The organism is Herbidospora sp. RD11066, assembly GCF_054661255.1.
Genome location: NZ_BAAGDO010000007.1, coordinates 338,258 through 394,914 on the forward strand (window position 1 = coordinate 338,258; position 56,657 = coordinate 394,914).

At 70.1% G+C, this 56,657-nt stretch carries 50 protein-coding genes; 28 read left to right on the forward strand and 22 right to left on the reverse strand.

Annotated elements, in window-relative coordinates:
• The first annotated feature begins 93 nt into the window (after positions 1-93).
• Together ACYQ78_RS26785 and ACYQ78_RS26790 are read left to right on the forward strand one after the other, a co-directional pair.
• Positions 94-339 (forward strand): BON domain-containing protein, encoded by a 246-nt coding sequence (locus ACYQ78_RS26785; protein WP_459803674.1) that lies wholly within the window; start codon positions 94-96, stop codon positions 337-339.
• Positions 336-1,055 (forward strand): metallophosphoesterase family protein, encoded by a 720-nt coding sequence (locus ACYQ78_RS26790; protein WP_459803675.1) that lies wholly within the window; start codon positions 336-338, stop codon positions 1,053-1,055. Before ACYQ78_RS26785 ends, ACYQ78_RS26790 begins: the two co-directional genes overlap by 4 nt.
• A gap of 55 nt (positions 1,056-1,110) precedes the next feature.
• Here ACYQ78_RS26790 and ACYQ78_RS26795 read toward each other — a convergent pair whose 3' ends face one another.
• Complete coding sequence (locus ACYQ78_RS26795) at positions 1,111-1,260, reverse strand: GPGG-motif small membrane protein (RefSeq protein ID WP_169807523.1); 150 nt, start codon at positions 1,258-1,260, stop codon at positions 1,111-1,113.
• Positions 1,261-1,322: 62 nt separating this feature from the next.
• On the opposite strand from ACYQ78_RS26795, the gene ACYQ78_RS26800 reads away from it, so the two are divergent.
• The gene (locus ACYQ78_RS26800; protein ID WP_459803676.1) at positions 1,323-2,270 is read left to right on the forward strand and encodes a TIGR03557 family F420-dependent LLM class oxidoreductase; all 948 of its coding nucleotides are present in this window, start codon (positions 1,323-1,325) and stop codon (positions 2,268-2,270) included.
• On the opposite strand, the gene ACYQ78_RS26805 is transcribed toward ACYQ78_RS26800, so the two are convergent.
• Both ACYQ78_RS26805 and ACYQ78_RS26810 read right to left on the reverse strand, forming a co-directional pair.
• Complete coding sequence (locus ACYQ78_RS26805; RefSeq protein WP_459803677.1) at positions 2,237-2,740, reverse strand: DUF6328 family protein; 504 nt, start codon at positions 2,738-2,740, stop codon at positions 2,237-2,239. The genes ACYQ78_RS26800 and ACYQ78_RS26805 overlap by 34 nt on opposite strands.
• A complete protein-coding gene (locus tag ACYQ78_RS26810) occupies positions 2,740-3,234 on the reverse strand; it encodes a DUF1360 domain-containing protein (protein ID WP_459803678.1) in 495 nt (164 codons plus the stop codon). Before ACYQ78_RS26810 ends, ACYQ78_RS26805 begins: the two co-directional genes overlap by 1 nt.
• Positions 3,235-3,292: 58 nt before the next feature.
• Here ACYQ78_RS26810 and ACYQ78_RS26815 point away from each other — a divergent pair, with 58 nt between their 5' ends.
• Positions 3,293-3,889: a nucleotidyltransferase gene (locus ACYQ78_RS26815; protein ID WP_459803679.1), complete on the forward strand. Its 597-nt coding sequence runs from the start codon at positions 3,293-3,295 to the stop codon at positions 3,887-3,889.
• Between the two features lie 49 nt (positions 3,890-3,938).
• On the opposite strand, the gene ACYQ78_RS26820 is transcribed toward ACYQ78_RS26815, so the two are convergent.
• Both ACYQ78_RS26820 and ACYQ78_RS26825 read right to left on the reverse strand, forming a co-directional pair.
• On the reverse strand, positions 3,939-4,241 hold the full coding sequence (locus ACYQ78_RS26820) for a PRC-barrel domain containing protein (RefSeq protein WP_459803680.1): 303 nt from the start codon (positions 4,239-4,241) through the stop codon (positions 3,939-3,941).
• Positions 4,242-4,250: 9 nt separating this feature from the next.
• A complete protein-coding gene (locus ACYQ78_RS26825; RefSeq protein ID WP_459803681.1) occupies positions 4,251-5,141 on the reverse strand; it encodes an NADP-dependent oxidoreductase in 891 nt (296 codons plus the stop codon).
• A gap of 46 nt (positions 5,142-5,187) precedes the next feature.
• Here ACYQ78_RS26825 and soxR point away from each other — a divergent pair, with 46 nt between their 5' ends.
• Both soxR and ACYQ78_RS26835 read left to right on the forward strand, forming a co-directional pair.
• On the forward strand, positions 5,188-5,631 hold the full coding sequence (soxR, locus tag ACYQ78_RS26830) for a redox-sensitive transcriptional activator SoxR (RefSeq protein WP_459803682.1): 444 nt from the start codon (positions 5,188-5,190) through the stop codon (positions 5,629-5,631).
• 88 nt (positions 5,632-5,719) lie between these two features.
• On the forward strand, positions 5,720-6,943 hold the full coding sequence (locus ACYQ78_RS26835; RefSeq protein WP_459803683.1) for a cytochrome P450 family protein: 1,224 nt from the start codon (positions 5,720-5,722) through the stop codon (positions 6,941-6,943).
• On the opposite strand, the gene ACYQ78_RS26840 is transcribed toward ACYQ78_RS26835, so the two are convergent.
• Together ACYQ78_RS26840 and ACYQ78_RS26845 are read right to left on the reverse strand one after the other, a co-directional pair.
• Positions 6,911-7,375, reverse strand: coding sequence for a hypothetical protein (locus ACYQ78_RS26840; protein ID WP_459803684.1), 465 nt, complete (start codon positions 7,373-7,375; stop codon positions 6,911-6,913). The two genes, ACYQ78_RS26835 and ACYQ78_RS26840, sit on opposite strands and share 33 nt — an antisense overlap.
• Positions 7,372-8,796, reverse strand: a complete 1,425-nt coding sequence (locus ACYQ78_RS26845) for an alpha/beta hydrolase (RefSeq protein ID WP_459803685.1) — start codon at positions 8,794-8,796, stop codon at positions 7,372-7,374. Before ACYQ78_RS26845 ends, ACYQ78_RS26840 begins: the two co-directional genes overlap by 4 nt.
• 119 nt (positions 8,797-8,915) lie before the next feature.
• Here ACYQ78_RS26845 and ACYQ78_RS26850 point away from each other — a divergent pair, with 119 nt between their 5' ends.
• Entirely contained in the window at positions 8,916-9,677 is a 762-nt protein-coding gene (locus ACYQ78_RS26850) for a hypothetical protein (protein WP_459803686.1), read from the forward strand.
• Here ACYQ78_RS26850 and ACYQ78_RS26855 read toward each other — a convergent pair.
• Genes ACYQ78_RS26855 through ACYQ78_RS26865 form a run of 3 tightly spaced genes read right to left on the reverse strand, consistent with a single transcriptional unit; the run spans position 9,574 to position 11,350 of the window.
• Positions 9,574-10,158, reverse strand: coding sequence for a hypothetical protein (locus tag ACYQ78_RS26855; RefSeq protein WP_459803687.1), 585 nt, complete (start codon positions 10,156-10,158; stop codon positions 9,574-9,576). The two genes, ACYQ78_RS26850 and ACYQ78_RS26855, sit on opposite strands and share 104 nt — an antisense overlap.
• A complete protein-coding gene (locus ACYQ78_RS26860) occupies positions 10,155-10,856 on the reverse strand; it encodes a MerR family transcriptional regulator (protein WP_459803688.1) in 702 nt (233 codons plus the stop codon). Before ACYQ78_RS26860 ends, ACYQ78_RS26855 begins: the two co-directional genes overlap by 4 nt.
• A 23-nt stretch (positions 10,857-10,879) precedes the next feature.
• Positions 10,880-11,350, reverse strand: coding sequence for an Lrp/AsnC family transcriptional regulator (locus tag ACYQ78_RS26865; protein ID WP_459803689.1), 471 nt, complete (start codon positions 11,348-11,350; stop codon positions 10,880-10,882).
• A 101-nt stretch (positions 11,351-11,451) separates the two neighbouring features.
• On the opposite strand from ACYQ78_RS26865, the gene ACYQ78_RS26870 reads away from it, so the two are divergent.
• Positions 11,452-11,853 (forward strand): DUF2000 domain-containing protein, encoded by a 402-nt coding sequence (locus ACYQ78_RS26870; protein WP_459803690.1) that lies wholly within the window; start codon positions 11,452-11,454, stop codon positions 11,851-11,853.
• Here the strand turns inward: ACYQ78_RS26870 and ACYQ78_RS26875 are convergent.
• The 5 genes from ACYQ78_RS26875 to ACYQ78_RS26895 form a co-directional block, all read right to left on the reverse strand.
• A complete protein-coding gene (locus ACYQ78_RS26875) occupies positions 11,850-13,007 on the reverse strand; it encodes an alginate lyase family protein (RefSeq protein WP_459803691.1) in 1,158 nt (385 codons plus the stop codon). The two genes, ACYQ78_RS26870 and ACYQ78_RS26875, sit on opposite strands and share 4 nt — an antisense overlap.
• Positions 13,008-13,190: 183 nt before the next feature.
• Positions 13,191-13,685, reverse strand: a complete 495-nt coding sequence (locus tag ACYQ78_RS26880) for an FBP domain-containing protein (RefSeq protein ID WP_459803692.1) — start codon at positions 13,683-13,685, stop codon at positions 13,191-13,193.
• 42 nt (positions 13,686-13,727) lie between these two features.
• Positions 13,728-14,135 (reverse strand): hypothetical protein, encoded by a 408-nt coding sequence (locus tag ACYQ78_RS26885; RefSeq protein ID WP_459803693.1) that lies wholly within the window; start codon positions 14,133-14,135, stop codon positions 13,728-13,730.
• Positions 14,132-14,773, reverse strand: a complete 642-nt coding sequence (locus ACYQ78_RS26890) for a response regulator (RefSeq protein ID WP_459803694.1) — start codon at positions 14,771-14,773, stop codon at positions 14,132-14,134. Before ACYQ78_RS26890 ends, ACYQ78_RS26885 begins: the two co-directional genes overlap by 4 nt.
• On the reverse strand, positions 14,764-16,008 hold the full coding sequence (locus ACYQ78_RS26895; RefSeq protein WP_459803695.1) for a sensor histidine kinase: 1,245 nt from the start codon (positions 16,006-16,008) through the stop codon (positions 14,764-14,766). Before ACYQ78_RS26895 ends, ACYQ78_RS26890 begins: the two co-directional genes overlap by 10 nt.
• A gap of 107 nt (positions 16,009-16,115) precedes the next feature.
• On the opposite strand from ACYQ78_RS26895, the gene ACYQ78_RS26900 reads away from it, so the two are divergent.
• Positions 16,116-16,646 carry an STAS domain-containing protein gene (locus ACYQ78_RS26900; RefSeq protein ID WP_459803696.1) on the forward strand — a complete coding sequence of 177 codons (531 nt, stop codon included), beginning with the start codon at positions 16,116-16,118 and terminating at the stop codon, positions 16,644-16,646.
• 45 nt (positions 16,647-16,691) lie between these two features.
• Here the strand turns inward: ACYQ78_RS26900 and ACYQ78_RS26905 are convergent, their stop codons facing one another.
• Positions 16,692-17,570 carry an alpha/beta hydrolase family protein gene (locus ACYQ78_RS26905; protein ID WP_459803697.1) on the reverse strand — a complete coding sequence of 293 codons (879 nt, stop codon included), beginning with the start codon at positions 17,568-17,570 and terminating at the stop codon, positions 16,692-16,694.
• Positions 17,571-17,807: 237 nt separating this feature from the next.
• Between ACYQ78_RS26905 and ACYQ78_RS26910 the strand changes: the two genes are divergently transcribed.
• On the forward strand, positions 17,808-19,916 hold the full coding sequence (locus ACYQ78_RS26910; RefSeq protein WP_459803698.1) for a HelD family protein: 2,109 nt from the start codon (positions 17,808-17,810) through the stop codon (positions 19,914-19,916).
• A 35-nt stretch (positions 19,917-19,951) separates the two neighbouring features.
• Entirely contained in the window at positions 19,952-21,259 is a 1,308-nt protein-coding gene (locus ACYQ78_RS26915; RefSeq protein WP_459803699.1) for a lanthionine synthetase LanC family protein, read from the forward strand.
• Here ACYQ78_RS26915 and ACYQ78_RS26920 read toward each other — a convergent pair.
• From ACYQ78_RS26920 to ACYQ78_RS26930, 3 genes are read right to left on the reverse strand one after another with little or no spacing between them, the layout of a single operon-like run.
• Complete coding sequence (locus ACYQ78_RS26920) at positions 21,256-22,512, reverse strand: glycoside hydrolase family 16 protein (protein WP_459803700.1); 1,257 nt, start codon at positions 22,510-22,512, stop codon at positions 21,256-21,258. The two genes, ACYQ78_RS26915 and ACYQ78_RS26920, sit on opposite strands and share 4 nt — an antisense overlap.
• Positions 22,513-22,564: 52 nt before the next feature.
• Positions 22,565-24,034 carry a protein kinase domain-containing protein gene (locus ACYQ78_RS26925; RefSeq protein ID WP_459803701.1) on the reverse strand — a complete coding sequence of 490 codons (1,470 nt, stop codon included), beginning with the start codon at positions 24,032-24,034 and terminating at the stop codon, positions 22,565-22,567.
• Positions 24,031-24,759 carry a hypothetical protein gene (locus tag ACYQ78_RS26930; protein WP_459803702.1) on the reverse strand — a complete coding sequence of 243 codons (729 nt, stop codon included), beginning with the start codon at positions 24,757-24,759 and terminating at the stop codon, positions 24,031-24,033. Before ACYQ78_RS26930 ends, ACYQ78_RS26925 begins: the two co-directional genes overlap by 4 nt.
• Positions 24,760-24,920: 161 nt before the next feature.
• Here ACYQ78_RS26930 and ACYQ78_RS26935 point away from each other — a divergent pair, with 161 nt between their 5' ends.
• On the forward strand, positions 24,921-25,682 hold the full coding sequence (locus ACYQ78_RS26935) for an NlpC/P60 family protein (RefSeq protein WP_459803703.1): 762 nt from the start codon (positions 24,921-24,923) through the stop codon (positions 25,680-25,682).
• Between the two features lie 64 nt (positions 25,683-25,746).
• Here ACYQ78_RS26935 and ACYQ78_RS26940 read toward each other — a convergent pair whose 3' ends face one another.
• On the reverse strand, positions 25,747-28,656 hold the full coding sequence (locus ACYQ78_RS26940) for a discoidin domain-containing protein (RefSeq protein WP_459803704.1): 2,910 nt from the start codon (positions 28,654-28,656) through the stop codon (positions 25,747-25,749).
• A 565-nt stretch (positions 28,657-29,221) separates the two neighbouring features.
• On the opposite strand from ACYQ78_RS26940, the gene ACYQ78_RS26945 reads away from it, so the two are divergent.
• The 8 genes from ACYQ78_RS26945 to ACYQ78_RS26980 all read left to right on the forward strand — a co-directional run bounded on the left by ACYQ78_RS26945 (position 29,222) and on the right by ACYQ78_RS26980 (position 38,330).
• Positions 29,222-30,214: a LacI family DNA-binding transcriptional regulator gene (locus ACYQ78_RS26945; protein WP_459803705.1), complete on the forward strand. Its 993-nt coding sequence runs from the start codon at positions 29,222-29,224 to the stop codon at positions 30,212-30,214.
• Between the two features lie 568 nt (positions 30,215-30,782).
• On the forward strand, positions 30,783-32,168 hold the full coding sequence (locus ACYQ78_RS26950) for an ABC transporter substrate-binding protein (protein ID WP_459803706.1): 1,386 nt from the start codon (positions 30,783-30,785) through the stop codon (positions 32,166-32,168).
• 70 nt (positions 32,169-32,238) lie between these two features.
• The gene (locus ACYQ78_RS26955) at positions 32,239-33,153 is read left to right on the forward strand and encodes a carbohydrate ABC transporter permease (RefSeq protein ID WP_459803707.1); all 915 of its coding nucleotides are present in this window, start codon (positions 32,239-32,241) and stop codon (positions 33,151-33,153) included.
• Positions 33,154-33,279: 126 nt separating this feature from the next.
• A complete protein-coding gene (locus ACYQ78_RS26960; protein ID WP_459803708.1) occupies positions 33,280-34,137 on the forward strand; it encodes a carbohydrate ABC transporter permease in 858 nt (285 codons plus the stop codon).
• Positions 34,138-34,190: 53 nt separating this feature from the next.
• On the forward strand, positions 34,191-35,726 hold the full coding sequence (locus tag ACYQ78_RS26965; protein WP_459803709.1) for a glycoside hydrolase family 13 protein: 1,536 nt from the start codon (positions 34,191-34,193) through the stop codon (positions 35,724-35,726).
• Positions 35,727-35,802: 76 nt separating this feature from the next.
• Positions 35,803-36,720 (forward strand): ABC transporter ATP-binding protein, encoded by a 918-nt coding sequence (locus ACYQ78_RS26970; RefSeq protein WP_459803710.1) that lies wholly within the window; start codon positions 35,803-35,805, stop codon positions 36,718-36,720.
• A 52-nt stretch (positions 36,721-36,772) separates the two neighbouring features.
• Entirely contained in the window at positions 36,773-37,561 is a 789-nt protein-coding gene (locus ACYQ78_RS26975; RefSeq protein ID WP_459803711.1) for an ABC transporter permease, read from the forward strand.
• Positions 37,554-38,330 carry an ABC transporter permease gene (locus ACYQ78_RS26980; protein WP_459803712.1) on the forward strand — a complete coding sequence of 259 codons (777 nt, stop codon included), beginning with the start codon at positions 37,554-37,556 and terminating at the stop codon, positions 38,328-38,330. Before ACYQ78_RS26975 ends, ACYQ78_RS26980 begins: the two co-directional genes overlap by 8 nt.
• On the opposite strand, the gene ACYQ78_RS26985 is transcribed toward ACYQ78_RS26980, so the two are convergent.
• On the reverse strand, positions 38,323-41,283 hold the full coding sequence (locus ACYQ78_RS26985; RefSeq protein ID WP_459803713.1) for a class I adenylate-forming enzyme family protein: 2,961 nt from the start codon (positions 41,281-41,283) through the stop codon (positions 38,323-38,325). The two genes, ACYQ78_RS26980 and ACYQ78_RS26985, sit on opposite strands and share 8 nt — an antisense overlap.
• Positions 41,284-41,417: 134 nt before the next feature.
• Between ACYQ78_RS26985 and ACYQ78_RS26990 the strand changes: the two genes are divergently transcribed.
• The 8 genes from ACYQ78_RS26990 to ACYQ78_RS27025 are packed head-to-tail and all read left to right on the forward strand — an operon-like array spanning position 41,418 to position 55,611.
• Entirely contained in the window at positions 41,418-44,342 is a 2,925-nt protein-coding gene (locus tag ACYQ78_RS26990) for a non-ribosomal peptide synthetase (protein WP_459803714.1), read from the forward strand.
• Entirely contained in the window at positions 44,339-47,296 is a 2,958-nt protein-coding gene (locus tag ACYQ78_RS26995; protein WP_459803715.1) for an amino acid adenylation domain-containing protein, read from the forward strand. Before ACYQ78_RS26990 ends, ACYQ78_RS26995 begins: the two co-directional genes overlap by 4 nt.
• On the forward strand, positions 47,281-48,567 hold the full coding sequence (locus ACYQ78_RS27000) for an FAD-dependent oxidoreductase (protein WP_459803716.1): 1,287 nt from the start codon (positions 47,281-47,283) through the stop codon (positions 48,565-48,567). The genes ACYQ78_RS26995 and ACYQ78_RS27000 overlap by 16 nt, the downstream gene beginning before the upstream one ends.
• Positions 48,564-49,211 carry a DUF6875 domain-containing protein gene (locus tag ACYQ78_RS27005; RefSeq protein WP_459803717.1) on the forward strand — a complete coding sequence of 216 codons (648 nt, stop codon included), beginning with the start codon at positions 48,564-48,566 and terminating at the stop codon, positions 49,209-49,211. Before ACYQ78_RS27000 ends, ACYQ78_RS27005 begins: the two co-directional genes overlap by 4 nt.
• Positions 49,208-53,254, forward strand: coding sequence for a non-ribosomal peptide synthetase (locus ACYQ78_RS27010; RefSeq protein WP_459803718.1), 4,047 nt, complete (start codon positions 49,208-49,210; stop codon positions 53,252-53,254). The genes ACYQ78_RS27005 and ACYQ78_RS27010 overlap by 4 nt, the downstream gene beginning before the upstream one ends.
• Positions 53,239-54,537 carry an MFS transporter gene (locus ACYQ78_RS27015; protein ID WP_459803719.1) on the forward strand — a complete coding sequence of 433 codons (1,299 nt, stop codon included), beginning with the start codon at positions 53,239-53,241 and terminating at the stop codon, positions 54,535-54,537. The genes ACYQ78_RS27010 and ACYQ78_RS27015 overlap by 16 nt, the downstream gene beginning before the upstream one ends.
• Positions 54,518-55,441, forward strand: coding sequence for a methyltransferase family protein (locus ACYQ78_RS27020; RefSeq protein WP_459803720.1), 924 nt, complete (start codon positions 54,518-54,520; stop codon positions 55,439-55,441). The genes ACYQ78_RS27015 and ACYQ78_RS27020 overlap by 20 nt, the downstream gene beginning before the upstream one ends.
• Entirely contained in the window at positions 55,438-55,611 is a 174-nt protein-coding gene (locus tag ACYQ78_RS27025; RefSeq protein ID WP_066363211.1) for an MbtH family protein, read from the forward strand. Before ACYQ78_RS27020 ends, ACYQ78_RS27025 begins: the two co-directional genes overlap by 4 nt.
• Positions 55,612-55,821: 210 nt before the next feature.
• On the opposite strand, the gene ACYQ78_RS27030 is transcribed toward ACYQ78_RS27025, so the two are convergent.
• Positions 55,822-56,565, reverse strand: a complete 744-nt coding sequence (locus ACYQ78_RS27030) for an endonuclease/exonuclease/phosphatase family protein (protein ID WP_459803721.1) — start codon at positions 56,563-56,565, stop codon at positions 55,822-55,824.
• Positions 56,566-56,657 lie beyond the last annotated feature (92 nt).

The window sequence follows — 56,657 nt, forward strand, 5'->3', positions numbered from 1 at the left end:
TTCCTAGGCACAGATTTGCTTCCACTTTAACCTATAAAGCTCTTCAGAAAACATCCTGTTTCGCCGGAAAAGGCGCGGGCAGGCGTTTTCTCTATGGACACACCTCACTATGTGGCCGCCCGCGTGCAGCAAGCCATCGCGGAGGACGGCCGCACCAACGAGCTCGGCATCCGGGTCGACGTGCGGGGGGACCAGCTCTTCCTGCGCGGCCAGGTGACCGGCGAGGAGCAGCGCGACCTGCTGACCGACGTGGCGCGCGAGGCCGCCCCGGGGCTCACCGTCCACAACGAGGTGACCTGTGTGGAGGTCCGTGCCCCCGGCGAGGAGGAGCAGCTGTGAGCATCCGTGTCGCGGCCGTCGCCGACATCCATCTGGACCCCGCCCAGCGCGGCTCCTACCGGGAGCGGCTCGACGGCATCGAGGAACGCGCCGACATCCTGCTCGTCGGCGGGGACCTGACCCGCCACGGCACCCTCGAAGAGGGCAAGATCGTCGCGGACGAGTTCCGCGACCTGCCGGTGCCCGTCGTGTTCGTGCTGGGCAACCACGACTACCACTCCGACGCCGACCAGGAGATCATCTCCGTCCTGCGGGAGTCGGGCGCGATCGTGCTCGACGACAGCGCCGAGACGCTCTTCGACGGACGGCTCGGCCTCGCCGGCGGCAAGGGCTTCGGCGGCGGGTTCGCCGGCAAGTCGGCCAGCGAGTTCGGCGAGCCGGAGACCAAGGCGTTCGTCCGGCACACCCGGGAGATCGCCGACCGGTGGCGGATCGCGCTGAAGAGCCTCGACACCGAATACCGGGTCGTGCTCAGCCACTATTCGCCGGTCAAGGAGACCCTGGCCGGGGAGCCGCCGGAGATCTACCCGTTCCTCGGCAGCTACCTGCTCGCCGAGGCGGTCGACGCCGAGGGCGCCGACCTCATCGTCCACGGCCATGCCCACGCGGGCACCGAGAAGGGCATGACCCCGGGCGGGATCCGGGTCAGGAACGTGGCGCTCCCGGTGCTGCGCCGGGCCTACGCCACCTACTGCCTGGGTTCCGAAGAGTGCTGAAACACGTTAACGGCGGCCGGGCTTTCCGGCCGCCGTTGTCGTGTTCTCATGGTCGCTACACGTTGAAGATACTGACGCCGCCGGGTCCGACGAGGAACCCGAGGACGATGAGGACGATCCCCCAGAGGATGTCCCTGCGCGCGAGGATGACGTAGATCCCGGCGATGACGAGTACAACTGCGATGATCCAGAGCAAAGTAGCCATGAAGCCCGACTGCCCTGTCGAAGGGGTCATTAACGTCATGGAACGTGGGCAAGTGGATTGCCATGACACGTTTTGGTTACATGCTGAGCTCCGAAGAGCACGGCCCGAAAGAGCTGGTCAGGCAGGCCGTCCTCGCCGAGCACGCCGGTTTCGAGGGTCTGTGGGTCACCGACCACTTCCATCCCTGGATCGACGAACAGGGCGAGAGCTCCTTCGTCTGGACGGTGCTCGGCGCGCTCTCGCAAGTGGTCTCGCTCCCGGTGACGACGGCGGTGACCTGTCCGCTGGTGCGGATCCACCCGGCGATCGTGGCGCAGGCGGCGGCCACCGCACAGGTCATGTTCGACGGCCGGTTCCGCCTCGGGGTCGGCACGGGCGAGGCCCTCAACGAGCACATCTTCGGTGACCCGTGGCCCCCGGCCTGCGACCGGCAGCGGATGCTGGAGGAGGCCGTGGGGATCATCCGTGAGCTGTGGGAGGGCGGCGTGGTGACCCACCACGGTGAGTTCTACGACGTGGAGAACGCGCGGCTCTACACGTTGCCCGACGAACCTCCGCCCATCCTCGTGAGCGGTTTCGGCCCGGCGTCGGCCGAGCTGGCCGGACGCATCGGCGACGGCTACGTCAATGTCGCGCCGGATGCCGACCTGCTGGAGGCGTACAGAAAAGCGGGCGGGGCCGGGAAGACGGCGCAGGGCGGCCTGAAGGTCTGCTGGGGCACCGACGAGGACGACTCCCGCCGCCTGGCCCACCGCCTGTGGCCGATCGAGGCGATCACGGGCGAGGCCCATCAGCTGCTGCCGATGCCCCGGCACTTCGAACAGCTCGCCACCCTGGTCAGGCCCGACGACCTGACCCTCCCGGCGGGCCCCGACCCCGAGGTGCACATCGCCGCGATCCAGCAGTATGTGGACGCCGGCTTCGACGAGATCTACATCGCGCAGATCGGGCCCGACCAGGAGGGCTTCTTCGAGTTCTACGAGTCGGCGGTCCTGCCCCGGTTCCGCTGAAGGGTCACCAGCGGCTGTACGAACCACAGCCACGTGCTGAGTAACACCACCGCGGCGGCGATCAGCACCGCGGGCCAGGTGCCCAGGTAGACCTCGACGACCAGCCCGGTCGAGCACGTCATCGAGATCGCCAGGGCGATCCCCCCGACCACGGCCAGATCGTTGGCCCGATGCAGCATCAGCTCCTTGAGCCCCGACCGGAACATGATCCGGTTCTGGATCGCCGGGGCCATCAGGCAGATCGACGCGATCGCCGCCGACACGAGGGCGGCGTAGAACAGCCACCTGCCGAACACGTCGACCCGCCCGAACCCGGCCGAGAACGGCAGCGTCAGCAGGAACGCGAACAGCACCTGCACCCCGGTCGACTGCACCCGGAGCCCTTGCAGGAGTTCACCGAGCTCTCGGTCGACCCGTTCCTTCGGGTTCTCCTCGGGGTTGGTCAGCAGGACCCTGTGCTGCTCTTCCATCATTTCGCTTCCTTGATCATCCGGGCGTACGCCAGCTGTAACCAGTCGGACACCGCCACCGCCGTCATCGTGGCGCCCACCAGCCGGGTCAGCCGGGGCGCGAAGACCATCCCGGCCGCATAGCCCGTCGCGATCCACTGCGCCAGGCAGAACGGGCAGCTCAGCAGCTCGCCCATCGCGTGACGGTGGCCCTCGCCCCGGACCTCCTCCTTCAGCTCCGACGGGCCCGAGACCCCGACATAGCGGGTGAAGGGCGCCCGGAGAGGGCTGGTGACGGTGTCCTTGGCGATCGTGCGGGACAGGCGGTGGGTGGCCACGGACATCAGCGCGAGGTCCATGACGGCCACCCGGTCGGGGGCGTCGCGGCCGGTCAGCTTCCCTGCGGCCAGGAGGGCGGCGACGGCGGTGCCGTACACGCCGAGAACCCTGGCGTAGGAGGCCAAGGGACGCTCCTCGGAGTACGCGTCGTTGATTTCCCTGAGGGTCTCGGTCATGGCGCGCCGTAGTACCCGAGATTGTTTGGGTCGAACGTTCCGGGGCAAACGGTGCGGCGTGGGTAGTCACAGTCACGAGGTAACCGACGCCATCCTGGACACGCTCAAGCGGGCGGGGTCCGGCCTCAAAGAGGTGGGCGTCCGCTTCGCCCTGGCCGGCGGGTGCGCCGGATACGCCAGGGGAGCGGCCCCCTCTCTGCACGACGTCGACTTCGCGCTGGTCGAAGAGGACGTCCCGCTCGCCCTGAAGACGCTGGAGAACATGGGCTTCCGCACCGAACGCCCCCCGGAGGACTGGCTGGTCAAGGCCTTCGACGAAGAGGGCGTGCTGGTCGACCTCATCTTCCAGCTCGCCGACCGGCCCGTCACCCCCGAGATGATCAACCGGGCCACGATGATCAACACTGCCGCGCTGAGCCTGCCGGTGCTGGAGGCGACCGACCTGGTGATCTCCTGGATACTGCCGCTGTCGGAGCACAGCTGCGACTATTCGGGCCTGCTGCCGACCGTCCGCGCGATGCGCGAGCAGGTCGACTGGGACCGGGTGGCGGGCGTGGCCGAGTCGTCGCCGTACGCCTCGACGTTCCTGGTCCTGCTGGAGCGGCTCGACGTGATCGCGAAACCGACCCCCGTACCGGTCGAACGCTGGCCGTGACCTTGTGCGGAAAGCCCCGCCCCCTCGATGGGGACGGGGCTTTCGCGCTTTACGGGATGCCGTAGGGGAAGCGGTCGGGGTCGGGTCTCGGAGGCGGGTCGTCGGTCATGATGAAGTCGGGGGCGTCGTTGATCTCGTCCCGGGTGCGGTCGACGAAGATCTTGCGGTGGGTGGCGTCGACCTGAGTGATCACGCTCGCGGGGAGCATGACCCGGTGCCCGAAGATCCACGGCCCGGTGTCGACGACGAGGTAGCCCTCGCCGATCTCGTCACTGACCGCGTCGACCGTCCCGATCGCGCCGTCGACGGCCTCGACGTGGTAGCCGATGAGGTTCACCGTGTTCTCGTCCATCGGCTCCCCCTACCCGACAATCAGCACGACCTTCCCCCGTCCGTGCCCCGTTTCGATGTCGGCGTGGGCTCTCGATGCCTCCTCCAGCGGGTACGTCGCCCTGACGGTCACCGCCAGCTCGCCCGACGCGACCAGGTCGAGCAGCTCGGTGAGCCTGGCCTGGCTGCGGTCGCTCCCGATCCACAGGCAGCCGAGCTCGCGGGCCAGTTCCCAGTCGGCGATCGTGCCGATCCTGCTCCTGTCGGAGACGAGCTCGACGGAGGTGCGCAGGTTGCCGTGCCCGGCGGCGTCGAGCACCGCGTCGAACGGGCCGAGCCGTCGGAGCCGTTCGAGCTCCCCGTCGCCGTATTCGACCGGGGTCGCCCCGAGGCTTTCCAGATACTCCTGGTTGGCGGCGGACCCCGTACCGACGACCCTGATCCCTCTGAGCACCGCGAGCTGGGTGATCATGGTCCCCACGCCCCCGGCCGCGCCGTGCACCAGCAGGGTCTCGCCCTTCCGCAGCCCGAGGCGCTCCAGGGCGGTGTGCGCCGTCTGCCCCGACGCCGACAGCGCCCCCGCCTGAGCCCAGTCAACCCCTTCTGGTTTCGGTACGACCTGCGTCTCCGGCACCGCCACGAACTCCGCGTAGCACCGCATCGTCCGGAACCCCACCACCTCCTGCCCGGTCCCCTCGACGACCCCCGCGAACTCGTTCCCCGGCACCACGGGGAACTCCGCCGGCGGCGCCCCCGGCGGCAGCCACCCCGACCGCACCGCCGCGTCGGCCGGCTGCACCCCGGCGGCCCGCACCCGGACCAGCACCTCACCCGGCCCCGGAACCGGCCGGGGCACCTCCACGATCCGCAGCCGGTCGGCCGCCCCGAACTCGGCCACTCCGGCCGCCCGCATCAGTCCCATGGATAGAGTCCACTTCATCAAGCGCACTTGACGTCAAGGGGGGACGGTGCTCGATCCCGACGCGGTCTGGCTCAAGCCGGGCCAGGTCGCCGAACGCGCCGGAGTGGCCGTCTCGGCCCTCCACTACTACGAGAGCCTCGGCCTCATCCACAGCCGCCGCACGGCCGGCAACCGCCGCGAATACCGCCGCGACGTGCTGAGAGTGATCGCCTTCATCCGCGTGGCCCAGCGGGTCGGCGTCTCCCTCGACAAGATCAAGGAAGCCCTCGACCGCCTCCCGGCCGAGTCGGTGCCGGGCAAACGCGACTGGGCCAGGATCTCCCGCGAATGGCACGACGACCTGACCCGGCGCATCGAGGAACTCACCGCCCTGCGCGACGACTTCTCCAACTGCATCGGCTGCGGCTGCCTCTCCCTGATCTCCTGCCCCTACTCGAACCCGCGCGACGTCCTCGGCCGGAAGGGCCCGGGACCGCACCGTTTCCCCTGAACGTCAAGAACGTCCCTTATCTGGACGGAAACCGCGTCACGGGCGGGCCGACGGGCGATGACCAGAGGTGGAGCGAAAGGAGCCTCGCGTGTCGCATGGTCTGCCGGAGCTGGGTGACGACTATCTGCGGGATCCCCACGGCGCCTATCGGGCGCTCCGGGTCGAAGGGCCGGTCGTCCAGGTCGTGATGCCCAACGGGATCCGCATGTGGCTGATCACCCGTTACGACGACGCCCGCGAGGCCCTCACCGATCCCCGCCTGCGCAAGGACGCCACGCTGATCCGCGAGGCGGTGCAGCGGGCCGCCACCTCGCCCGACGCGCGGGTCCAGCCCGCCGAGCTCGCCTCCCACATGCTCAACTCCGACCCGCCCGACCACACGCGGCTGCGCCGGCTGGTCAGCAAGGCGTTCACGCCCAGGGCGATCGAGCGGCTGCGGCCCCGGGTCGAGGAGATCACCGCCGGGCTGCTCGACCGGATGGACGGCGACGTCGACCTCATCGACGCCTTCGCCTTCCCGCTGCCGATGACCGTGATCTGCGAGCTCCTCGGGGTGCCCGAACAGGATCGGGACGAACTGCGGGCGCTCATGCGCGAGATCCTGGCGCGCCCATTTCGTACCGGAGACGACCCCGAAGAACGAGACCGCCGCATCGCGCGCGTGGTCGAGCGGTTCGTGGCGCTCATCGAGCAGAAGCGGGCGAATCCGGCCGACGACATCCTCACCGGCCTGGTGCAGGCCCGGGACGAAGGGGACAAGCTCGACGACGTCGAGCTCATCTCGACCTGCTTCCTGCTGTTCCTCGCCGGGCACGAGACCACGGTCAACCTGATCGGCAACGCCACCCTCGCCCTGCTGACCCACCCCGACCAGCGCATCGAGCTGCTGAAGAACCCCGACGTGATCGACAGCGCCGTCGAGGAGTTCCTCCGCTACGACGGGCCGCTCAACTTCGCGCCCCAGCGCGTGACCGGCGAGGACGTCACGATCGCGGGGGTGACCATCCCGAAGGGCGAACTGGTCGCCGTCGCCCTCTCGTCGGCCGACCGGGACCCCGGGGTGTTCCGGGAGCCCGACCGGCTCGACCTCGACCGCGACGAGGCGCCGCATCTGGCGTTCGGGCACGGGATCCACTACTGCCTCGGGGCGCCGCTGGCCCGGCTGGAGGCGCGGATCGCGCTCGCCCGGCTGTTCGAGCGGTTCCCCGAGATGAGCCTGGGCGCCCGGCCCGACGAGCTCGAATGGCGGCCATTGCCGCTGCTGCACGCCCTCGAACGGCTACCGGTGCGCCTCCGGCCAGACGCAGGGTGAGGTCGCGGCCAGATAGATGTGGTCGCCGGAGGCCCAGGTCAGGGCGACGATGAACTTGTCGGGCTCGGTGACGCCGCTCAGGTCGGGGTTGTCGGGCTCGGCGCTCTTGGCGATGACCTGGTAGCCCAGGTCCTTCCAGTAGTCGGCGACCTGGCGGGAGACCACCATGTGCTGGGCCTTCCCGACGCCGCGCAGCCAGTAGGCCCGGCTGACCACGATCTTCTGCAGCGACTCGCTCTTGTCGAGGCAGGCCGTCGGGGTCACCGACACCGGGATGAGTTCGAGCTGGGGCTGCGGCGTCAGCGCGGCGGCGGTGTCGCGGACCAGCTTCTCCACCCGGTCGGTCGCGCGGTTCTGGGTGAGCTCTTCGTCGGCGGACATGCCACATCCCGTCAGCGTGAGGAGGTACACCAGCACGAGCACGATCTTCACCGCGGCCCCGATCCGTTGACGATGGTGGCCACGTCGCGAAGGGCGGCGGACTCCGGCCGCCAGTCACCGTCGCCGTGGTCGATGATGATCACGTCGTCGGCCAGCCCGGCCCCGCCCGCCAGCGCGCGGTGCACGGTCAGCGCGCCGTCGCCGTGGCCGATCAGCACGCTCCGCGCGGTCCTGGACGGAATGTGCGCGGCCCGCAGCCCCAGGCAGAACGCGGTCAGCGCCTGCCCGCCCAGGTGGGTGCGGTCGGGGGAGAAGGCGCCGAAGTCGACCAGCGGGGCGTCGTAGCCGTCCCAGGTGACGCAGGCGACGGGGGTGCCGCCCATGGTCGAGGCCTGCCGCCACAGCAGCTGCGCCCGGGTGATGCTGGTCATGGCGTCGGCCAGCCCCGAGTTCAGGCCGTGGACGAAGATCACCGTGGTCTGCGCGGTGTCCGGGTCGCCCCACGAGACCGTCAGGCGCCCCTGGCCGGTGACGTCGAAGCCGAGCAGCATCGGATCGGGGTAGCCGGGCACCGGCGTCATCGCCGACTTGATCTGCTCCAGCCGTTTGAGCTGGACGTTCACCCGATCCCAGCTCCGGGGCAGGTCGCGGTCGGACTGCCACATCACCGAGGCGCCGAGCCGGTGCAGGTCGTGGGTCAGCAGCCCCTGCTCGACCCGGAGGAACTCCCGGTTGGCCGAGTTGCGGACCACCCCGGGAAGGCCGTGCAGACCGCCGAAGCCGGGCAGGCCCAGCGACATCATGCGGGTCTTGGGGGGCTGCATCGTCCACCACGAGTTCACCCGCGCCCCGAGACCGGGGTCGGCGCAGCGGTGCTGGACGCCCAGCAGGGTGTCGACGGCCGCCGGGTCACCGGCCGAGACGCGGTCGAGCAGGCGCCCCGACCCGGCGGTGTCGCCGGCGAAGTCGCCGAACATCCAGTAGGCGGCCAGCGAGGCCGGGACGATCTTGCCCGGCGGCAGCTGGAGGAGCCGTTCACGGAGGACCGCGGCCCGTTCACCGGACCAGAACGCGATGTCGGCGATCACCCGCGCCGCGCGGTCGGGTTTTCCCGCCCTCGTGAACTCGTCTTGGAGGAATCCGGCTATTTCCTCCAGATTCCGTGCGGCGGCGCACAATTCTCCGGCGAGGGTGGGCAGCACATCCCGGGAGAAACCCGCGAATGTGCCATTCGGCCGGGGGAGTAAGGGAATGGGGGCGGCGAGTTCGGTCGTACCGGAGAAAAGGGATATCGATTCGGCGAGGGCCATGCGCAGAGCCGCGCGTTGCGTGGTGAGCAGTTCGGCGAACGCCGAGGTGCCACCGCCGGTCCAGGCGATGGCATGCACCAGGCGCGTCGCCTGATCGAGCGCGGTGTGGTGCTCGACGGCGATGGCGGTGACCCGTTCGAGGGAGGCAGTCTGGTCCACCATGACCGAGACAGGATCGCAGTCCGCTTTGCTCCTGGTCAGGCGCTTGCCGCTTCACCCACATTCATCCGAATAATCCGCGCTAAGATCGTCTCTTTGCGACCTGAAAAAGGATGAATGGCATGTCAAAGCCGTTAGTTGCGGCAATTGTCGGCATTTACAGTGCACTGCTGGCCTATCTCGCGCTGGCCGGCGAGACCCGCGCCCTGCACAGCCTCGTGACGCTCAACGGCTGGTGGGACCGGGACGCGGGAGGGTGGGCGCTGGTCCCCGGTCTGCTGGCGATCGGGGCGTTGCAGGCGTGGATGATCTGGGCGCTGCTGCGGATGCCGCCGCTGACCGTGCACCGGGGGCTCCGGCAGGCGCTCATCGCGCTCGCGCTGACCTATACGGTGCTGTTCCCGCTGCTCCCCGAGCTGCTGCTCCTGCTGCTGGGCCTCTTCCTGATCATGACCGTCGTGATCTTCCTGCCGGCGGTGTTCGCCGACTGGCCCCTGAACGTGCGGAACACGCTGGTAGCGCTCGGCCTGGCCGGTGTCCTGCTGTCCCCGCCCCTGGGGATGGTCGTGGTCGTCTGGTGGGGCGCGGTGCTGCTGCTCCAGTTCCTCGACGGGCGGTGGAGCACTCCGACGCTGGTGGCCGGGCTGCTCGCCATGGGGACCACCCTGCTGGGGCTGATCGTCCCGGTGCCGCCGTGGTTCCTCGCCGACGGCCCCCACTGGGCGACCTACGAAGTACTCCTCGACGCCACGGCCGTGACCGACGCGCTCTGGCTGGTGCTCACCGCGCGGGAGCTGACGACGCTCTCGCCATGGGAACCGGTGGTGACTCCGCATAGAAGTCGATCACTCGAACCTCGGCCCGCCGCCCGAGCGGCCGCGTGATCGTGATCGGCTCGCGCAGGGTGACGCGGGTGTTGGTCTGCGACCCGACCGGCACGACGAGCCGGTCGCCGTCGACCTTCAGCGAACTCTCGAAGGTGGTGACCCGGCGGGTGCCCTCGATCAGCCCGGCGGGCACCCGCACGTCGAGGTAGTGGCCGAGCCGGACGCGGAGCTCGGTGTCGGTCACCACATGGGGCCTGACCACGCCCGACGCGATCATGCCCGCCACCGTGACCGACCCGTAGACGCCCAGCGCCAGCAGCGGCAGCCGTACCGCCTCGGGCACGCCGAGCCCCCGGAGCAGCAGCTCCACCCCGGCCGTCTCGACGACCTGGATCACCAGGAAGACGGTGAGCAGCATGTTCTGGGCCTTCGCGTACGGCACCGCGACACCCCCGGCCGGCACGTCGGGCCGCCTCAGCAGCCACCGGCCGACCGACACGAGCCCGTCGACCTCGAACCGCAACAGCCGCACGATCATCGGTTCCGCTCCTTCGCCATCGCCATGACCTGGTGGAAGACCGCCGCCTGGGCGGGGGAGACCTCCACACCGAGCTCACCCAGCCAGCGGTCACCGGCCTCCTCGCCGAGCCCGCCGAGCATGGACGCGGGCATGACGCGCAGGAGGTCGGCGGCCAGCGCGGCCACCCGGGGATCATCGGGTGCCGCGTCGTGGAGGGCGTCGAGCCGGACGTAGAGGCCGGCCGCGCCCTCGACCATGGGGGCGAGCTCGGCCAGCACCTCGGGCGGGAGCAGCGACATCATCTCCCGGTCGAACTTCGCGAAGCCCTCGCCGGGCAGGGCGCGCAGCACCTCGGCCATCTCCGGAGAGACCACCGCGTCGGCGCTCAGATCGCCCTCGGTCGCCAGCAACCGGGACAACCGCGCTCGTTTCGCCGCCAGGGCCTGCTGCTCGCGGGCCAGGTCGGCGTCGAGTTCGAGCAGGACCTCGCGCAGCTCACGGCCCTCGTCGTCGGCCAGGACGTCGCGGATCTCGTCGAGCGAGAGGCCGAGCTCGGCGAGCCGGCGGATGCGGGCCAGCACGACGGCGTCGCGCAGCCGGTAGTCGCGGTAGCCGTTGGCCCGCCTGGTGGGTTCGGCCAGCAGGCCCACGTGGTGGTAGTGCCGGATGGCCCGGGTGGAGACCCCGGCGATCTCGGCGAGTTCCCCGATCCGCATGCCCTTGATTAGAAACGTTGCCGCTACGTCATGGTCAACAGGGGCGTGATGGCGGTCGTCGCGGAGTGCTGGAAGACGACCAGGGTGCGGAAGCTCACCACCTCCTTGCGCTTGGCCAGGTGGTCGATGAGGAAGGCGTGCAGGTGCTCGTTGTCCTGGACGGCCACCCTGATCAGGAAGTCGTCGCCGCCCGCCACGACCAGGACCTCCAGCACCTCGGGGCGCGACCGGGCCCAGTCGTGGAAGCTGTCGATGACGGTCCGGCTCGACGGCCTGACCTGCGCCGCCACGATCGCCTGGACACCGCGGCCGATCTTCGACAGGTCGAGCCGGGCGTGGTAGCCGGTGATGACGCCGCGTTCGTGCAGCCCCCGGACCCGCTCCAGGCAGGTCGAGGCGGCGATGCCGACTCTGCGGGCGAGCTCCCGGTTCGACTGCCGTGCGTCGAGCTGCAATTGGGCGATGATCGCCGAATCTATGTCGTCCAGATCCATGAATTCGAGCCTATCGCCGATCAAACGTTCGGCCAGAGGGGTTCGGTGGCCAGCATTTGCCTAGGGTCGTGCTCGGGAACCACTCGATTGGACGGAATCCGATGCAGACCAAACTCGTCATGGTGCTCCGCGACGACCTGCCCCCCGGCCTGGCCGTGAACGCCGCCGCCGTGCTGGCCCTCAGCCTCGGCGACGCGCTGAACGGCTGGCTCGGCCCCGAGGGGAAGGACGCCGACGGTAACCTCCACCCCGGCCTCAACACCCATCCCGTACCGGTGCTCACCGCCACCGCCGAGGGCCTGCGGGAGCTGCACGACGCGGCGCCCGAGGAGGTCACGGTGGTCGGCTTCAACGAGGTCGCCCGCCGGGCCCGCGAATACGGCGAGTATCTGCGGACCCTGGCGGAGACCCCGGCCGCCGAGATCGACTACGTCGGCATGGTCGTGTTCGGCCCGAAGGCGCAGGTCACCAAGCTGACCAAGAGCCTGGCCCTGATGCGCTAGTTCGGGTTCTTGGCGTGGGTGAGGGTCTCCCAGGCGACGAACAGGTAGTTCGTGCCGGCCGGACGCTGGCGCTCGGTCAGCGTCTGGGTGTTGGTCATCCCGATGCCCATGCGGGTGTTCAGCGCGTTGAAGCCGACCTCGGTGATCGGGCCGAGCCCCAGGTGCAGTGAGCCGCCGCAGAGCCAGGAGGGCACGGCGGTGCCGAGCTGATATTTGGCGTGGAAGCCGAGGGCGTGCCGGAGCCGGTCGGCGAGTTCGGGGTAGAGGTCCTGGCCCTGGATGCGGCTGGTCTCGGCCACGTGGGAGATGGCGCTGATGCCGTAGCCGGTGTGGGTGAAGTCGCGGCAGGTCTCCTGGGCGAGACCGTCGACGAACGTGGTCTCGCCGTGCCAGAAGGAGACCAGCTCGCTGTAGGTGTCGACGCTGCCCACCGGCGGATATTTGGGCTGGGGGCCGTCGGCGGTGACGTACAGGAAGGCGGCGGCGCGGGCCTTGAAGCGGGTGACGGCGCGGTCGTAGACGGCCTTGTCCTCCAGGAAGACGGCGATGCCGATGGCCGCCTCCATCATCGACAGCTCCCAGTTGCCGTTGCTGGACGACCCGTTGACCACCTCGGGCAGGTAGACGCTGCGGAGCATGGTGGCGAACCGCTGCATGTTCGGCCACCCGCCCGTGTACGTGTACCTGATGATCTCCGCGGCCCGCGGCCACGTGGAGGCGGCCCAGGCCGACTGGAGCGGGGCGTTGCTGTTGGTGTGGTCGCGCAGCACGGCCGACCAGGCGTCCATGATCGAGATGGCCTTGGTCGCGTAGCGCGCGTCACCCGTGATGTACCAGCGCAGCGCCAGCGTGTACGCGGCCAGCGCGTCCTGCCGCTCGTCGGTGCACCCGATGTTCGGGTTGGAGTAGGACCCGCACTCGACCACCGCGCGCGGCGTGGGGTTACGGGTCAGCGAGGCGAACGGCGAGGCCGCCATCTGGTCGAACGCGGCCTTCCACGGCTGCGCGTTCGCCGCGACCCGGCCTTTGACGAAGTCGAGCTGGGCCCGGCTGACCATGACACCCGGATGGGCGAAGACGGCCGGCGCGGCCTGGGCGGGCAGGGCGACGAGGGTGGACAGGAGCACCACGAGTGTGGCTAACAAGCGGGCCATCGGCTGACTCCGGACAGGGGGGAACGGTTTGAGCGCCCATGAAACAGGCCCCTGACATGCCGAGTCAATATCGTTAGGAAACTTTCCTAAGAAATAGCAGGTACGAGAAGGCCCCGGGAGGCTCTTGCCTGCCGGGGCCGTGGTTGGAAGCGGGGCGTCCGTCTGGTCATCGCGACCTCCTTCCTAGGCGAGCACCTTCGCGACGAAGTCCTCCAGGTTGAGGGTCAGCCTGGTGACCTTGTCCTCCACCGAGAGGGTCTCGGAGCCGGACAGCCGGTCGGTCGCCTTCAGGCCCCGCACATAGAGCGAGCAGGCCAGGTCGGAGCACAGGTAGGCGCCGACCGTGTTGCCCTGCCGTCCGGCCGCGCCGACGCGGGGCGCCACGAAGAGCGCCACGCCGGTGCCGCCGTGCGAGGTCACGCAGACCGAGCAGACGGTCGTCTTGACGACGCTGCGCTTCACGCCCTGCGGGAAGCGCATGACGATGCCCGTCAGGCTTCCGTCGTGCTCGGCGACCAGGTAGCCCCGCTCGGGGGACTGCGGGTCGCGCCAGCCGAGGAAGTCGAGCGCCTCCCAGTTGGTCTCACGCAGGTCGCGCGGAAGGTTCAGGCGAGTCGCCTCGCCCTTGGAACAGTTCACGAACGAGGAGCGGATCTCTCGTTCTACCAGCGGAATCACCCGGAGACGGTAGCCGACCCCCGCGAGTGGATTCACCTGGTTTTACCGTTTGACGACCTCGATGCCCTCCGGAACGGTGATCGTGTAGCGGGACACGCAGCCCATGCAGGGGGGCGCGTCGATGATCAGGGTCCGGCCGTCCCACGATTCGTATCGGCTGGGCCGCTCGAAGCCCCAGGAGACCTCCCGCTCGATCACCAGCCGGCCGGTCTCGCCCTGCTCGACCTCGACCGACGACCCCATGCCGCTGTGGTTGACGACGGTCAGCACCGGCTCGGTGAAGGCGTATTCGTGGCGGGCCGTCTCGGTCGACCGGGTGGCGAGCAGCTCGACCGGGGCGCCCGGTTCGTCGAGGACGGCCGTGGCGAAGCCCGCCGCGGCCAGGGAGAGAAACCCCGCGGTGAGCAGACCACCCGCGATGCGCCAGCGCAGGCGCGACTCCCTCTTCACGAGACCCTCAGGAAGCGCAGCACGGCCAGCACCCGGCGGTGGTCCTTGTCGTCGCCGGTCAGGTCGAGCTTGGCGAAGATGTTGTTGATGTGCTTGCCCACGGCGCTCTCCGAGACCGTCAGGGCCTCGGCGATGCCGGTGTTGGAGCGGCCCTCGGCGATCAAGGCCAGCACCTCCTTCTCTCGTCGGGTCAGGCGGTCGAGCGGGTCGCTGTGGCGGACCAGGAGCTGGGCGACGACCTCGGGGTCGAGGGCGGTGCCGCCCTGGGCCACCCGGCGCAGCGCGTCGAGGAACTCGGGGACGTCGGCGACCCGGTCTTTCAGCAGGTAGCCGACCCCGCTGGTGGTGGTGGAGAGCAGAGTGGCGGCGTAGCGCTCCTCGACATACTGCGAGAGCACCACGATCGACATGCCGGGCCACTGCCGCCGCAGCACCAAGGCGGCGCGCAGGCCCTCGTCGGTGTGGGAGGGCGGCATGCGCACGTCGGTCACGACCAGGTCGGGCCGGTGTTCGTCGGCGGCGCGCAGCAGCCCCTCGGCGTCTTCGACGGCGGCCACGACCTCCATGCCGGCCGACCGGAGCACCCAGACCAGGCCCTCGCGGAGCAGCACGGAGTCTTCGGCCAGCACTACCCGCACGGCAGATCGGCCCTGATCGTCGTCGGGCCGCCCTCGGGGCTGAGGATCGTCAGCGTGCCGTCGACCGAGCCGGTGCGCTGGATCAGCCCGCGCAGGCCGGTGCCCTCGGCGGGGTCGGCGCCGCCCGCGCCGTCGTCGAGCACCTCGACGACCAGCCGGTCTCCGGTGCGGCGCACCGTGACGAACGCCTCGTGGGCCTCGGCGTGCTTGGCGACGTTGGTAAGCGCCTCGGACACCACGAAGAACGCCACCGCCTCGATCGTCGGCGACGGCCGCCTCCCGACGTCGACCGTGAGCCGGACCGGCACCGGCGACCGCGCCGCGACCCCGGACAGCGCGGCGTCGAGGCCCTGTTCGTCGAGGACCGCCGGGTGGAGCCCGCGCACCAGATCGCGCAGCTCCTTCAGCGCCAGCTTCGCCTCGTCGTGGGCCTGCGCGATCACCTGGGCGGCCGGTTCCGGCAGGTCGGTGAGGGTGGTGCGGGCCATGCCGAGGTTCATCGCCAGCCAGACCAGGCGGCGCTGGGCGCCGTCGTGCAGGTCGCGCTCCATGCGGCGGCGCTCGGCGTCGGCGGCGTCGATCACGTCGGCCCGGCTCTCGCGCAGGCTCTCGACCCTCTCTTCCAGGACGTCGCGGGCGCTCGGCCCCAGCAGCGACACGGCGGCCATCTCGTCGACCGAGGAGATCAGCCGCGCCGCCCACGGGCCGGCCACCGCGAGCGCCGCCGCCAGCAGCGCCCACAGGGTGCCCTCGACGTCGAAGTCGTCGCGTGACCAGTAGGCCACCGCCAGCACGACCGACGCCAGCATGCCCGACCAGGCCACCATCACGGCGAACAGCCCGATCCCGGTGATCACCGGGGCGAGCAGGTGGTAGGCCAGCTGCCGCCAGGTGCGGGGGTCGCGAATCTCGGCGTACAGGAACTTGAAGGGGTTGCGGGAGCCGTGGCCACGGCGGACCGCGGGGATCTCGACGGACAGGAACGCCGCGAAGCGCCCCCGCTGCAGCCCGCTCAGCCGGGGGAGCAGCCAGAACAGCAGAGACAGCGCGGCGAACGGCACCACGATCGTCCAGATGAAGACGATCGACACGGCGGCCAGGGCGCCGATCACGGTCAGCGCCAGCAGCGCGATGGGCACCCCGGTCACCACATGGGCGGTGCGCAGCCAGGTCGGGGCGGCCCAGTGGGATCGCATGCGGTCCCACGGAGTGAGCGTCTGGGTGATGAGGGCCATGGGACCACCGTAGAGACCGCGGGGCGGGGGCCACCATCCACGAGGTACCCGCGAAAAAGGTGGTGCTGGCACCACCCTTGTGGCGGGCACCGGTGATGAGTGAAAGAGTGGTGATTGTGGAGGATCATCGTCGTGCCGCCGAGCGCGTACGCCAGGACCAGCGGCAGCGTGCCGCTCACCCGGCCGAACGCCGCTACTCCGGCGCCTACCACCTCGCCCATCTGGCGGAGTGGCACGGCGGGGCCGACCTCCGCGAGGCCGCCCGGGCCGTTCTGGAGAGAGAGCGCGAATTGACGGCGGAAGACGACGGCGAGCCCGGTCTGGCGGGCCGCACCTTCCAGGTCACCGCCCACCGGCGCGGTGCCGACGTGATCATCGTGGTCGACGGCGAGATCGACGCCCTGGCCGAGCCGGGCTTCCGCGACTACGTCCGGGAGCGTTCCGGCGGACGGGTGGTCTTCGACCTGTCCGGGCTGACCTTCATCGACAGCGCCGGGATCCAGGTCCTCATCGACGCCCACCGCCGCGGCCCGGCCGCCTACTGCGGGCTCACCCCCCGGGTGGCGCGCCTGTTCGACCTCCTGGGCTTGAGAAGCCGCATGAGCGTCTACGCGACGGTCGACGAGGCGTTCGCCTGACGAAACCCCGTGACCGGCGGGTCACGGGGTTTCATCACGTGGGGGCTACACGGGGCAGGTGCTGCGGTACTCGTCGATCGCCGAGCCGCTCGGGCCGGGGCAGATGAACTGCGAGTAGCGGGTGTCCTCGTCGACGAAGCGCTTCAGCCAGGCCACCATCTGCTTGGCCAGCGGGGTGTTGACGCTCTGCGGGAAGAAGTGGCTGGCGTTGTTCAGCTCCAGGTACGCCTTCTCCGTCTGACTGATGCTGTTGTAGAACGGGCTGGCGTGCGAGCTCGCCGGGGCGACGCTGTCGCTCTCACCGGCCACGATGAGGGTGGGGACCCGGACGGTGTTCCAGGTCTTGTCGGTGTTCCACGGCGCCATCGGCACGGCGGCCTTCAGCGACGGACGGTCCTCGGCGGCGTGGAGGGAGCCACCGCCGCCCATCGAGTGGCCGGCGACCGCGAGGCGGTTGCGGTCGATGCGGCTGCGTACCGTGGTCGAGCTGCTGTTGACCAGGTAGTCGAGCGCGGCCAGGAGCTGGGAGCCGCGGCTGGAGGGCTGGTCGAGGGTCGAGTTGGTCTCGATGCCGATGACGACGAAGCCGTGCGAGGCCAGGCGCGGGCCTAACCATTCGAGGCTCGACCAGCGGGCGGTGTAGCCGGGGGAGATGGCGATGGCGCCGAAGGTGCCCTGGCTGGTGTCGGTCGGGTAGTAGATGGTGCCGCCGCCGAAGCCGGAGACGAGCGACGAGACGCTGGCCGTGGCGACGGAGAACGGGCCGCGCGAGGCCTCCAGGATCGCGTTGGTGGGCGCCGGGCCGCGTTCGAACCCGGCGGCCTGCGCGGAGGGGGAGAGGGTGACAGCGGTCCCGGTCGCCAGGGTGAACGCGAGGGCGGCGGTGGCGAGGCGGGACAGACGGGACGAGAAGTGGGGTCGCAAGGGGTCTCCCGGTTTCGGAGAGAGCCGCTGTGTTGCGGGCGCGTTACCGGCTCCGCACGACGGCCCAATCGGAATTGCTGACTGCGTCATCGTCGGGATCGACCCAGGGGTGGCGCATCGGCGAAATCACCGGTCCGGCGACGCCGGATGCGCGCAAAGAAAAAGGAGCTATCCTGGTGAGTCGCAGCCCTCGCGCTGCAAAAATCACATAGCTCCGTTGGAGAGGATAGCACTCGCGTGGCCAATCGTCAAGTGCTCGAATTGGAGCAGAGCCGGATCACCCAGCTCTACGAACGGCTCGACAGCGTCCGGCGGCGTACGGCCGAGGCGCTGAAGGCCGAATACGCGAAGGGCGTCTCCGGCGGCACCCACCAGGCCCGCGTCGAGCGTGAGGTGTCGGCCAAGGAGCACGCCCGGCGGCTGGCCCAGCTCAACGGGGTCGAGCGCGGCCTGTGCTTCGGCCGCATCGACGACGTGCTGGAGGAGACCCTCTACATCGGCCGCGTCGGGCTGCGCAACGACGACCACGAGACGATCCTGGTCGACTGGCGCGCCCCCGCCGCCCGGCCCTTCTACGCCGCCACCCCCAGCTATCCCGGCACGCTGGTCCGCCGCCGGCACCTGCGGACCCGGGGCCGTACCGTGGTCGGCGTCGACGACGAGGTGTTCGACCTCGACCGCGAGAACGTCGACGGCGGCTTCGTCGGCGAGGCCGCCCTCCTGGCCGCCCTCGGCCGCAAGCGCACCGGCCGCATGGGCGACGTCGTGGCAACCATCCAGACCGAACAGGACCGGGTGATCCGCTCGGGCCTGCACGGCACCCTCGTCGTCCAGGGCGGCCCCGGCACCGGCAAGACCGTCGCGGCCCTGCACCGCGCCGCCTATCTCCTGTACGCCTACCGCGAGACCCTGGAGCGCCGGGGCGTGCTCGTGGTCGGCCCCAACACCACCTTCCTGCGCTACATCAGCCAGGTGCTCCCCTCTCTGGGCGAGACCGACGTGGTGCTCGCGGGCGTCGGCGACCTGTTCCCCGGGGTGCGCGCCACGGTCGACGACGAGCCGTTCGAGGCCGTCATCAAGGGCGACCTCGGCATGGTCCTCGCCGTCGCCAACGCGGTGGCCGACCGGCAGCGGGTGCCCGAGGGCGACCTGGAGATCCACGTCGACGGCATGGACCTCGCGGTGCCGCACCACCTGTGCGTCGCGGCCCGCGACCGGGCCAGGAGGTCGGGCCGCCCCCACAACGTGGCCCGCAAGCTGATGGTGCTCGACCTGCTGCGCGCCCTCGCCATCGACGAGACGGCCAAGCTCGACCGGCCGGTGGACGACGACGAGCTGGCGTACATCAGGAAGGTCCTCTGGCACGAACCCCCGGTCAGGGCCGCGATCGACGCCCTGTGGCCGGTCGTCACCCCGCAGGAGCTCGTGCGGGACCTGCTCGGCAAGGAGCCCGGCGACCCCTGGACGACCGGCGACGTGCCGCTGCTCGACGAGGCCGCGGAACTGCTCGGCGAGGAACCTCGGCCTGAAGCCAAGAAGGACGAGAGCGCCGAGCTGTTCGCCCGGGAGGTGCTCACCGTGACGGGCGTCGAGGAGGTCGAGGCGGCGCTGCTGGCCGACCTGAACGCCACCCCCGGCGAGGAGGTCACCACCGCCCAGCGCGCCGAGCGCGACCGCAAGTGGATCTACGGCCACGTGATCGTCGACGAGGCCCAGGAGCTGTCCGCGATGGCCTGGCGCATGATCATGCGCCGCATCCCCACCCGCTCGATGACGATCGTCGGCGACATCGGCCAGACCGGCTCCCCGGCGGGCGCGACGAGCTGGGCCGAGATGCTCGACCAGTACGTCACCTGGCGCGAGGAACGCCTGACCGTCAACTACCGCACCCCCAGGGACGTCATGGACGCCGCCGCCGAGGTCCTCAAGGAGTTCGCCCCCGATCAGGAACCCCCGATTTCGGTACGTCCCGCGGAAGAGCCGCCCCGAGTGGTCCCCATCGCCCAGACCGGGCTGAACGACGTGCTCAGGGCGGAGATCGACGCCGCCACGCGGGATCTCCTCGTCGACGGCGAGGGGAGATTGGCGATCATCACATCGGGTGAACGGTATGCGGAAGTCGCGTCCTTGGTCCCGGAAGCCGTTACGCTCGATCCGCTGGACTCGCCGGTGGCGCTGATGACCGTGACGACCTCAAAAGGGCTCGAATTCGACGGCGTCATCGTGCTGTGGCCCGAAGAACTGGCAGGCCGCGACCTCTATGTGGCGATGACCCGGGCGACCCGCCGCCTGGTGCTGATCCACGAGCAGGAGCTGCCGCCCGCGCTCGCCGGGCTCACGAAATAAGACTACTATCCTTGTAGGAAATACCGGGAGGCGACATGGGGCGGACGGAAGCCGACACGCCGGTCACCGCGGCGATCCACGCCGCCCGGTGGATCCGCGAAGCCGCCGTCGACGACGACCTCGGCCACCACTGGCGCGCCAACCCCGACCCCGGCGGCCGCTCGGCCAACGCCGGCCACTCCGCCACGCTCTACTCGGGCGCGGCGGGGATCGTCCTGTTCCACCTGGAACTGGCCGCCGCGACCGGCGACCAGACCTACCTCGACGAGGCCGTCGCCGGAGCCGACCACCTGGTCACCATGTCCGGCTCGATCAACGACCCGACCTTCTACCACGGCCTGATGGGCCTGGTCTTCGCCCTGACCGAGTCCTACTGGGCCACCGGCGACGCCACCCACCAGGTCGCGGCGGAGCGCATCGCCGAACGCGTCCTCGCGGCCCGCCGCCCGTCGAGAGACGGCACCACCTGGACCGGCGACGTCTCCCAGCGCGGCGACGGAGGCATCGCCCTCGGCCTCCTCCACATCGCCGGCATGCTCGGCCGCGACGACTTCGAGAAGGCGGCCATCACCACGGGTCGCCATATCGCCGGCCAGGTCGTCCCCGGCCACCAGTTCGGCGGCGAGACGAGCGACCTCCCCGTCGACGCGGTGACTCCAGGCTTCCTTTCCGGTACGGCCGGATCGGGCTTCCTCATGGCCCGCCTCTACGGCGTGACGGGCGACGGGATGTTCCTGGCGGCGGCCCGCCGGGCGGCCGACTTCGTCCGGATGGTCAGCTCGGTGAGCGACAAGTGCGCGCTGGTGCCGCACCACGTTCCGCACGCCCGCGCCCTCAACTACCTGGGGTTCTGCTCCGGCTCCGCCGGGGTGGCCCGCCTGTTCCACGAGCTCTACCGGGTGACCGGGGACCCCGGTGACCTCGACTGGGTGGAGCGGCTGGCACGCGGGATCATCAACAGCGGGGTGCCGGAACGGCGCAGCGAGGGCTACTGGAACGTGGCATGCCAGTGCTGCGGGGCCGCCGGGCTGGTCGAGTTCTTCGTCGGGCTGTGGGCTGCCACCGGGACGCGGGAATACCTCGACGTCGCGGGGGAGCTGGGCGACGACCTGATCGAGCGGGCGACGCGGGACGACGGGCGCGGGATGCGCTGGTACCAGGCGTACCGGCGGCTGCGGCCTCACGAGATCACCGCCGACACCGGCTACATGGTCGGCGCGGCGGGGGTCGGCGCGGCACTGCTGCACCTGGCGGCGGCGCGTGAAGGAAGGGACGCCCGGAGGGTGATCCTCCTGCCGGACAATCCCTTCCCCGCGATCCCGGTCCCGGCCGACTCGCTCTAGCGATACTGCGTGTACGCGTTGGGGTACATGCGGATCCAGTCGACGTCCTGACGGGCCGGACGCATCAGCGTTCCGGTCGCCGGGAACATGTCCATCTGGGCGCCGCCGTTCGACGAGCTGAAGTAGTCGATCGAGGCGTTGACGGCGCAGACCAGGTTGCCGTCGACGTACCACTTCACCGAGGTGGGCTGCCAGTCGATCGCGTAGTTGTGGAACTGGCTGGAGTCCACGGTGAACGAGCAGGGCGTCTGGCCGCCGTTGTGGTGCACGAACAGGTGGACGCTCGGCGCCGCCACGTCGCGTTCGGCGAAGTCGATCTCCGCGTTGACCCAGTCGGGGTCGTTCTCGGGCCACATCAGCGGCACCACGTGGTAGGCCCGCCCGCCGTTGCCGGTCAGCGGGACGGCCCGTTCACGGACCTCGACCCGGCCGTATTTGAACGCCCGCATCCGGCTGTAGAGGCCGCCGGTCTTACCGTCGGCGGTGCCGGTGACCGACAGGTAGCCGCCGCTCTGCGTGGTCTGCGAGGCGCAGCGCTGCCCGTTGCCGTTGTAGCCGGGCGAACACCCGGTCGTCTGGCCTGGACCGGCGCCGAACAGGCCCCACTTGGTGAGGTCGACGGATGATCCGTTGTACTCGTCCGACTGGCCCGCGACGGGGGTGCCCCAGCCGTGGCGGACGGCCGCCTGGTCGCTGGGCGGCGCCGCGGCGAGCTGGTAGTCGCACTTGGTGGCCTTGAAATTGGTGCCGGTCGCCGAGCCGAAGTTCCCCAGTTGCAGCACGTGCGCCGAGGTCGCTCCGGCCGGGACGGTGAAGGTCGCCGACACCGGCGTCCAGGTGCCGCCGTTGGCGGTGGAGGCGGGCAGCGTGGTGAGCGGCCCGTGCTGTTCGCTGAGGTACTGGCCGCCGGAGGAGTACCACTCGACGATGATCTTGGCGGTGCCCGAACCGAACACCACCCGGTCGTGGGCGGAGAAGGTCCAGGTCTGCCCGGCGGTCACCGCCACCTGCGGCATGTAGAACTCGCGGCCTCCGGTGTCGAAGGCCCAGTTCACCCCGGCGAGGTCGCCGACGGGGTCGCGGGTGACCCAGCCGCCGTCGAGGGAACCCCAGCCGTTGAGGTTCGAGGCCAGGACCGGGTTGGCGCACGCATTGGCGGCGGCCGCGGGTGGTGCGACCGCGACGAGGGACGTGAGGGCGACCAGGGCGCCGCCGACGGCGGCCGCCCACTGGCGGAAACGGGTGGATTTCATGCCCGCATTGAATGGTCGGGCCATGAGCGGTGACAGTGCGGGGGTGCACTGGTCACGGGCCCGGACCTTTGCAGTCGTTCACCACGGTGCCGGAGATGCGGTGGACCCGCACGCTGGCCAGCACCACGCCGGAATTCACCAGCGGTTCGCTGTTCGCGGTGGCCGATTCGCGGTCACGCCGGGCGTCCTCCAGTTTCACCGCCATCAGGTCGACCCGGTAATTCTGTCCGATTCCATCGCGGACGCCGCCGAAATACTGTGCCCCTTTCCACTGGGAAAGAGTGGTGGGTTTGGTCCAGTTGAAGACGACCTGCACATATCTGTTCGGGTCGCCGTTGTCGAGATTCTTCATCGCCAGGATCAACGTGGTATCGGGCGGAAGCGTCGCGGTTCCGGAGAAATAGGCGCACATCTTCACGTCGGCGCCGTCGGCGGGGGTGGTGATGGTGCCGGTCGCCCGCGGGGCGTTCCCGGTCGGCGGTGGCGGTGGCGTCTCGTCGGTCTGGCTGGCGTACAAAACCGACAGGAGGACGCCGGTGGTGACGGCGACCAGTGCGGGCCGCGCCAGCCGCCGGGCGGGGCGCGGCGGGGGAGTGGTCAGTTCTCCCGCCCAGGCCCGCAGGTCCACCGGACGCCGGGCGGGGTCGGCGTCCAGAGCCGTCATCAGGTGTGAGGTCAGCCGGACGGGGTCGGGGGCGCCCGCCTCCTCGGCCACGGCGTGGAGTTCCCCGGCGATGCGCTCGGCGTCGGGCGGCGGGTCCTGCCCGGTGAGGCAGAAGAACGCGAGGGCGCCCAGCGAGTAGACGTCGGCCGACGCGGAACGCGGCAGGTGCGGCGCGGCCAGTACCTCGGGCGAGGTGTAGGCGGGGGTGTGCCGTCCCAGGTCGTCGTATCCGTCGTCGATCAGGCGCAGCGTGCTCACGTCGATCAGCACCAGCCCGCGCTCGGCGTGCACGACGCAGTTGGCCGGTTTCACGTCCCGGTGCAGGCTCGGGTTGCCGCCCGACCGGGTCGTCGAGGCGAGGCTGGCGAGGGCCTCGGCCGCCTGGGCCACGTATCCCAGGCGTTCCTGGAGCGTTCCAGGGGTGGCGCGAACCCCGCTGAGCAGGGCGTGTAGCGTCGGGCCCTCGACCCACTCCATCACCAGGTAGACGACGGTCTCGGCGTCCGGGTGACGGTCGCCGGGCAGGTGCGGCGGGGCGCCGGGGAAGATCTCGTCGAGCCGGACGACGTGCTCCAGATCCAGGTGGCGCAGGAGCACCGCCTGGTCGTGCCAGCGCCGCCGGTCGCGCTCCGACGGCCAGCCCGGCCCGGCGCCGCGGGGCGGATGGAGCATCTTGACGGCCAGCGGCAGCGGGGAGGCGAGTTCGCCCCGGTAGCGCGCCTTCCAGGTGATCCCCTCGCCGCCGTGCAGGCCGTGGCCGAGGAGTTCGTATCGGTCGGGGTCGTCGGGCGGACCCGCGAACAGGCCGTTCGCCGGGAGGTCGGGGCCGCCCCGGGTGGTCGGCTCGCTGTCGCTCATCGGTCTCCTCTCTGGAAGGGCAGATCTTCGAGGTCGGTGGACGTGATCGTCCCGGTGCGCACCGCCCACCGGGCCAGGGCCCACCGGAAGTCGTCGTGGGCGGCGGCGTCCTCGTCGTCGGCGACCAGGCCGGGGACGCCGTGGCCGGTGAGGCTCTCGCGCAGCGACTTCAGCACGTTGCGCACGTATCTGGGCTGCCGGTCCAGCCGGGCGCCGATCTGCGCGTACGTCGCGGGTACGGCGCCGGGCCCGGCCCGCACCAGCAGCGGAGCGCACAGCGCGGCCAGCATGAGGCGCTGCACCCGGGTCAGCGCGAGCGGCGGCGTGACGGTCCGGGGCGAGGCGGTCGGCGGCTCGTCGGCGGTCCCGGCCGGGTGTGGCGTCACCGCGCGGGCGTCGACGTGCACCGTCACCGCCGCCCCGGCCGTCCCGGCGAAGACGACGGAGAAGATCGGGAACGGCAGGGACGCCGTGGCCGCCCCCGGTTCGACGATCCGGTCCTCCCCGGCCGGTGGCCGCACGACGAGCGGTTTGCGCCGCGATTCATTGCGAATCAGCACGCAGTCGTCGAGGACGAGAAGGGAACCCGCCCGGCGCGACAGATGTTCGTCGTCGGGAAAACGCACATCGCATTGGTGACTGCGGCCCAGCGTCAGCACCTGACCGAGAGAGATCCGCCATTGCCCGCCCATGAACGCCACGAGAACCGCAGCTCCACCGGTCATATCCCGCGCCCGCCATATCGGTTTTTCCCGGACCCAAGATATTGGCGGGCCCTGCCGATCGGAGCGCATTCCACAAAAGAGGGTGCAGGGCTGCACTGTCCGACCTGTCCGGCGAAACCTTTCACTTCTCCCAGGACTCGCCCAGATCAGGAGGAAACACAGTGCACATCAACGTACGCCGCTTATTGGCCGCGATCGGATTCGCCTTCATGCTCGTGACGCTCGTCGTCTCGCCCGCCCGCGCGGGAGCGGGCGGCGACACGCTGTGGGGCTCGTCGAACGAGACCCTCCACGGCGCCCAGAACCAGTCGATCTTCTCCCCGGGCCGCACCTACGAGGCGCGGATGCAGAGCGACGGCAACTTCGTCGTGTACGGCCCCTCGGGCCCCATCTGGTCGACCAACACCCGGGGCACCAACGCCCGCCTGGTCATGCAGTCGGACGGGAACCTCGTCATCTACGCCGACTCCGGCGTGATCTTCTCCACCAACACCGGCGGCCGGGGCGGCACCCGGCTCGTCATGCAGACCGACGGCAACCTCGTCATGTACGGCGGCGGCCCGATCTGGGCCTCCAAGGACGCCGGTGAGCGCGCCATCCAGTGGTTCTACAACAACCTCGGCCGCACCGACCGGGAGGGCCAGTGCGAGAAGGCGGTCGAGGAGTCGTTCGGCTACGTCAACCCCCACTACAACCGGGCCATCGACAACTGGAACGCCCGGTCGCAGCAGCGGCCGTACACGCAGGCGCCGCGCGGCACGCTGGTCTTCTACGACACTCGTACCGCCACCAATTCGGCCGCGCACGTGGCGGTGAGCCTGGGCAACGGCCAGGTGGCCTCCACCAGCGCGGGCGGGCGGATCGGGATCGTGCACATCTCCTACTTCCAGAACCCGCTGGGCTGGGCCCGCGCGCCCTGGTAGACACGTTGACGCCCGGGGGGAGGGGCGTCCTCCCTCCTCCCGGGCGCCGGTCACGTGGTCCGGGTTACGAGGCGTACACCTCGAACTCGGAGATCTGCGCGGCCGGCCAGCCGGTGTTCCCGGTGACGTTCAGGCGCAGGTAGCGCTGGCTGCTCGCGGTGAACGTGATGGTCACCGTGTTGCCGCTCGCGGGGTTGAAGACCCGCCCGGCGGAGGCCGAGAGCGTGTTCCACGTCGAGTTGTTGGTCGAGCCGAGGACCGACAGGGTCTGGGTGCGCGTTGCCCACGCCGCCGCCGGGGGCAGCTTCAGGACGACGCGGCCGACCGTGCGGTTCTGGCCCAGGTCGACGGTGATCGTCTGGGGGAAGGCGTTGTTGGTGCTCTCCCAGTAGGTGTTGGCGTTGCCGTCGACCGCGTTGCCGGGGCCGTAGTTCTGGGCGACGCCGCTGGCGGTGGCGGGCTGCCCTTGCGCCAGGTTCCCCACCGGCTGTGGGGAGGGCGACGGCGAAGGTGACGGTGAGGGCGAAGGTGAGGGGGACGGCGACGGCGAGGGGGAGGCCCCCGGGGTGCCGTACACCTCGACCGAGGAGAGTTGCGCGGCCGGCCAGCCGGTGTTGCCCGTCACGACCACTCGCACGTAGCGGACCGTCGCCGGGGTGGTGTTGATGGACACCGTGTTCCCGGTCGCCGGGTTGAACGTGCGGCCCGCGCTCGCCGACAGCGTCGTCCACGTCGAGTTGTTGGTGGAACCCTCGATGGCGATCGTCTGCGTGCGGGTGTTCCAGGCCGACGGGGGCGGCAGCTTCAGGTCCACGCGCTGGACGTTCACCGGCGCGCAGAGGTCGACCGTCAGCGACTGCGGGAAGGCGTTGTTGGCGCTCTCCCAGTAGGTGTCGGCGTTGCCGTCGACCGCGTTCTGCGGCACGAACGACATGTTCGTGCTGGTCGCCGTGACCGCCTTGGTCCGCGCCAGGTCACCGGTGCCGGGGTTGCAGGCTGGCGGGCTCGGCGACGGAGACGGGCTCGTGGGCGGCGACGGGGAGGGCGAAGGCGAGGTCGGCGGGGACGGGGAGGGCGAGGGGTTGCCGCCGCCACCGCCCGGATAGATGTAGTTCGGGTTCGGCCAGGTGCCCGTGCAGGTCGTGCTGCTCGGGGACCAGCCGGTGTTGCCGCCCAGGTCCGTCATGACGAACCCGCCGCCCACGCAGTTGTGGATCGCGGTCCCGGCGCCGATGTAGCTCGCTCGGACGTTCTCGAACGTCATCCGCCCGCCGGACTGGGCCTGGATCATGTAGGTGCCCGTACCGGCGATGTTGACGTTCTTGAAGTTGACCGTCTGGGTGGTGCCCTCGATGAGGTGGATGGCGGCGTACGAGCTGTCGATGATGTCGGTGTCGGTCACGTTGATCGTGGCGTTGACGCCCTCGTTGAGGCCGGAGAACCAGATCGCGCCGACGCCGAAGCGCCAGTTGTAGTCGTTGTTGCCGGTCCGGATCAGGGTGTTCCTGGCGACCGTGTGGACGCCCGCGACCGCCGTGCCCTGGCCGGAGTTGACGCCCGGATAGCGGTTGGCGATGTGGATGCCGCCGCCGTTCGACAGGGTGTCGGTGACCACGTTGTCGGTGATCTTGATGTCCCGGCCGCCGTACGTGACGATGTTGTTCGCCAGGATCGGCGCGATCACCGTGTTGAACGTGAACGAGTTGTTGACGTTCGCGATCCGGTCGGGCCACATGGCCAGGCCGTCGTCGCCGGTGTTGCGGACGAAGGTGTTGGTCACCGTCGAGTTCGTCACGCCGGTGTGGAAGTTCACGCCGTCGGCGATCTGGTCGATGATCCGGCTGTTGCGGATGACGAAGTTGTTCATGGGGCCGTCCATCCAGGCCCCGACCTTGGTGTTCTCCATCCAGACGTTGTCGATGACCGAGTCGGTCATCGCGCCGCCGAAGGCGTTCACCTGGTCGTTGTCCTCGCGCTCGCGGATGTCGCCGAGGATCGCGAGGTCCTTCACCACCACGTTGCGGCTGGGGCCGCCGGCCTCGTGGGCGCGGATGCCGCCCTGGTAGCCGCCGCCGGCGACGTACTTGCCGTAGATCCCGACGGCGCGGTTGCGCTGCGTGGGGTGGCGGCCGGTCAGCTTGGTGTGCCAGGGTCCGGCGCCGCGCAGCGTGACGCCGTCGACCACGACGTGGTCCCAGAGGGTGTACGTGCCCGCGGGGACGTACACCTCCTTGCCCTGGGCCTTGCCCGCGTCGACGGCGGCCTGGAAGGCGGACGTCGAGTCGGTCGCGGAGTTGCGGGCGGCGCCGAAGTCGTCCACGGAGAGAGAACCGGCGGGGCGCGCGATCGGGTCGGGGGCGATCTCGAAGTCGGCCAGGTCGACCGTGATCGGGACGTTGCCCGCCGACTGGACCCGGATCTTGGTGCCGGCCTGGTAGGTCTGGCCGAACAGGGTCTGGGTCTCGTCGTAGAAGTGGTGGGGGTTGGTGTCACCCGGGTTGTTGTTGAACGGGTAGCCACCGTAGAACCAGCCGTACACCGAGGTCAGGGAGATGTCCTTGAGCTTGGTGCCGCCGACGCGGATGTCGGCGTTGATCGTCTGGCCCTGGCCGCCGTTGGCGTCGGGGATGCTGTAGCGCACCGACATCGCGTTGGCGGGCTTGGTCAGGGTGAACTCGACGTACTCGCCCGGGGCGTCGATCGTGACGGCCCGGCGGCCGGAGGCCTCGGAGGGGAGCGTCGTGTAGATCCGGTTGGGCCCGATGACGGTGCCGTTGTGGGCGACGTCCTCGGCCTCGAACTCGGTGAACGGGACGGTCGCGCCGCGGCCGGGGACGCCCCAGGGGGAGTCGGCAGAGGCGGCGGCTGAGGCGGTGCCGGTGAGACTGGGGATGGCCACCGCGCCCGCCGCGATCAGGGCGGCGCTCGCGAGGACGGCGGACAGACGACGTGATCGGTTTACCGATGTGGGCATCGGCGGGCCCTTCTGTCAGGTGCGGGCCCGCGCCGTCGCCGGGGGGTCGGCGGATGACACGGACCATAGGGGGTGCTCGGTTCCGCCGTCGCGATCGGTGGTGCCGAGATGTCCACACCATAGGATGGCCAACAGAAGTCCGCAATATTTCAACTTGATTTCGCAAAAGGTCTCCTCTGGGGGCATCTGACACGCCCTGACCAGCGTGGTCATGGGACGGGACCCGTCCCACGTGCCCGGCCTTGCTCTCCGACAGCACCGCTGACCTGGCCTTTTGGGCCCTTCATCGGGTTCTGTACGCAAACTTTCGGCCAACCGTCAGGGATGTGACCTGTGTAACGTTCACGTGTCCTGACGCGGGCGGACAGAACACGTAAGCGCGCGTATCTCCGCGCAAATCATCGTCTCGACGGTGCTACCTGGACTGTTGGTGAACAAAAGGTGATTCCATGATCGTGACCTGAAGGGTGGAAAACGCTCTCATGACTCGACGGCATCGCCGGAGTGCAAGCAGGTTGCGTGGATCAGGCGTATAGTTTGCGTTGTGACACGTCGACTTGCAGAAGTGGCGAAGAAAGTCGGAGTCAGCGAGGCCACCGTCAGCCGGGTGCTGAACGGCAAGCCGGGCGTCTCCGACGCGACCCGCGCGGCCGTGCTGACGGCCCTGGACGTCCTCGGCTACGAGCGCCCGACGCAGCTCCGGGGGGAGCGCGCCCGCCTGGTCGGCCTGGTCCTGCCCGAACTCGGCAACCCCATATTCCCCGCCCTGGCGGAGGTCGTCGGCGGCGCCCTGGCGCAGCGCGGCTTCACCCCCGTGCTGTGCACCCGCACGGCGGGCGGCCTGTCCGAGTCCGACTACGTCGAGATGCTCCTGGAGCAGCAGGTCTCCGGCGTGGTCTTCGCGGGCGGCCACTACATGGAGGCCGACGCCCCCCACGAGCACTACCTCCGGCTGCTCGACATCGGCCTGCCGGTCGTGCTCGTGAACGCCGCGAGCGACAACCTCGAGTTCCCGCGCGTCTCCACCGACGACGCGGTCGCGGTCGAACAGGCCTTCAGCCACCTGGTCTCGCTCGGCCACGAGCGGCTCGGGATAGTGCTGGGCCCCGACGACCACATCCCGTCCCGGCGCAAGCTGGCCGCGATCACCGCCGCCGCCGAGAAGGCCGGCCTCGAAGAGGTCGCGGTCGAACACGCGATGTTCTCGCTCGAAGGCGGCCAGGCCGTGACCAACCGGTTGATCCGGCTCGGCGTCACCGGCATCATCTGCGCGTCCGACCCGCTGGCACTTGGAGCGATCCGGGCGGTCCGCCGCATGGGCATGTCGGTGCCGGAAGACATCTCGGTCGTCGGCTTCGACGACTCGAACTTCATGAACTGCACCAACCCGCCCCTGACCACGGTCCGCCAGCCCATCGAGGCCATCGGCCGCGCGGCGGTCACCCTCCTGGTCAACCAGATCGACGGCGCCCAGGTGACGGCCGAGGAACTCCTCTACGAGCCCGAGCTCGTCGTCCGCGGCTCCACCGCCCCGGCCCGAGTCCGCATCGGCGTCTGACCCCACCGCCAGACCTTCTGAAGCCCCGCCTTCTCCGGAAGAGCGGGGCTTCTTCTTGCCCGCACACAGGTAGTGATCGACTGTCCGCGGGCCGGTGGGGCTGTCCCGCAGTTCATCGCCCTGATCGTGTAAGTGTCGGGCAGGTCTGCTGCACTCTCGGCCAGCAAGTGTCGTTTCAGTTCATCTGTTCGTCGTTTCCGTGCGTGCTGGCGGGAGCTTGTTTGCGGGGCGATCTCGGTGTTTGACTGGAACGGTCATGGACCTGTCAGGCGGCAGCTCAAGCATGACAGCGTCCTGCGCGCGACCATCGAGCCAGGTCACCTCCGCGACCTGCGGATTCTTGTTTCAACCACGTTCACTGCGTCGCACTGTCACTTTTTTGCATCTTGAGTGCCAGACTCTTGCTAGGCAATGTCCGTCTCTGTATGTTTCTCGCAACCGGTAACACGAAGCGGACTCGTAACTCCACCTTCATCGATCGGGCCTTCGGGGGGCTCGTTCCGGAACTTGCCAGACGGACAGGTGCTCTCAAGGTGTCGTGGTTGGCCACGGCAGGAGGGAATCATTGATGCAATCCCGTAAATTCGCGACGTTGCTGGCCGTGGCGGGGCTTACCCTCGCCGCTGCGGCGTGTGGCTCCGAAGACACCCCGGCTCCGCCGGCCGCAGGCCCCGCAAGCGGCTCGGCCCCCGCCGCCGTCGAGAACGCGCCCGTGTCGATCAGCGTGGGCTGCCAGCCTCCGAAGACGAACCCCAAGGAGCGCGCGCAGTGGGACGCGGACGTCACCGCGTTCCAGGCGAAATTCCCCTACATCACGATCGAGAGCAAGGACGCCTTCCCTTGCATCGTTCCGGAGACCTTCCAGGCCAAGCTCGCCGGTGGCCAGATGGAAGACCTGTTCTACGTCTACTACACCGACGCCGCCCGCATCATCGGGGCCGGTCAGGCCGCCGACATCACTCCCTACCTGAGTGAGTCGCCGATGCTGGCGCAGGTCCGTCCCGACGTGAAGGGCGTGTTCGAGAACGGCGGCAAGACCTACGGCGTGCCGCGTACCAACTACGCGACCGGCCTCGTCTACAACCGCAAGCTCTTCACCGAGGCCGGCCTCAACCCGGACATGCCGCCCAAGACCTGGGCCGAAGTCCAGGACGCCGCCAAGAAGATCGCCGGGCTCGGCGCCGGTTACGTCGGCTTCGGCGAGTACTCCGCGGGCAACACCGGCGGCTGGCACTTCACCTCGTCGATCTACGCCCGCGGTGGCGCGATCACCAGCGAGGACGGCAAGACCGCCGCGTTCAACAGCGAGCAGGGCAAGGCCGTGCTGGAGAACCTCCGCAAGATGCGGTGGGACGACAACAGCATGGGCACCAAGCAGCTGCTCCGCTGGGAGGACCTCATGCGGATGATGGGCTCCGGCAAGCTCGGCATGATGATCGGCGCCCCCGACGTCGTCCAGGCCGTCAACAACGACTTCAAGGGCAAGTTCGAGGACTACGGCGTGACCGCGCTCCCCGAGTCGACCCAGTCGCTGTCCGGTGGCGACGGCTACATGTTCAACGCGAAGGCCACGCCCGACCAGATCAAGGCCGGTCTGAAGTGGCTGGAGTTCAAGTTCCTCACCCCGGGCCAGGGTCAGTTCGACTACGCCCGCAACAAGGCCGACGGCCTCCCGACGGGCCTGCCCCTCACCGACCTCTACGGTTCGGCCGCCCCCGGCGCGCAGATCCAGAGCGACCGTGAGGCCAACGCCAACGTCCCGACGGAGCACTTCGCGCCGTACGTCGAGGGCACCAAGACGGTGACCTTCAAGCTGGAGCCGGGCAAGGCCCAGGAGATCTACGCCATCCTCGACACCCCGATGTCGGCGGTCCTCACGCGCCAGGACGCCAACATCGACGAGCTGCTGGCGGCTGCGGAAGAGAAGGTCAACAAGCTGCTGGCAGCGGGCTGACCTTGAAGTTCGGGGGCCGGTCACAGAGCCGGCCCCCGATGGTCACGTTTGAGATTGTGAGCGCAAACCGATGACGACTCTCTCCGCGAAGGGCGCCCGCCGGCGACCCCCCGGGGCCCTGCGGCGCGCGGTGAGCCGGAACCTCACGGCCTACGGCTTCCTCTCCGGGGCGCTGATCTGCTTCGCGTTCTTCTCCTGGATCCCCATGGTCCGGGAGTTCATCCTCTCCTTCCAGAAGACCAACTTCGTGAACTCGACGGAGTGGGTCGGCCTGGAGAACTTCCGCACCGTCCTGGACGACCCGGCCTTCATCTCCGCCTGGGTGAACACCGGGATCTTCACCCTGCTGGCGCTGGTCTTCGGCTACGTCGTCCCGTTCGTGTTCGCGGTCGTCCTGAACGAGCTCCGGCACGCCCAGGGCTACCTGCGCCTGATCGTCTACTTGCCGGTCATGCTCCCCCCGGCCGTGGCGGTGCTGCTGTTCAAATGGTTCTACGACCCCGGCACCGGCCTGTTCAACCAGATCCTCGGCGTGGTCGGCATCCCCCCGCTGGCCTGGCTCGACTCGACCACGACCGCCCTGCCCTCGCTCGTCATCGTCTCCACCTGGATGAACCTCGGAACCGGCACGCTGATCTACCTGGCGGCACTCCAGAGCATCCCCAGTGAGCTGTACGAGGCGGCCGAGCTCGACGGCGCGGGCATCTTCAAGCGCGTGTGGCACATCACGATCCCGCAGACGCGGCTGATCCTGCTGGTCATGCTGCTGCTGCAGATCGTGGCGACCATGCAGGTCTTCATCGAGCCCTTCCTGCTGACCGGCGGCGGCCCGGAGAACGCGACCGTGACGGTGGCCTATCTGATGTACCAGTACGCCTTCAGCTTCGGGAACTTCGGCGGCGGCGGCGCCCTCGGGCTGATGCTGATGCTCGTCCTCATCGTCTTCTCCGCCTTCTACCTGCGCGTCTCGCGCGAACAGAACTAGGGAGGAGGAACACCGATGTCGCAGAGCACCGTACAGAGGCCGATCGAAAAGGCCCCTGCTCCGAAGACGGCGACCAGACAGCCTCGAAAGAGGAAGAAGGAAGCGCCGCAGCAGTTCCGTGGCCTGGTGTCGCCCCACACGCTGACCACCACGCGCGGGAAGATCGTCTACTGGACCGTCCTGACGGTCGTCGTCGTCGGGTTCACGCTCGCCTTCGTGTTCCCGCTGTACTGGATGATCACCGGGGCGATGAAGTCGCCCGAGGAGCTCGCCACCGTACCGCCGACGTTCTTCCCGACGGAACTGAACACCGGCGTGTGGGCCGAGGCGTGGGACCTGCTCGACCTGGGCCTGTTCCTGAAGAACACGCTGATCTACGCGGCCGGCGCCTGGTTCTTCACGCTGACGTTCGACGTGGCCGCCGCCTACGCGCTGTCGAAACTGCGGCCGGTCCTGGGCAAGCTGGTGCTGGCGCTGGTCCTGTCGACGCTCATGATCCCCCCGATGGTCATCCTGCTTCCGGCGTACCTGTCGGCGGTGGAGCTGCCCATCTTCGGATGGAGCCTGCTGAACACCCCGTGGGCGATCTGGCTCCCCGCGGCGGCCAACGGGTTCTTCATCTTCCTGCTCAAGCGGTTCTTCGACTCGATCCCGCGTGAGCTGCTGGAAGCCGCCCAGATCGACGGCGCGTCGCCGATGCGTATCCTCTGGTCGGTGGTCCTTCCGGTCTCGCGGCCGATCCTCGGGGTGGTCTCCATCCTCGCGGTCGTCAACGTCTGGAAGGACTTCGTCTGGCCGCTGCTGGTCCTGCCGGACAGCGACAAGATGTCGATCAGCGTCGGCATCTCCTCGTTGTCGGCCCAGATGCCGCAGAACGTCCTGATCGCCGCGCTCGTCATCGCGAGCATCCCGGCGATCCTGGTGTTCCTGGTGTTCCAGCGCAGCATCATGGCCGGTCTGACGGCGGGAAGCCTAAAAGGCTGACCCCGTCGTCGGTGTCGCCCACTCTCCAATAAAGCCTAAGGAGTTGTTCCAGCATGCCCGAAACGTGGTGGCGGGGGGCCGCGATCTACCAGGTCTACCTGCGCAGCTTCGCCGACGGTAACGGCGACGGCATCGGCGACCTCGCCGGTCTGCGCAGCCGCCTGGCCTACCTCGCGGAGCTCGGGGTCAACGCCGTGTGGCTGGTCCCGTGGTATCCCTCCCCGATGGCCGACGGCGGCTACGACGTGGCCGACTACCGGGCCATCGAGCCGTTGTTCGGCGACCTGGCGGAGGCGGAGGGGTTCATCGCGGAGGCCCACGAGCTGGGCATCAAGGTGATCATCGACGTCGTGCCGAACCACCACTCCGACCAGAGCGAGTGGTTCAAGGCGGCGCTGGCGGCCGGCCCCGGCTCGCCCGAGCGGGAGCGGTTCTGGTTCCGCGACGAGCCCGGCGACTGGAAGTCGATCTTCGGTGGCCCCGCGTGGACCCAGGTCCCCGACGGCCAGTGGTACCTGCACCTGTTCGCGCCGGAACAGCCCGACTTCAACTGGACGAACCCGGAGGTCCACCAGGAGTTCCACGACGTCCTGCGCTTCTGGTTCGACCGCGGCGTCGACGGCATCCGCATCGACTCGGCGGCCGTGCTGGTCAAGGACTTCGAGGGCGGCGACCCCGACGGCTACACCGACCAGCCCGCCGTCCACGACGTCTACCGGAGCTGGCGGCGCCTGGCCGACAGCGAGTACACCGACCGGATCTTCATCGGTGAGGTCTGGTTCCCCGACCAGGAGCGGTTCGCCCGCTACCTGCGGGCCGACGAGCTGCACACCGCGTTCAACTTCGACTTCCTGGCCGCGCCCTGGGAGCCGGAGGCGCTGCGGAACTCGATCACCACGACGCTGGAGACCCACGCCCCGCTGGGCGCGCCGCCCACGTGGGTGCTGTCGAACCACGACGTGACCCGCGTGGTGACCCGCTACGGCCGCGAGATCACCTCGTGGGACCACGGCGCCCGCCGTGACGGCTTTCCCTCCGACCTGGAGCTCGGCTACCGCCGGGCCAGGGCGGCGGCGCTGCTGGCCATGGCCCTGCCCGGTGGCGTGTACATCTACCAGGGCGAGGAACTGGGCCTGCCCGAGGTCGACGACATCCCCGGTGAGCTGCGGGAAGACCCGATGTGGGTGCGCTCGGAGCACACCGTGCCGGGCCGCGACGGCTGCCGCGTCCCGCTGCCGTGGTCGGGCCAGGAGAAGCCCTTCGGTTTCGGTACGGGCAACCCGTGGCTGCCCCAGCCCGCCGACTGGAACAAGCTGACCGTCGAGGCCCAGAGCGAGGACCTCGGCTCGATGCTGACCCTCTACCGCAACGGCCTCAGGCTGCGCCGCGAACACCTCGGCGACGGCACCCTGACCTGGTGCGAGTCCCGCGACGACGTGCTCGCCTTCCAGCGCGACTCGGGCCTGGTCTGCGTGGTCAACCTGGGCACCGAACCCGCGCCGCTGCCGCCGCACACCGAGGTGCTGCTGGCGAGCGGCCCTCTGGAGGGCGACGTACTGCCCTCCGACACCACCGTCTGGCTCCGCTGACGGGGGTTCACCATCTCGGGTCCGTGACCGCTCGTGGGAAGGCGGTCACGGACCCGCGCCATCCGGGGGGATCTTCATGGCATTGATCGAGGCTTCGGAGCTGGAAAAGGTCTATCCGGGGACCGATGTGAAAGCGGTCGCCGGGATCGGGTTCCGGGTCGAACGGGGGGAGGCCTTCGGCTTCCTGGGGCCGAACGGGGCCGGCAAGTCGTCGACGATGCGGATGCTGGCGTGCGTCTCGCAGCCCAGCGGCGGGACCCTGCGCATCCTCGACCAGGACCCGGTGGTCCACGGCCGCGCGTTACGCGCCCGCCTTGGCGTCGTCCCGCAGGACGACGCGCTCGACCTCCAGCTGACGGTCCGCGAGAACCTGATCGTGTACGGCCTGTACTTCGGGCTCTCCCTGAAGCACATGCGGGCCAAGAGCGCCGAACTGCTGGAGTTCGCCCAGCTCGCGGAGAAGGCGGGTGAGCGGGTCGAACACCTCTCCGGCGGCATGCGGCGGCGCCTGACCATCGCGCGCTCCCTGGTCAACGACCCCGACATCCTGCTCCTCGACGAGCCGACCACCGGCCTCGACCCGCAGGCGCGCCACATCCTGTGGGACCGCCTGTTCCGCCTGAAGAGCGCGGGCGTGACCCTGATCCTCACCACCCACTACATGGACGAGGCCGAACAGCTCTGCGACCGCCTGGTCATCATGGACAAGGGCCTGATCGCCGACGAGGGCACCCCACGTGAGCTGATCGACCGCCATGTGACCCGGGAGGTCCTGGAACTCCGCTTTCCCCCGGGCGAACAGCACCAGGCGGCCGAGAAACTCGGCGGCGACGTGGAGGTCCTCCCCGACCGCCTCCTCTGCTACGCCGACGACGGCGACGCCGTCCTGGCCCACGTGACAGAGGTCGGCCTGCGCCCGATCACCGCTCTGGTCAGGCGGGCCACGCTGGAGGACGTCTTCCTCCGCCTCACCGGCCGATCGCTGACCGACTGATGGCCAGGCGGATGCGCGGGCCGATCAACGGGCGATCGTCGCCTGCCGCGGGATGTGGCTCTCTTCGTACACGACGGGGGTTGAGCCGATGTTCCGGGCGCTGACCTACTGGCTGTTCCGGTATCGCCGCACCTGGCAGGGCACGGCCGTCGTCTCGGTGGCCAATCCGCTGCTGTTCCTGCTGGCCATCGGGGCGGGCCTCGGATCGCTGGTGCGGGGCGACGTCGAAGGCGTGCCCTATCTCCAGTTCTTCGCGCCGGGGATGCTGGCCGCCGCGGCGTTCCAGAACGCGTTCATCGACGCCGGGTTTGGGGTGGCGACGGCGCGCGGGCGGGAGCGGGTCTACCAGACCGCGATCGCGACGCCGCTCTCGCCGGGCGAGGTGATGGCCGGGCATCTGCTGTTCGTCGCGTTGCGGGTGTTCGTGGGAGCGCTCGCCTTCGTCGCGGTGATGGCCGGTTTCGGGCTCTTCTCCTCTTTCGGTACGGCTCTCGCGGTCCTGCTGGCCGCCACGCTCACGGGGATCGCACCGGCGACGGTCGTCGCGGCCTGGGCGGTGACCGTGACCGACTTCCCGCGCCTGAACACGGTGTTCCGGTTCGCGGTCATGCCGATGTACCTGTTCTCGGGCACGTTCTTCTCCGTCGAACAGCTCCCCGCCGCACTCCGAACGCTGATGTACGCGCTCCCGCTCTGGCACGGCGCCGACCTGTGCCGCTCGTTGGCCCTCGGCACGGCGACCCTCGGCATGACCACGCTGCACGTCGCCTACCTGGGCGTTCTCGCGGTCGCCGGGGTGCTGATCGGGCGGGTCACCTTCCGGAAGGTGCTCTATGTCTAGGCTCCCGGCCGCCGGCGGCGCCCATCTCGTGGTGCTGCGCAACGTGTGGGTGCACAAGGGCGGCACCCCGTGGACGATGGCACTCTTCTCCGTGTACGAACCGATCCTCTACCTGCTCGCGCTCGGAGTCGGCGTGGGAGCGCTCGTCGGGAGTGTGCCGGGAGTCGACGTACCGTATGCGGCTTTTGTCGCGCCCGCTCTGCTGGCGACGGCGATGATGAACAGCGCGCTCGAAGAGACCACCAACACCGTGTACGGCAAGCTCGCCTTCGACCGCTTCTACCACTCGCTGCTGGTGACCCCGATCACCGTGCGCGGCATGGTCGCCGGAGAGCTCCTGTGGGCGGCGACCAGGGCGTTGATCACCGGGGTGGGCTTCCTGGCGGTGATCGCCGCCTTCGGGCTGGCCCGGTCGCCCTGGGTGATCCTCGCGGTTCCGGCCGGGCTGCTGACGGCCTTCGCGTTCGGCGCGGCCGGGCTGGCCGCGGCCGCGTACGCCCGGGGCTGGCACAGTTTCCAGTACGTCCAGCTCGTGATGCTGCCCATGTTCCTGTTCGCGACGACCTTCTACCCCGTCACCGTCTACACCGACTGGGTGCGGGTCCTGGTGGAAGCGCTCCCGCTCTACCACGCGATCGAGCTGTCGCGCGGCCTGGCGCTGGGCGAGGTCGGGCCGGGGCTGCTGCTGAACGCCGCCTACCTGCTCGTGTTCGGCGGCGTGATGCTGGCGGTGGCCCAGGCGCGCTGGACCACCCTGATGGCTAGGTGAGCCGGTTCACGAAGTCGGCGGCCAGCTGGGCGATGTCGGCGGCCTCGTAGGCGTGCCGGTTGTAGATGAGCTGGCCGCGCAGGGTCCCGTCGTGCGCCTCGCTGATGAGGATCTCCGGCGGGTGCAGGTCGGGGTCGTCGTCGGGCAGCGTCCACTCCATGATCGGCCCGGCCGGGACGGCGAACTCCTCCGACGGCACCCCCGGCAGGTGCGGCGGGTGCCCCCAGCTCTCGAACCGGAAGTAGGCAGGGAACGGCACGAGCGAGTGCAGATGCCCCCAGTCGTGGAACTGCCGCTCGGAGGCCGCGAGGACCTCGGTCCGGACGTGGTCGATGACGTCGGGCAGCGCTCCCACGCCCGGAACCGTGATCAGGTTCCACCGGAACAGGCACCCGACCGCGTTCTCGAACCCCGGCCGCGCCCGCCCGCTGACCGGATTGGCCAGCACCAGCTCCGGCGCCTTCGCCCACTCGCCGAGCGTCAGCGCCCACGCCGCCGCCAGCACCATCGCCACCGTGGCCCCCCGGGACCGGGCCAGGCCCAGCACGTCGGGGACGTCGAAACGATGCGCGTCCGCCGCGCACAACCGCACGTCACGCGCCCGTCCGGGCAGGCGTTCCAGCGACGTCGGAGCGCCCGTGAGAGAGGCCTCCCACCACGGGCGGTGCCGCGCCCATTCCCGCCGCTCCCACGCCACCACGTCGCCGTAGGGCACCGCCGGAGGCAGCGGAGAGGAGGCGCCGTGCCGGATGGCGGAGTAGAGCACCCCGAGCTCCCGCAGCAGCACCGTCGCCGACCCGCCGTCGAACACCAGATGATGGACGGAGACGACCAGCACACACCCTTCCGGCAGCTCGATCACCTCGACCCGCAGCAGCGGCCCGTTCTCGACGTCGAACGGCGCCCGCACCCGGTCGGCGGCCAGCTCGGCCGCCTCCTCCGGCGAACCACTCCTGTGTACGCCGATCGGCACCTCCATCGTCTCCAGCACCGGCCCCACGCCGGGATCCCGGAAAACGGTCCTGAGACTGTCGTGCCGCTTCACCAGTTCCGCGACGGCCTTGTCGAGCACCCCGAGATCGAGCCCCCCGGGGACCCTGACCGCGACGTGGACGGGCGGCATATGACGCCGCTCTCCGGAGGCGTGCATCCACCGCCACCAGTGGGCCTGCACTCCGGAGAGGGCGCCATCCTCCAGAACCACGCCGTCGTCGCCAGCGGCGGTGGCCACGGCGTCGCGGATCTGGCCGGCCTGTCGAGCCAGCACGGGCTGATCGAACGCGAACGTCCCCTCAACGGCGACGCCGAACTTCTCGGCCACCCGCGCGGCCAGCTGAGCGGCCCTCAGGGAATCCCCACCGAGGGCGAAGAAATCATCGTCGGCACTGGTGGCCGGGACGCCGAGCACTCCCGACCACAACCGGGCAAGGGTCTGTTCCTCGGCGCTCTCCAGCGGCCGCCCAACGGGCTTGGCGACGTTGAACAGCGCCCTGACCTCGGCTTTCACGACCTTGCCGAGCTCATTGCGGGGAAGCGCATCGACGAATGCGAAGCGGGAGGGGACTTCATTCCGCGCCAGCCGCTGATGCAAGAAGGTGCGCAACTGATCGGCGGTGAGTTCCTCGCCTTGCCCATCAGTGCCAACTTCGGCCGATGCGTCGATGGGCCCTTCGGCTTGCCTGTGAGTGCCAACTTCGGCTTTGCGGACCACGGCTGCGGCGATCATTTGGCCCATCGTGGGGTGGGGGAGGCCGACCACGGCGGCGTCGGCGACCGACGGGTGTTCGCGGATGGCCGCTTCCACCTGCGGCAATGAGATCTTCAGGCCGCCCGACTTGATGACGTCGCTTTCGCGTCCGACCAGGTAGAGGTGGCCCGCGGCGTCGAGGCGGCCTAGGTCGCCCATCCTGGTCCAGCCGTTCTTGAAGGTCCTGGCGCTCGTGCCGGGGTCGCCGTAGTAGGTGCGCTGGGCGGCGGGGGCGCGGAGCCAGACCTCGCCGACCTCGCCCGCGGGAACGGGAACCCCTTCCTCGTCGGCGATCATCAGGTCGCTCTGGTTGGTGGCGCGGCCCACCGAGTCGGGGCGGCGGGGGTCGACGATCATCGTCGTCTGGGCCGGGACCGCCTCGGTCGAGGTGTAGTAGTTGACGATCATCGCCTTCGGGAAGGCTTCCGGCAGGCCCGCCGCCACCCTTGGGGGCAGGGCGTCGGCCGAGGAGCTCAACAGCACGACGCTCGACAGGTCGTGGTCGCGCCACACGCCCGAGTCGAGGAGTTCGGTCGCCATCGCGGGGACCACGAACACCGTCCCGGCGCGGAACTTCTCGATCAGGCCGCAGAACTCCGCCGCGTCGAATTGCGGGGCCACGACCGCCGTTGGGGCCGCCGTCAGGGTGTTGACCAGCATCATCTGGCCCGCGTTGGTGCCGATCGGGAACGCGTGCAGGAAGTGGCGCGAATGGCCGAACGCCCGGAACGCCGGCTTCTCGCTGTGGCCCCAGGCCAGGTTGGCGTGGGTGGCCATGACGCCCTTCGGCCGCCCGGTCGTGCCCGAGGTGTAGAGGATCTGGGCGGGGTCGTCGGGGTGGAGTTCCACGTCGGGGACCCCGGAACCCGTAGGCACCTCGGTCAGCACCCAGCGGGCCGCGCAGTCGTCGGTCATGACCTTCAGGGTCGCCTCGGACTGCCGGGCCGACAGCGGCACGGCCACGCCACCGGCCCGCAAAACAGCCATGCAGGCGATGGCGAAATCGACCCATCGATCGTTAGGGAAGAGCAGCCCGACCCGGTCACCCCGTTGCAAGCCCTTGCCGAGGAGGGCGCACGCCCCCGCGTCGGCCGCCGCGTCCCACTCGCCGAACGTCAGTTCTCTGCCGTCCGTGCTGATCAGGGCGGATCTGTCCGGTTGTTCGACGGCCCTCGCACGAAGTAAGTGGGGGAGGGTCGCGGTCATGGGCCCACCTCTTCCGCGTACAGCAGACGGTCGGAAGGGGAGTAAATCAGACCTAACGATTCCTCACAAGTATCTAGCAAGTGAACGCAATTTCTGGTCATACTCACGAAATAAGCGAAGCGTTGGGGCAGGTAATGTCACGAGTACCACTTTCGGTGCCGCAGAGCGGCATCTGGTTCAACGAACGTCTCGGCGGCGCGGGGGCCGTCCACCACATGCCTTTCGCGATCCGGTTCTCCGGTGAGCTCGATGTGGACGCGCTGCGCCGCGCGTGCGCGGGCGTGGTCACCCTGCATCCGGTCCTGCGGGCGGCGGTCCGGGAGGAATCCGGCGCCCCCTACCAGGTCGACGGGCCACCGGTGCCCTTCGAGATCATCGAGACCGATCCCGACCGATTAGCCGACGTCCAGAGAGAGGTGATCCTCCGGCCGTTCGACCTGGCCACGGGGCCGCTGACCAGGATGGCGCTGTTCCCGCTCGGCCCGTCCGAGCACGAGCTGCTGGTGGTCGCCCACCACCTGGTCTTCGACGGCCAGTCGACCGACGTGTTCGTCGCCGACCTGGCCCGCCTCTACGATCAGGCCCTTCCTACGGAAAAACCGGAACCGTTCGACCTCGCCGCCGAGGCCCGGAGGGTCGCCGAAGGGCTGCCGGCCGCGCGGGCCTACTGGTCGGGGCGCCCGACCGAGTTCCCCGACGTCGTGCTGCCCGGTCTCGACCGGCCGGAGGACGCGGTGCAGCCGGGCGAGGCGGTCGAGCTGTTCCTGACCGACCCGATCCTGGAGAAGGCCGCCGCCCAGCTCGGGGTCACCCGGTTCGAGCTGGTCGTGGCGTCGGTGCACGCTCTCCTGTTCCGGTACGGCAACCCGCTCCCGGTCACCGCCCTCGACCTCGGCACCCGTGCGGCCGGGGCGAGCGAGCGCATCGGCGTCCACGTCAACGAGCTGCCCTTCAGCTCCGACCCACGGCCCGACACCCCGTTCACCACGTTCGCCCACGAGGTCAGGGCCGGGCTGCGCGAGCTCTACCGGGTCCGCGAGGTCCCGCTGGGCCGGGCCGCCCCCGGCACGAAGCCGGGCATCGCGCTCGCGCCGGTGTCCCTCACCTACCGCCGCCGGATCGCGCCGCCCGAGTTCACGGGGCTGCGTACCGAAGTGAAATGGGTGGTCTTCAACCACGTCGCCCGCAACGCCCTGCGGTTCCACCTGGTCGAGGGCCCCGACGGCCTCGGCGTGATGCTCCAGTTCCCGCCCGCGTCGATGCCCCGCACCGACGCCGACCGGATCGCCACCCACCTGCTCGACGTGCTGCGGCACGTCACCGACGACCCGGCGACGCCGCTGCATGCGCTGCCGGTGACCGAAGAGCCCCCCGGCATCTGGTCCACCACCACCTTCCCCGGCACCGCGGCGGTCCCCGACCTGGTCGCCGCCCAGGCCACCCGCACCCCGGACGCGGTCGCGGTCATCGGCGAACACCGCCTGACCTACCGCGAACTCATGGCCCAGGCCGACGCCGTGGCCGAACGCCTCAAGCAGTCGGGTGTACGCCCCGGCGACCTCGTGGCCATCTCTGCTCCCCGCACGGAGCGGCTGGTCACGGGCGTGCTGGGGATCTGGCGGGCGGGGGCTTCGTATCTCCCGCTCGACCCGGCATACCCGGCGGAACGCCTCGCCTACGTCCTCTCCGACTCAGGCGCCTCGGCCCTCCTCGCGGACGCGTCCAGCGACCTCACCGGTCCGGTCCGGGTCTCACTCGACGCTGTCGATTCGGCCACGACGAGACCGGAGGCTCCCGGGGATCGGGCTTATGTGATCTACACGTCCGGGTCGACCGGGCGGCCCAAGGGGGTGGAGGTCGGCCATGCGGCGCTGACGAATCTGCTGCTGTCCATCCGGGACGAGACCCGGTCCGGCCCGGCGGCGACGTGGCTGGCGGTGACGTCGCTGTCGTTCGACATCTCCGGGCTGGAGCTCTGGTTGCCGCTGGTGACCGGGGGGCGGGTGGTCATCGCGACCGAGGCGCAGGCCGCTGACGGGGACGCGCTTCGGGCGCTCATCTCGGCTCATGGGGTGACCCATGTTCAGGCCACGCCGTCGACCTGGCGGTTGCTGGTCGACGCCGGGTTCGAGGCGCCGGTCACCGCGCTGGTCGGCGGGGAGGCGCTGCCCCTTCCGCTGGCCGCCAGGTTGCGACCGAGGGTCGCGCGGTTGTTCAACGTCTACGGGCCCACCGAGACGACGATCTGGTCGACCATCGCCGAGGTGCCGCCCGACCCCGCGCGGATCTCGATCGGCGGGCCGCTGGCCGCCACCGGGCTGCTGGTGCTCGACGACGACCTGCGGCCGGTGCCGACCGGGGTGCCGGGGGAGCTGTACATCACCGGGGCCGGGCTGGCCCGGGGGTATCTCGGGCGGCCGGGGTTGACGGCCGAGCGGTTCCTGCCGTGTCCGTACGGCCCCGGCGGGGCGCGGATGTACCGGACCGGGGACCGGGTCAGGGTCAGGGACGGCGGGCTGGAGTTCCTCGGGCGGAGCGACAACCAGGTCAAGGTCCGGGGGCACCGCATCGAGCTGGGGGAGATCGAGGCGGTGCTGCTCGGGTTCGCCCAGGAGGCGGCGGTGGTCGTCCACGACCAGGAGCTCGTCGCCTACACGGTCGGCGCGGTCGGTGACCTGCGGCGGGAGGCGGCGCGGGTGCTGCCCGCCTACATGGTGCCCAGTGCGTTCGTGGCGCTGGAGCGGATGCCCCTCACCCCGAACGGGAAGCTCGATCGGGGGGCGCTGCCGGCGCCGGTGTTCCTGCCGGAGGAGGCCGGCACCGTCACCGACGAGACGGTCGAGGTGGTGCGGGAGATCTGGGAGGAGGTTCTCGGGCTCGACGAGATCGGCGACGACGAGAGCCTGTTCGAGCTCGGCGGGCACTCGCTGACGATCGCCAGGATCGCCGCGCGCATCCATGATCGGCTCGGGGTCGACGTGCCGTTCTACGTGTTCTTCGATGTGCCGACCGTGGCCGGGATCGCCGCCGACGTCGCCGAGCGCCGGGCCGGGCTGTGAATGCGCTGTCGGCCGGGCAGCGACGACTCTGGTTCCTGCAGCGTCTCGACCCGGCCGACGCGTCGTACAACATGCCGGTGGCCCTGCGGATCAGGGGCCACCTCGACGTCGCGGCGCTGGAGGCGGCGCTCGGCGTGATCGTCGCGCGGCACGACGTGCTCCGCGGGCGGTACGTCGAAGACGACGACGGGACGCCGTCCCGGCTGGTCACCTCAGCCGGGCCGGGCCTGGAGAAGGTCCACGGCGCCGACCCGATGGCGGCCGTGGCCGAACGCGCCAACCGGCCGTTCGACCTGGCCGCCGGGCCGGTCGCCCGGTTCACCCTGATCGAGACGGCACCGGACGACCACGTCCTGTGCCTGGTCGTCCACCACATCGCCGCCGACGGCTGGTCGGTCGACGTGCTGCTGCGCGAACTCGACACCCTCTACCTAGGGGGAACGCTCCCACCGCTGCCGATCACCTTCGGCGACCACGTGGCGCGGGCGGAACGCCCCGATTCCGGATACTGGGCCGAGGAGCTGCGGGACCTGCCGGTGCTCGACCTCCCCGGCGACCGGCCCCGCGCGACCCGGCATGGAGGCCAGATCTTCGCCGCCCTGCCGCCGGAGCTGGTCGGCGGGCTGGAGGCGCTCGCGCGGCGGGAACGCGGCACCCTGTTCATGGTGCTGCTCGCCGCCTACCAGGTCTTTCTCTCGCGGCACGCCGCCCAGCCCGACGTCTGCGTCGCCGTGCCGACCCTTGGCCGCGACCGCGTGGACACCGAACCCCTGGTCGGCTACTTCACCGGCCTGGCCATGCTCCGCACCGACCTGGCCGACGACCCCCCGTTCATCGAGGCGCTGCACCGGGCCCGGGGCGCCGTGCTCCGGGCCTTCGAGCACGGGGACGTGCCCGGCGGGGTCCCGTTCCAGGCGATGTTCCAGTACACCCGCACGACCACCGAACGCCCCCGCCTCGGCGACCTCGACGTCGAGATCCACGACTCGGGCCTGGCCTCCGCCAAATGCGACCTCTCCCTGGACGTCTTCCAGGGCCCCACCGAAACCGCCCTCATCCTCACCTACGACACGGGCCGCTTCGACGGTTCGACGGCGGAGCGCTTCGCGGCCCGCTTCCAAGCACTACTGGAGGACATCAGCAGCCACCCCGACCGGCCATGCGGCGATCTGAACCTGTTCTGCGCCCTCGACGGACAGACGCACGGCACCGATGAGATCGACCTGCCACGCCATGCCGAACCCGGCACGGACCCGGCGCCTCACGGTGACTCGCCTTCTCGAATCGACCCCGGTTCGCCCGCCGTCTCCTGCGATGGGGTCGAGCTGACCTATCGTGAGCTGGAGGAACGTGTCAGACGGATGGCCTCCGGGCTGGTCGCGCGTGGGGTGCGGCCTGGGGACGTCGTCGGGGTCTGTCTGAAGCGGACCCTCGATCTCGTCCCCGTTCTGCGGGCCGTCTGGCGGGCCGGGGCCGCCTATCTGCCCGTTGATCCCGGGCTTCCCGCCGCGCGTATTTCCGCGCTTCTGCGGGACGGCAAGACGAATATTCTGGTGGCCGACGCCGCGTTCGTACAGGGAATCGCCGCGGTGCGGCCCGCGGATTTGAGCGGGGCCTTTCTGACAGAAATCTCCGACAATTCCTTACCCGCCTATGTGCTTTACACATCGGGGTCAAGTGGTCTGCCAAAAGGTGTCGTGATCGATCGCAAAAGCGTATCGGAACGCGTTTCCTGGATGCGAAAGGCCTATGACCTGCACCCCGGTGACCGTGTGGTCCAGTTCGCGGAGCTCGGATTCGACGCCCACGTGGAAGAGATCTTCCCATCTTTGGAAGCGGGGGCTACGGTCGTGATGCTGCCCAATGGCGGGCGCACCCTGCCGGATTTCCTGACCACTTCCGAAGGGGCTCGAGTAACGTTGCTCGATTTGCCGACCTCCTTTTGGCATGCCCTCGTTGAGGAGATCGACGAGATCGCATGGCCGCCGAATCTTCGGCTCGTCATTCTCGGCGGCGACCCCGTCGCCGCCTCGGCGGTCGAGCGTTGGCGTTCCCGTTTCGGTGATCGAGTCCGGCTCGTCAACACCTACGGCCCGACCGAGGCCACCGTGATCGCCACGGCGGGCGACCTCGGCGCCGGAAAGCCCTCGATCGGCCGCCCGATCGCGGGCACCACGGTCAGGATCCTCGACACCCGGCAACGTGAGGTCCCACCGGGCATCCCGGGCGAGATCGCCATCGGCGGCGCCGGAATCGCGCGCGGCTACCTCGACCGGCCGCGATTATCCGCCCAGCGCTTCGTCCCCGACCCGCACGGCCCGCCCGGTTCGCGCCGGTATCTCACCGGCGACCGGGCCCGCGTCAGGCCCGACGGCGAGCTGGAGTTCCTCGGCCGCCTCGACGACCAGGTCAAGATCCGTGGTGTACGAACCGAGCCCGGCGAAGTGGAAGCCGCCCTCACCGCCTTCCCCGCCGTCAAGAGCGCCGCCGTGGTCGCCCTGAACGACACTCTCGTCGCCTATGTGACGGGCGGCCCCCGCGAAGACGATCTACGCGCCCACCTGCGGCGCACCCTGCCTGAGCACCTGGTGCCGGGCCACATCGTGCCGCTGCCCGAGCTGCCGCTGACCCGGAACGGCAAGCTCGACCGCGCGGCGCTGCCCGCTCCCGACGTGGCCGGAGAGGCGTACGTCGCCCCCCGGACCGACGCCGAGGAGCTGGTCGCCCAGATATTCGGCGAAGTGCTCGGCATCCCCCGTGTGGGGGTCACCGACGACTTCTTCGCCCTCGGGGGGCACTCGCTGCTCGCCACCCGCGTGGTGGCGCGCATCCGCCGGGCCGTCGACCTGGTCGTCCCGGTGCGCACCCTGTTCGCCAGCCGTACGGTCGCCGAGTTCGCGGCCGCGGTCGACGAGATCCTGGAGGAGGCCGAGCGCGCATGCGCGACGACCTGAACATCCATTTCGCGGTGGTCGGTGCGGGGCTGGCAGGTTCGCTGCTGGCCGTGTACCTGGCCGGGCAAGGCCACCGCGTCGACGTCTACGAACGACGGGCCGACCCCCGGGTGGCGCCACCCGACGAGGGGCGGTCGATCAACCTGGGCCTGTCGGCCCGGGGGATCGGCGCCCTGCGCGGCGCCGGGTTGTGGGATTCGGTCCGGGCCCACACCGTGCCGATGCGCGGCCGATACGTGCACCCGAAGGAGGGGCGCCCGTTCTTCCACGCGTACGGGCGCGACCCCGAACAGATCCTCTACTCGATCCGGCGGGACGCCCTCAGCCGGACCCTCGTGGAGCACGCCGAGAAGCTCGAAGGGGTCAGGTTCTTCTTCGACACCCCGGTGACCGCCATCGACCGGGACGCCCCGTCGTTCCAGGCCGGTGGCGAGACCGTCTGGCCCGACGTGATCGTCGGCGCCGATGGAGCGTTCTCGGCGGTCCGTGCCGAACTCCTGCGCGGACGTCCGGCCGACTTCCGGCAGGAGTTCCTGCCGTGGGGCTACAAGGAGCTGAACCTGCCGTCGACCGAACGGCTGGAGGCGCTGCACGTCTGGCCCGGCGAAGAGGGCCTGATGGTCGCCCACCCGAACGTCGACGGGTCGCTGACCTGCACGCTGTTCATGGACCACGCCGACCTGAAGCGGACCGACCTGGCGGCGTTCGTGCGGAGGGTGCTCCCCGCCGCAGACCTGCCCGATCTCGAAGGACAGCTGGCCCGCAGCCCGATCGGGCACCTGGTGACCGTGCGCACCTCCCAGTGGCACGAGAACGGGCGGGTGGTGCTGATCGGCGACGCCTGTCACGCCGTCTACCCCTTCTACGGGCAGGGCATGAACTCGGCGTTCGAGGACTGCGTCGTCCTCGCCGAGAGCGTCCAGGCCAATCTGACCAACCCGGAGGCGGCCTTCGCCGCCTACCAGCGGCGCAGGAAACCGCACACCGACGTGCTGGCCGACCTGTCGGCCGACAACTTCCTGGAACTCCGCGACCGGCTGCGCTCCCCGCTCCACCTGGCCCGCAAGCAGGTGGACACCGTGCTCAGCCGGCTGCTGCCCGACATGTGGCGACCGCTCTACACGATGGTCAGCCACACCACCATGCCGTACGGCGAGGCGCTGCGGCGTGCGCGAAAGCAGGACCGGATCGTCCGCGCGGGAGGGTTGACGGTGGCCGTGGGGCTGGCGGTCGCACTCCTCCGGCGCCGCGACAGGAGGCACCAGAAGTGATCACCCACCCGGCCGACCCGACGTTACGCCTCTTCACCGTCAAGGACGTCGAAGGCGACCGCCCGCTCCACCCGCTCGGCGCCATGTACATCCGCAAGCTCCGCGTGGTGACCTCCTGGGCCCGCGACTACCTGACCCGCCCGCACCCCGAACTCGGCCGCCGCGGCCCGGTCTGCCCGTACGCCCAGGGTTCGATCGACCGTGGGAAGTTCCTGCTCGCCGTCCGCCCCGGACGGCCCGAGACCGTCGAGGAGGTCGTGGCCGCCGTCGAGCCCTACCGGCAGTGGTTCGGCGAACTCGCGCCCCGCTCGATCGCCGACTCGATGCACACCGCCGTGCTGGTGCTGTTCCCCGACGCCTGCCGGCGGCTCGACCTGATCGACGCCGCCCAGGAGATCCTCAAGGACCGGCACGTCACCTCCGGCGTCATGGTCGGCGAGTTCCACGACGGCCCTCCCGAAAAGGGCGGCCTCTGGAACCCGCTGCTGCGCCCCCTCGACGCGCCGGTCCCGATGCTGGTCGTACGGCACATGGTCACCACCGACCTGCCGTTCCTGACCTCGCGCGAGGAGCACGTGTCGGCCTACCGGGCGATCTTCGGCGACCACGTTCCGGCCCATCTGCGGGACGTGGTGTCCTCGTGAGCCGGTTGTCGGAACGGATGGCGCGGGTCGCGGCCCAGCGGGCCGGGATCCCGCGCCGCGCCCCCGGCGTGGACGCGCCACTCGCCCCGGCGCAGGAACGGCTGTGGTTCCTCGACCAGGCCGGACTCGACGGCGACCGCTACCTGTGCTGGGCCGCCCACAAGCTGACCGGCGACCTCGACGTGCCGAGGATGGGGCGCTCGATCGACGCGCTGGTGGCCCGGCACGAGGCGCTGCGCACCTCGATCGTGGTGCGCGACGGCGTGCCCTTCCAGCACGTCGCCGAGAGCGTCGAGGTGCCGTTCGCCACCGAGGGGACCATCGCCGAGTTCCTGTCGTACGGCTTCGACCTCGCCCACGCGCCACTGCTGCGGGTGCTGCTGATCCCGCACGACGACGGGCACGTCCTCGCGATGTGCCTGCACCACATCATCTGCGACGGCGAGACGACCGGGATCCTGTTCGACGAGCTGTACGCGATCTACCGGGGGGACTTCCTGGCCCCCGTACAGGCGCAGTATCCCGACTACGCGGCGTGGCTGGCGACCCGCGACACCGACGCGGCCGACCGCGCCTTCTGGGCCGAACGGCTCGACGGCACCAGCGGCCTGCTCGACCTGCCGCTCGACCGGCCGCGCCCGGCCCGGCCGACCTTCGACGGCGTGCGGCGGTCGGTCATCTACCCCGAGGGGTTCGCGGCCGAGCTGCGGACCTGGGCGCAGGTCAACCGGACCACCGTCTTCATGGTGGTGCTGGCCGCGCTCAACGTGGTGCTGGCCCGGCTCGCCGACACCGACGACGTCGTCATCGGCACCCCGGTCAGCGACCGCGAACTGCCCGAGCTGGAACGCACGGCCGGGATGTTCGTCAACACCGTCGCGCTGCGGACCCGCCTGACCGGCAACCCGGCGCTGCGTCAGGTGGTCAGGCTGGCCCGCGAGACGACCATGACCGCGCTCGACCACCGCACCCTGCCGTTCGACTCGGTCGTCGAGCTGACCGGCGGGCGGCGCGACCTCAGCCACAACCCGATCTTCCAGGTCATGCTGGTGACCGGGGAGCCCGGCGGCGCCATCGAGGTCGCCCCCGGCCTGACCGCCGCCGCCCACGATCTGTCCGCGCCCCCGGCCCGGTTCGACCTGACGGTGGTGGTGGAGGGCAACGGCGTCCACCTCGACTACGCGACCGACCTGTTCGACGCGGCGTCGATCGACGCGATCGGCCACCACATGGTCGCGGTCCTGCGCGCGACCGTGGAGAACGCCGACCAGGGCATGTGGGACGTGCCCCTCCAGGTACACCGGCAGGCCGTCTCGCCGCCTTCCACGGAGAAATGGGAGATCCGGCCCTCCGACCAACCTGCGGTGATCACCGACACCGAGACGGTCACCTACCGCGAGCTGCTCCGGCGGGCCGACGCCCTCGGTCTGGCCGGGCTGACCCAAGGCAGTGTCATCGGTGTACGACTCCCTGCCGGCCCCGACGCCATCGCGGCCATCGTGGGGATCCTCCGGGCGGGTGGCGCCTACCTCCCGCTCGACCCGTCGCATCCCGACGAACGCGTGGAGCGGTTGCTCGACGCGGCCAACGCCGTCGGCGTCGTCGGTCCAGAGGGGTTCGCGGAAAGGGACCACTCGCCGGTGGAACCGAGCGAGCTGGCCTACGTCATCTTCACCTCGGGTTCGACCGGCACGCCCAAGGGCGTCGCCGTCGGGCACGAGTCGCTGCGGCGGTTCACCCGGGCGTTCGCCGACGTCCACGGGTTCACCGCCGCCGACCGGGTGCTGATGATCCCGCCGCTGACCTTCGACGCCTCGGTGGGCGACCTGTTCCCGGTGCTCAGCACGGGCGGCGCGCTGGTCCTGCACCCCGAACCGGCCCGTCTCGACGCGGCCGAACTCCTGGCTGTCGTCGACCGCCACGGCATCACGGCGGTCGACACGGCGGCGTCGCTCTGGCGCCGCTGGGCCGACGAGCTGGCCGGGCGCGAGGTCGACTGGCCGGTCCGGCTGATGATGGTCGGCGGCGAGTCGGTGCCCGGTTCCGCCGTCGCCACGTGGCTGGCCGCGACCGGGACGCCGCTGGTCAACCACTACGGGCCGACCGAGGCGACGGTGTGCGCGACCACGTACACGGCCTCGGAACCCACCGGCCTGCTGCACCTGCCGATCGGCGCCGAGCTGCCGCACGTGCGGGCCCACGTCGTCGACAGCCACGGCGGGCTCGCCCCCGACAACGTCTACGGCGAACTCCACCTGGCGGGCGACTGCCTGGCCTGGGGTTACCTGGGCCAGCCGGGGATGACCGCCGAGCGGTTCGTGCCCGATCCGTTCTCCGGGGTTCCGGGTGCGCGCATGTACCGGACCGGTGACCTGGTCCGGCGGCGGCTCGACGGGAGCTTCGAGTTCGCCGGGCGCAAGGACCGCCAGCTCAAGGTCAGGGGCCACCGCATCGAACCGGGCGAGGTCGAGGCCGCGCTGACCGCGCATCCCTCGGTGCGGGACGCCCATGTGACCTCGGTGGGCGACCGGCTGGTCGCCTTCGTCGCCGGGGAGCCGGATCTACGGTCCTACCTGCGGGAACGCCTGCCCGACTACCTGGTCCCCGACGTGTTCGTCCCGCTGGAGACGGTCCCCAGGACCAGCCACGGCAAGGTCGACACGGCGGCGCTCCCCGAGGTCACCGTGTCCACCCCCTACGAGGCGCCGCGGACGCCCGCCGAGGAGGCCGTCGCCGAGGTCTGGTCGGCGATCGTCGCGGGGGACCGGCGCGTCGGGCGGCGGGACAACTTCTTCGAGCTCGGCGGGCACTCCCTGCTCGCCGCCCGGGTGCTGGCCGCGCTGAAAGACCGGCTCGGGGTCGCGCTCCCGCTGCGCGCCCTCTTCGAGACGGCCGACCTGGCCGAACTCGCGGCCGTCGTCGAGGGAACCCACGCCACCTCGGAGGAGCCCGACCTGCTCGCCGAGGCGCTGCTGCCTTCGGACATCCAGGTCACCTCTCCGCGCGAGCGCACGGGGACCACGGTCCTGCTGACCGGCGCGACCGGGTTCCTCGGAGCCCATCTCGCCGCCCGCCTGGCCCACGTCTCCGAACTGCTCTGTCTGGTACGAGCCGACACCCCCGCCGCCGCCGAGGCCCGCGTCCGGGCCGCGTTCGCCGCGCAGGGGCTGCCCGAAGTGCGGGTCGTCGGCATCCCCGGCGACCTGGGGTCACCCCGCCTCGGGCTCTCCGAAGGTGACTTCGCCGCGCTGGCGGAGAAGGTGGACGTGATCTGCCACAACGGAGGGCTGATCAACTTCGCGGAGCCGTACAGCCGGCTGAAAGACGTGAACGTCGGCGGCACGCTGGAGATCCTGCGGCTCTCGGCGCTGGGGGGCGGCATCCCCGTCCACCACGTGTCGACGCTCGGGGTCCACCTCGGCAAGGCCTACCAGAGCCGCCGGATCACCGAGGCCGACGTGCCCGAAGACCCGGCCGGGCTGGGCGGCGGCTACAACCAGACCAAGTGGGTCGCCGACCGGCTCGCCGCGCAGGCGCGCGATCGTGGCATCCCCGTCTCGATCCACCGCCCGGCCAGGATCGGCGGCGACAGCCGCACCGGATGGGGCAACGACGGCGACTACTTCAGCCGCCTGCTGGCCACCATGATCCGGCTCGGCATGGCCCCCGACCTGCCCTACGACGAGGACGTCTCGCCGGTCGACCACGTCGCCGACGCGATCGTCCACCACGTCCTGACCGGCGCCGGGGCCGACCACCACTACTTCAACGAGGCGACGATCAGCTATGCGCAGCTCGCCGACGCCCTCGGGGTCAGGCTGGTCGGCTGGACGGAGTGGCGGGAGGCCGTCCACGCCGGGCTGCCCGACCTGCCGCTGGCGGCGTTCGTCACCGACCTGCCCGAGGAGCGGCCGTCGTTCCCCCGGCCGTGGTTCGACTGTTCGCGCACCCGGGGGCTGCTGGCCGCCGCCGGGATCACCTGCCCGCCCGCCGACCGGGCGCTGATCCGGCGTTACGTGGAGGCGATGTGCCTGACCTCGTGAGATTCGGCATCGTCTGGCTGTCGTCGCTGGTCTCCGGCGTCGGATCGAGCCTGACGGGCTTCGTGCTCGGCGTCTGGGTCTACCAGAACACCGAGTCGACCACCCTGTTCGCGCTGGTCATGCTGTCGGGCCTGCTGCCCGCCATCCTGGTCGGCCCGTTCGCGGGGGTGATCGTCGACCGGTTCGACCGGCGGCGGGTGCTCATCATCAGCGACTGCGTGGTCGCGATGTCGACGGGCGTGCAGGCGCTGCTGCTCTACAACGACGCGCTGCAGGTCTGGCACATCTGCCTCGGCTCGCTGGTCGGCGCCATCTGCGGCACGCTGCACATGACGACCTACCAGGCGATGACCCCGCTGCTCATCCCCGAACGCCACCTCGCCCGCGCCAACGGCCTCATGCAGATCACCGTGGCCACCCAGATCGCCGCCCCGCTGGCGGCCGGCGCGCTGCTCGGCGCGATCGGCATGGCCGGGGTGCTGGTGCTCGACCTGGCCACGTTCGCGGTGGCGGTGACGACGCTGCTGATCGTGAAGCTGCCCGTGTCGGTGGTGAAGGCGCCGGGTGCAGGTTCGGCCAAGGCGCCGCTGTCCGACCTGTCGTACGGCTGGCACTACCTGCGCAGGCGGCGCGACCTGATGTCGCTGACGCTGACGTTCACGGCGTACAACTTCTGCTTCGCCGTGGCCGGGGTGCTGGTGCAGCCGCTCATCCTGTCGTTCGGGTCTCCGGCCGTGCTGGGCGCGCTGATGTTCGCGGGCGGTTCTGGGGTCTTCCTCGGCGGCCTGGTGATGGGCGTGTGGGGCGGGCCGAAGAAGCGGATCAGGGGCATGGGCGTGTTCATGCTGCTCGGGTCGCTGTTCCTGGTGCTGCACACGGTCCGTCCCGACCCGTGGGTGGTGGCCTTCGCGGCGGCGGCGTTCCTGTTCACGCTGCCGGTCGTGCAGGGCTCGGGGAACGCGGTGCTCCAGTCGGGCATCGAACCCGACAGCCTCGGCCGGGTGCTCGGCACCGTGCACTCGATCGGCGGCATCGCCTCGCCGTTCGCCTACCTGCTGGCCGGGCCGCTGGCCGAGCACGTCGCCGGGCCGTGGCTGTCGCCCGGCGGCGCGCTCGCCGGGAATGTCGGCTCGTTCATCGGCACCGGGGAGGGCCGGGGGATCGCGTTCGTCATCCTGTGCGACGCCGTGCTGCTGGCGGTGGTCGCGATCCGGGTGCTGTTCCTGCGCGAACCCGCTCCCAAGAAGACCGAGGAGGTGCCCGATGCCGTCGCCACCGCGTGAACCCGTGTGGGACGTGATCGGCGGGATGACCCTGCACGCCGCCGACGCGGCCGTCCGGCTGGGCGTCTTCGACGCGCTCCCCGGCACGGCGGCCGAGATCGCGAAGGCCACCGGCGCCGACGAGGAGGGCCTGACCCTCCTGCTCGACCTGCTCACGACGACGGGCTACCTCGACCGCCACGACGAGGGCTTCACCGCCTCTCAGATGTGGACGACCTCGGGCTACGCGACCCCGCTGCGCCTCTGGTCGGCCATCATCGGCGAGTTCTGGCGCGACCTGTACGACGGCCTGGCGACGGGCCGCCCCCGCGCCGACTTCTACCGCTGGCTGTCGTCGCGCCCCGCGGATCTGGCGGTCTTCCACCAGCTCCAGTCAGGCTTGGCGGGCTGGCTGGCCGAAGAGGTCGTCGACCTGATCCCGATGGCCCCCGGCCGCCTGGCCGACGTCGGCGGCGGCCGGGGCGTGTTCGCCCAGGCCTTCCTCGACCGGACCCCCGGTTTGGAAGCGGTCGTCGTCGACCTGCCCGGCACCCCGTGCACGCTGCCGCTGGTGGAGGCCGACCTCGCCGAACCGCTGGTGCTGGAGGGCTACGACCACGTGCTGCTGTTCAACGTGGTCCACGGCTTCTCGCGAGCGCGGGCGAGGGGCCTCATTCACGAGGCGGTGGCGTCGGGAGCCGACGTCCACATCCTGGAGACCACCACGACCCCGCGCGGCGGCGTCACCGACCAGGCCTTCACCGAGGGCTTCGCCCTCAACCTGTGGCTCACCCAGGGCGGCCGCCTCTACACCACCGAAGAACTCACCGGCTGGCTCCGCGAGGCCGGAGCCGCCGACGTCACCACGACCGACCTGACCCGTTCACCCACGCACACCCTGATCACCGCAAGGAGCGAGCCGTGACCCACCTGGTCGTCCGCAACGACGAGGAGCAGTACTCCCTCTGGCCCACGGGCCGGGAGATCCCCGACGGCTGGCACCCCGACGGGTTCGAGGGCACCAAGGAGGAGTGCCTCGCCCACATCGAGGAGGTCTGGACGGACATGCGCCCCAAGAGCGCCCGCCCGGCCTGACGAAGCCCGCGTCCGGGCGGCCCTAAGCGCCCTGGGCCGCCCGGACGCGTTTTTCCTGCTAGTGAGCCGAGTGGTCGTGACAGTGCCCGGGACCGCAGGCGGCCTCGGCGGCGCAGTCGAGCTCGTGCTCGTGGTCGGTGTCCTCGTGGTCGTGATGCGGGTGCTCGTTCATGACGTGCCCTCCGTCGCGGCGATGGTGATTACGGAGAGTTATCGGCCGGTTGCTGCGGGATCAAACGGCTGGGGCGTCGCCGAGCCGCGCAGGATGCGGTGGTCGGACAGCCAGGGCAGCCAGCCGCCGCCGCTCGCGGTCCGGTTGGTGAAGTGGCTGCTCAGCAGGATGTAGTCGATCTTCAGGTCCTGTTCGGGGAAGGTCACCCGGGCGATCGGGTCGATCTCGTGGAAGCGGCGGTAGAGGTTGCGGATCGGGGCCGTGCCGGGGCTCAGGTTGAGGTCGCCGCCGATGACGAGCGGGCCCGTCCATCCCCGGATGATCGTGTCGATGTAGTTGACGTGCATCTCGCGGTTGTGGCCCTTGTAGTCGACGTGGGTCGTGCACAACCGGGTCGAGCGGGCGGCGAGGATCGCGTCCACGCAGAGGAGCGCGCGCTGTTCGTCGCGGTGCGGGTTCGGCAGCGGCCAGACGGCGCGGGCGGTGGTGGGGCCCTTGACGAAAATGGCGATGCCGAAACGGTGGTCGCCCCAGTTTCTGGCGCACGATTTGTTGTCGCGGACCGTGACCACGTAGTCGGAATGGTATTCGGAGAGGCGGGCGCGGAGCGCGTCGTACTGTTTGCCGCAGAGTTCCTGGAGGAAGACGGCGTCGGCGCGGTTGATCTGGCGTTGCAGGATCGACGTCCACGTGCCGAGTGAGAAGTCGGTCTCGCAGAGACCGCCGCAGACGTTGAACGTCAGCAGTTTGAGCGGCTCGGCGGCGGGTTCGGGTACGGGCATGGGAGTGCTGGTCGGAACCGGCGTGGTCACGGACGTCGGTTCCGGCGGCACGGGCGTCGAGGCAGGAGCCGACGCTGGAGATGACAAAAGCC

Bases quoted from the DNA above. Each gene is read 5' to 3' on its own strand.
- ACYQ78_RS26940 (WP_459803704.1), bottom strand. From the start codon at position 28,656: ATGCCCACATCGGTAAACCGATCACGTCGTCTGTCCGCCGTCCTCGCG.
- ACYQ78_RS26985 (WP_459803713.1), bottom strand. From the start codon at position 41,283: ATGACCGCGACCCTCCCCCACTTACTTCGTGCGAGGGCCGTCGAACAA.
- ACYQ78_RS26865 (WP_459803689.1), bottom strand. From the start codon at position 11,350: ATGGATCTGGACGACATAGATTCGGCGATCATCGCCCAATTGCAGCTC.
- ACYQ78_RS26820 (WP_459803680.1), bottom strand. From the start codon at position 4,241: ATGGACGAGAACACGGTGAACCTCATCGGCTACCACGTCGAGGCCGTC.
- ACYQ78_RS26875 (WP_459803691.1), bottom strand. From the start codon at position 13,007: ATGGCCCGCTTGTTAGCCACACTCGTGGTGCTCCTGTCCACCCTCGTC.
- ACYQ78_RS26930 (WP_459803702.1), bottom strand. From the start codon at position 24,759: ATGACCGGTGGAGCTGCGGTTCTCGTGGCGTTCATGGGCGGGCAATGG.
- ACYQ78_RS26855 (WP_459803687.1), bottom strand. From the start codon at position 10,158: ATGATCGTGCGGCTGTTGCGGTTCGAGGTCGACGGGCTCGTGTCGGTC.
- ACYQ78_RS26845 (WP_459803685.1), bottom strand. From the start codon at position 8,796: ATGGTGGACCAGACTGCCTCCCTCGAACGGGTCACCGCCATCGCCGTC.
- ACYQ78_RS27030 (WP_459803721.1), bottom strand. From the start codon at position 56,565: ATGCCCGTACCCGAACCCGCCGCCGAGCCGCTCAAACTGCTGACGTTC.
- ACYQ78_RS26920 (WP_459803700.1), bottom strand. From the start codon at position 22,512: ATGAAATCCACCCGTTTCCGCCAGTGGGCGGCCGCCGTCGGCGGCGCC.
- ACYQ78_RS26980 (WP_459803712.1), top strand. From the start codon at position 37,554: ATGTCTAGGCTCCCGGCCGCCGGCGGCGCCCATCTCGTGGTGCTGCGC.
- ACYQ78_RS26895 (WP_459803695.1), bottom strand. From the start codon at position 16,008: ATGGCCCTCATCACCCAGACGCTCACTCCGTGGGACCGCATGCGATCC.
- ACYQ78_RS26795 (WP_169807523.1), bottom strand. From the start codon at position 1,260: ATGGCTACTTTGCTCTGGATCATCGCAGTTGTACTCGTCATCGCCGGG.
- ACYQ78_RS26915 (WP_459803699.1), top strand. From the start codon at position 19,952: ATGGGGCGGACGGAAGCCGACACGCCGGTCACCGCGGCGATCCACGCC.
- ACYQ78_RS26955 (WP_459803707.1), top strand. From the start codon at position 32,239: ATGACGACTCTCTCCGCGAAGGGCGCCCGCCGGCGACCCCCCGGGGCC.
- ACYQ78_RS26825 (WP_459803681.1), bottom strand. From the start codon at position 5,141: ATGGGACTGATGCGGGCGGCCGGAGTGGCCGAGTTCGGGGCGGCCGAC.
- ACYQ78_RS26975 (WP_459803711.1), top strand. From the start codon at position 36,773: ATGTGGCTCTCTTCGTACACGACGGGGGTTGAGCCGATGTTCCGGGCG.
- ACYQ78_RS26860 (WP_459803688.1), bottom strand. From the start codon at position 10,856: ATGCGGATCGGGGAACTCGCCGAGATCGCCGGGGTCTCCACCCGGGCC.
- ACYQ78_RS26785 (WP_459803674.1), top strand. From the start codon at position 94: ATGGACACACCTCACTATGTGGCCGCCCGCGTGCAGCAAGCCATCGCG.
- ACYQ78_RS26805 (WP_459803677.1), bottom strand. From the start codon at position 2,740: ATGGAAGAGCAGCACAGGGTCCTGCTGACCAACCCCGAGGAGAACCCG.
- ACYQ78_RS27020 (WP_459803720.1), top strand. From the start codon at position 54,518: ATGCCGTCGCCACCGCGTGAACCCGTGTGGGACGTGATCGGCGGGATG.
- ACYQ78_RS27000 (WP_459803716.1), top strand. From the start codon at position 47,281: ATGCGCGACGACCTGAACATCCATTTCGCGGTGGTCGGTGCGGGGCTG.
- ACYQ78_RS26850 (WP_459803686.1), top strand. From the start codon at position 8,916: ATGTCAAAGCCGTTAGTTGCGGCAATTGTCGGCATTTACAGTGCACTG.
- ACYQ78_RS26970 (WP_459803710.1), top strand. From the start codon at position 35,803: ATGGCATTGATCGAGGCTTCGGAGCTGGAAAAGGTCTATCCGGGGACC.
- ACYQ78_RS26965 (WP_459803709.1), top strand. From the start codon at position 34,191: ATGCCCGAAACGTGGTGGCGGGGGGCCGCGATCTACCAGGTCTACCTG.
- ACYQ78_RS26990 (WP_459803714.1), top strand. From the start codon at position 41,418: ATGTCACGAGTACCACTTTCGGTGCCGCAGAGCGGCATCTGGTTCAAC.
- ACYQ78_RS26925 (WP_459803701.1), bottom strand. From the start codon at position 24,034: ATGAGCGACAGCGAGCCGACCACCCGGGGCGGCCCCGACCTCCCGGCG.
- ACYQ78_RS26950 (WP_459803706.1), top strand. From the start codon at position 30,783: ATGCAATCCCGTAAATTCGCGACGTTGCTGGCCGTGGCGGGGCTTACC.
- ACYQ78_RS26810 (WP_459803678.1), bottom strand. From the start codon at position 3,234: ATGACCGAGACCCTCAGGGAAATCAACGACGCGTACTCCGAGGAGCGT.
- ACYQ78_RS26870 (WP_459803690.1), top strand. From the start codon at position 11,452: ATGCAGACCAAACTCGTCATGGTGCTCCGCGACGACCTGCCCCCCGGC.
- ACYQ78_RS26800 (WP_459803676.1), top strand. From the start codon at position 1,323: ATGACACGTTTTGGTTACATGCTGAGCTCCGAAGAGCACGGCCCGAAA.